At 44.6% G+C, this 57671-nt stretch carries 50 protein-coding genes (1 of these 50 running past the window's edge); 18 read left to right on the plus strand and 32 right to left on the minus strand.

Features of this window, described 5'->3' with window-relative positions; translation table 11 throughout:
* Positions 1-391 precede the first annotated feature (391 nt).
* The 5 genes from leuA (at position 392) to OH460_RS10220 (ending at position 6217) form a co-directional block, all read left to right on the plus strand.
* Positions 392-1939, plus strand: coding sequence for a 2-isopropylmalate synthase (leuA, locus tag OH460_RS10200; protein ID WP_008219998.1), 1548 nt, complete (start codon positions 392-394; stop codon positions 1937-1939).
* Positions 1940-2034: 95 nt separating this feature from the next.
* On the plus strand, positions 2035-3126 hold the full coding sequence (gene leuB / locus OH460_RS10205; protein ID WP_269996982.1) for a 3-isopropylmalate dehydrogenase: 1092 nt from the start codon (positions 2035-2037) through the stop codon (positions 3124-3126).
* 111 nt (positions 3127-3237) lie between these two features.
* Positions 3238-4650 (plus strand): 3-isopropylmalate dehydratase large subunit, encoded by a 1413-nt coding sequence (gene leuC / locus OH460_RS10210; RefSeq protein ID WP_269996983.1) that lies wholly within the window; start codon positions 3238-3240, stop codon positions 4648-4650.
* 14 nt (positions 4651-4664) lie between these two features.
* A complete protein-coding gene (gene leuD / locus OH460_RS10215; RefSeq protein ID WP_102424499.1) occupies positions 4665-5267 on the plus strand; it encodes a 3-isopropylmalate dehydratase small subunit in 603 nt (200 codons plus the stop codon).
* 167 nt (positions 5268-5434) lie between these two features.
* Positions 5435-6217, plus strand: coding sequence for a DUF547 domain-containing protein (locus OH460_RS10220; protein WP_269996984.1), 783 nt, complete (start codon positions 5435-5437; stop codon positions 6215-6217).
* Between the two features lie 92 nt (positions 6218-6309).
* Here the strand turns inward: OH460_RS10220 and OH460_RS10225 are convergent, their stop codons facing one another.
* Together OH460_RS10225 and djlA are read right to left on the minus strand one after the other, a co-directional pair.
* Positions 6310-6855, minus strand: a complete 546-nt coding sequence (locus tag OH460_RS10225; RefSeq protein ID WP_269996985.1) for a DUF924 family protein — start codon at positions 6853-6855, stop codon at positions 6310-6312.
* Positions 6856-6916: 61 nt separating this feature from the next.
* On the minus strand, positions 6917-7771 hold the full coding sequence (gene djlA, locus OH460_RS10230; RefSeq protein ID WP_239962283.1) for a co-chaperone DjlA: 855 nt from the start codon (positions 7769-7771) through the stop codon (positions 6917-6919).
* Positions 7772-7920: 149 nt separating this feature from the next.
* Between djlA and lptD the strand changes: the two genes are divergently transcribed.
* From lptD to OH460_RS10260, 6 genes are all read left to right on the plus strand, one after another.
* The gene (gene lptD / locus OH460_RS10235) at positions 7921-10299 is read left to right on the plus strand and encodes an LPS assembly protein LptD (RefSeq protein WP_269996986.1); all 2379 of its coding nucleotides are present in this window, start codon (positions 7921-7923) and stop codon (positions 10297-10299) included.
* A 43-nt stretch (positions 10300-10342) separates the two neighbouring features.
* Positions 10343-11638, plus strand: a complete 1296-nt coding sequence (gene surA, locus OH460_RS10240; RefSeq protein ID WP_269996987.1) for a peptidylprolyl isomerase SurA — start codon at positions 10343-10345, stop codon at positions 11636-11638.
* On the plus strand, positions 11628-12617 hold the full coding sequence (pdxA, locus tag OH460_RS10245; RefSeq protein WP_269996988.1) for a 4-hydroxythreonine-4-phosphate dehydrogenase PdxA: 990 nt from the start codon (positions 11628-11630) through the stop codon (positions 12615-12617). The genes surA and pdxA overlap by 11 nt, the downstream gene beginning before the upstream one ends.
* Entirely contained in the window at positions 12614-13429 is an 816-nt protein-coding gene (gene rsmA, locus OH460_RS10250; protein ID WP_061033536.1) for a 16S rRNA (adenine(1518)-N(6)/adenine(1519)-N(6))-dimethyltransferase RsmA, read from the plus strand. The genes pdxA and rsmA overlap by 4 nt, the downstream gene beginning before the upstream one ends.
* 89 nt (positions 13430-13518) lie before the next feature.
* Positions 13519-13899 carry a Co2+/Mg2+ efflux protein ApaG gene (apaG, locus tag OH460_RS10255; protein ID WP_004740817.1) on the plus strand — a complete coding sequence of 127 codons (381 nt, stop codon included), beginning with the start codon at positions 13519-13521 and terminating at the stop codon, positions 13897-13899.
* 27 nt (positions 13900-13926) lie between these two features.
* Positions 13927-14730 (plus strand): symmetrical bis(5'-nucleosyl)-tetraphosphatase, encoded by an 804-nt coding sequence (locus OH460_RS10260; protein WP_269996989.1) that lies wholly within the window; start codon positions 13927-13929, stop codon positions 14728-14730.
* A gap of 121 nt (positions 14731-14851) precedes the next feature.
* On the opposite strand, the gene folA is transcribed toward OH460_RS10260, so the two are convergent.
* The 6 genes from folA to rplU form a co-directional block, all read right to left on the minus strand.
* Positions 14852-15331, minus strand: a complete 480-nt coding sequence (folA, locus tag OH460_RS10265; RefSeq protein WP_269996990.1) for a type 3 dihydrofolate reductase — start codon at positions 15329-15331, stop codon at positions 14852-14854.
* Between the two features lie 37 nt (positions 15332-15368).
* Positions 15369-15842, minus strand: coding sequence for a threonine/serine exporter family protein (locus OH460_RS10270; protein WP_269996991.1), 474 nt, complete (start codon positions 15840-15842; stop codon positions 15369-15371).
* Entirely contained in the window at positions 15842-16609 is a 768-nt protein-coding gene (locus tag OH460_RS10275; RefSeq protein WP_008220033.1) for a threonine/serine exporter family protein, read from the minus strand. Before OH460_RS10275 ends, OH460_RS10270 begins: the two co-directional genes overlap by 1 nt.
* Before the next feature lie 123 nt (positions 16610-16732).
* Complete coding sequence (cgtA, locus tag OH460_RS10280) at positions 16733-17905, minus strand: Obg family GTPase CgtA (protein WP_269996992.1); 1173 nt, start codon at positions 17903-17905, stop codon at positions 16733-16735.
* 265 nt (positions 17906-18170) lie between these two features.
* Complete coding sequence (rpmA, locus tag OH460_RS10285) at positions 18171-18428, minus strand: 50S ribosomal protein L27 (RefSeq protein WP_004735905.1); 258 nt, start codon at positions 18426-18428, stop codon at positions 18171-18173.
* A 19-nt stretch (positions 18429-18447) separates the two neighbouring features.
* Positions 18448-18759: a 50S ribosomal protein L21 gene (gene rplU, locus OH460_RS10290; protein WP_269996993.1), complete on the minus strand. Its 312-nt coding sequence runs from the start codon at positions 18757-18759 to the stop codon at positions 18448-18450.
* A 267-nt stretch (positions 18760-19026) separates the two neighbouring features.
* Between rplU and ispB the strand changes: the two genes are divergently transcribed.
* Entirely contained in the window at positions 19027-19998 is a 972-nt protein-coding gene (gene ispB / locus OH460_RS10295; RefSeq protein WP_017061376.1) for an octaprenyl diphosphate synthase, read from the plus strand.
* A 92-nt stretch (positions 19999-20090) separates the two neighbouring features.
* Here ispB and OH460_RS10300 read toward each other — a convergent pair whose 3' ends face one another.
* Together OH460_RS10300 and mdh are read right to left on the minus strand one after the other, a co-directional pair.
* Positions 20091-20282 (minus strand): hypothetical protein, encoded by a 192-nt coding sequence (locus OH460_RS10300; RefSeq protein ID WP_017061375.1) that lies wholly within the window; start codon positions 20280-20282, stop codon positions 20091-20093.
* A gap of 124 nt (positions 20283-20406) precedes the next feature.
* Positions 20407-21342, minus strand: coding sequence for a malate dehydrogenase (mdh, locus tag OH460_RS10305; RefSeq protein ID WP_004740826.1), 936 nt, complete (start codon positions 21340-21342; stop codon positions 20407-20409).
* 332 nt (positions 21343-21674) lie between these two features.
* On the opposite strand from mdh, the gene argR reads away from it, so the two are divergent.
* The 4 genes from argR to OH460_RS10325 all read left to right on the plus strand — a co-directional run bounded on the left by argR (position 21675) and on the right by OH460_RS10325 (position 26833).
* Complete coding sequence (argR, locus tag OH460_RS10310; protein ID WP_004740827.1) at positions 21675-22145, plus strand: transcriptional regulator ArgR; 471 nt, start codon at positions 21675-21677, stop codon at positions 22143-22145.
* Positions 22146-22488: 343 nt separating this feature from the next.
* On the plus strand, positions 22489-23457 hold the full coding sequence (locus OH460_RS10315) for a TAXI family TRAP transporter solute-binding subunit (protein WP_008220541.1): 969 nt from the start codon (positions 22489-22491) through the stop codon (positions 23455-23457).
* 254 nt (positions 23458-23711) lie between these two features.
* Positions 23712-26291 carry a TRAP transporter permease gene (locus OH460_RS10320; protein ID WP_269996994.1) on the plus strand — a complete coding sequence of 860 codons (2580 nt, stop codon included), beginning with the start codon at positions 23712-23714 and terminating at the stop codon, positions 26289-26291.
* A gap of 104 nt (positions 26292-26395) precedes the next feature.
* On the plus strand, positions 26396-26833 hold the full coding sequence (locus OH460_RS10325) for a universal stress protein (RefSeq protein ID WP_004740830.1): 438 nt from the start codon (positions 26396-26398) through the stop codon (positions 26831-26833).
* Positions 26834-26916: 83 nt separating this feature from the next.
* On the opposite strand, the gene OH460_RS10330 is transcribed toward OH460_RS10325, so the two are convergent.
* Positions 26917-27879 carry a D-2-hydroxyacid dehydrogenase gene (locus OH460_RS10330; RefSeq protein ID WP_269996995.1) on the minus strand — a complete coding sequence of 321 codons (963 nt, stop codon included), beginning with the start codon at positions 27877-27879 and terminating at the stop codon, positions 26917-26919.
* A 36-nt stretch (positions 27880-27915) separates the two neighbouring features.
* Positions 27916-28650: a pseudouridine synthase gene (locus OH460_RS10335; protein WP_269996996.1), complete on the minus strand. Its 735-nt coding sequence runs from the start codon at positions 28648-28650 to the stop codon at positions 27916-27918.
* Between the two features lie 158 nt (positions 28651-28808).
* Here OH460_RS10335 and OH460_RS10340 point away from each other — a divergent pair, with 158 nt between their 5' ends.
* A complete protein-coding gene (locus tag OH460_RS10340; protein WP_269996997.1) occupies positions 28809-30080 on the plus strand; it encodes an NRAMP family divalent metal transporter in 1272 nt (423 codons plus the stop codon).
* 88 nt (positions 30081-30168) lie between these two features.
* On the opposite strand, the gene rapA is transcribed toward OH460_RS10340, so the two are convergent.
* Positions 30169-33078, minus strand: a complete 2910-nt coding sequence (rapA, locus tag OH460_RS10345; RefSeq protein ID WP_269996998.1) for an RNA polymerase-associated protein RapA — start codon at positions 33076-33078, stop codon at positions 30169-30171.
* Positions 33079-33542: 464 nt separating this feature from the next.
* Here rapA and OH460_RS10350 point away from each other — a divergent pair, with 464 nt between their 5' ends.
* Entirely contained in the window at positions 33543-34922 is a 1380-nt protein-coding gene (locus OH460_RS10350) for a PhoH family protein (protein WP_269996999.1), read from the plus strand.
* Positions 34923-35023: 101 nt separating this feature from the next.
* Here the strand turns inward: OH460_RS10350 and tldD are convergent, their stop codons facing one another.
* The 19 genes from tldD to OH460_RS10445 form a co-directional block, all read right to left on the minus strand.
* Positions 35024-36469, minus strand: coding sequence for a metalloprotease TldD (gene tldD / locus OH460_RS10355; protein WP_017630734.1), 1446 nt, complete (start codon positions 36467-36469; stop codon positions 35024-35026).
* 19 nt (positions 36470-36488) lie between these two features.
* On the minus strand, positions 36489-37301 hold the full coding sequence (locus tag OH460_RS10360; protein WP_019826945.1) for a carbon-nitrogen hydrolase family protein: 813 nt from the start codon (positions 37299-37301) through the stop codon (positions 36489-36491).
* Between the two features lie 65 nt (positions 37302-37366).
* On the minus strand, positions 37367-41239 hold the full coding sequence (locus OH460_RS10365; RefSeq protein WP_269997000.1) for a YhdP family protein: 3873 nt from the start codon (positions 41237-41239) through the stop codon (positions 37367-37369).
* Between the two features lie 10 nt (positions 41240-41249).
* Positions 41250-42719 (minus strand): ribonuclease G, encoded by a 1470-nt coding sequence (rng, locus tag OH460_RS10370; protein WP_004740839.1) that lies wholly within the window; start codon positions 42717-42719, stop codon positions 41250-41252.
* 20 nt (positions 42720-42739) lie between these two features.
* Entirely contained in the window at positions 42740-43384 is a 645-nt protein-coding gene (locus OH460_RS10375; RefSeq protein ID WP_269997001.1) for a Maf family protein, read from the minus strand.
* A 7-nt stretch (positions 43385-43391) separates the two neighbouring features.
* Positions 43392-43880 carry a rod shape-determining protein MreD gene (gene mreD, locus OH460_RS10380; RefSeq protein ID WP_019826951.1) on the minus strand — a complete coding sequence of 163 codons (489 nt, stop codon included), beginning with the start codon at positions 43878-43880 and terminating at the stop codon, positions 43392-43394.
* The gene (mreC, locus tag OH460_RS10385) at positions 43870-44757 is read right to left on the minus strand and encodes a rod shape-determining protein MreC (protein ID WP_008220573.1); all 888 of its coding nucleotides are present in this window, start codon (positions 44755-44757) and stop codon (positions 43870-43872) included. Before mreC ends, mreD begins: the two co-directional genes overlap by 11 nt.
* A gap of 94 nt (positions 44758-44851) precedes the next feature.
* Positions 44852-45895, minus strand: coding sequence for a rod shape-determining protein (locus OH460_RS10390; protein WP_004740843.1), 1044 nt, complete (start codon positions 45893-45895; stop codon positions 44852-44854).
* Positions 45896-46045: 150 nt separating this feature from the next.
* Positions 46046-50413, minus strand: a complete 4368-nt coding sequence (locus OH460_RS10395; protein WP_269997002.1) for a DUF6701 domain-containing protein — start codon at positions 50411-50413, stop codon at positions 46046-46048.
* On the minus strand, positions 50410-50868 hold the full coding sequence (locus OH460_RS10400) for an MSHA biogenesis protein MshP (protein WP_269997003.1): 459 nt from the start codon (positions 50866-50868) through the stop codon (positions 50410-50412). Before OH460_RS10400 ends, OH460_RS10395 begins: the two co-directional genes overlap by 4 nt.
* The gene (locus OH460_RS10405) at positions 50858-51580 is read right to left on the minus strand and encodes a PilW family protein (protein WP_019826957.1); all 723 of its coding nucleotides are present in this window, start codon (positions 51578-51580) and stop codon (positions 50858-50860) included. The genes OH460_RS10400 and OH460_RS10405 overlap by 11 nt, the downstream gene beginning before the upstream one ends.
* Entirely contained in the window at positions 51580-51942 is a 363-nt protein-coding gene (locus tag OH460_RS10410; protein WP_019826959.1) for a type IV pilus modification PilV family protein, read from the minus strand. The genes OH460_RS10405 and OH460_RS10410 overlap by 1 nt, the downstream gene beginning before the upstream one ends.
* On the minus strand, positions 51939-52436 hold the full coding sequence (locus tag OH460_RS10415) for a type II secretion system protein (protein ID WP_019826961.1): 498 nt from the start codon (positions 52434-52436) through the stop codon (positions 51939-51941). Before OH460_RS10415 ends, OH460_RS10410 begins: the two co-directional genes overlap by 4 nt.
* Before the next feature lie 122 nt (positions 52437-52558).
* Positions 52559-53050 (minus strand): type II secretion system protein, encoded by a 492-nt coding sequence (locus OH460_RS10420; protein ID WP_269997004.1) that lies wholly within the window; start codon positions 53048-53050, stop codon positions 52559-52561.
* Between the two features lie 35 nt (positions 53051-53085).
* Entirely contained in the window at positions 53086-53661 is a 576-nt protein-coding gene (locus OH460_RS10425) for a prepilin-type N-terminal cleavage/methylation domain-containing protein (RefSeq protein ID WP_269997005.1), read from the minus strand.
* A 79-nt stretch (positions 53662-53740) separates the two neighbouring features.
* On the minus strand, positions 53741-54196 hold the full coding sequence (locus OH460_RS10430) for an MSHA biogenesis protein MshF (RefSeq protein WP_269997006.1): 456 nt from the start codon (positions 54194-54196) through the stop codon (positions 53741-53743).
* Between the two features lie 3 nt (positions 54197-54199).
* Positions 54200-55423 carry a type II secretion system F family protein gene (locus OH460_RS10435; RefSeq protein ID WP_269997007.1) on the minus strand — a complete coding sequence of 408 codons (1224 nt, stop codon included), beginning with the start codon at positions 55421-55423 and terminating at the stop codon, positions 54200-54202.
* 12 nt (positions 55424-55435) lie between these two features.
* The gene (locus OH460_RS10440) at positions 55436-57160 is read right to left on the minus strand and encodes a GspE/PulE family protein (RefSeq protein WP_105059038.1); all 1725 of its coding nucleotides are present in this window, start codon (positions 57158-57160) and stop codon (positions 55436-55438) included.
* A protein-coding gene (locus tag OH460_RS10445; RefSeq protein ID WP_269997008.1) for a tetratricopeptide repeat protein crosses the window boundary here: on the minus strand, positions 57150-57671 show its final stretch. Its footprint extends 627 nt past the window's final position; the window shows 522 of its 1149 coding nt (coding positions 628-1149); its start codon lies off the right edge, out of view; its stop codon occupies positions 57150-57152. Before OH460_RS10445 ends, OH460_RS10440 begins: the two co-directional genes overlap by 11 nt.

Below are 57671 nucleotides of genomic sequence, written 5' to 3' on the forward strand. Positions count from 1 at the left end.
TAAGCCAAACGATAAACTAACCGCCCAACCAGAAAACCCCAAGCAGATGATAAAACCAATAAACACAAATCTAACAGCACAAACCAAACCAAAACGCCGCTAATGTATGCTGATATTGGATTTTCTTGTTTGACGCTCAGAATAAATTACGGTACATATGGTGTTAACAGTTTATTTACGGATATTTGTGTAATGATTTTTTCTTCTTCTCGACTGCTGAAACTTCTCCTTATCGTGAACCAATCGCGCGGGTAAGTTGTGGGTCAAGAACTACACAAATATTAAAACCCGCGCTGAGCGGGTTTTTTTGTAACTGGCACTTTTAAAAGAACATCATTCTCAATAATAATTTGGATAGCAATCGATACAATATCGATATAAGGAAGCACCCATGAACGATCAAGTGATAATTTTTGATACGACTTTACGTGACGGCGAGCAGGCTCTAGCTGCAAGCCTGACAGTAAAAGAGAAGTTACAAATTGCTTATGCACTTGAAAGACTGGGTGTGGACGTAATCGAAGCTGGCTTCCCAGTGTCATCACCAGGTGATTTTGAGTCAGTACAAACTATCGCAAAGAACATTAAAGATAGCCGTATCTGTGCGCTTTCTCGTGCGGTAGCGAAAGATATCGATGCAGCAGCAGAAGCGTTAAAAGTGGCAGAGCAGTTCCGTATTCACACCTTTATTTCTACATCGACGGTTCACGTTCAAGATAAGTTGCGTCGCAGCTACGATGACGTGGTAGAGATGGCAGTCAAGGCCGTTAAACACGCACGTAACTACACAGACGATGTTGAATTTTCTTGTGAAGACGCAGGGCGTACACCTATCGATAATCTATGCCGTATGGTTGAAGCTGCCATCAACGCGGGTGCAAAAACCATCAACATTCCAGACACAGTGGGCTACACAGTGCCTAACGAGTTTGGCGGTATTATCAAAACGCTATTTGACCGCGTACCCAACATCGACCAAGCAATCATCTCAGTTCACTGTCACGATGACTTAGGCATGTCGGTTGCTAACTCAATCGCAGCGGTACAAGCGGGTGCTCGCCAAGTAGAAGGTACCATTAACGGCATTGGTGAACGCGCGGGTAACTGTTCTTTAGAAGAGATCGCAATGATCATCAAGACTCGTCAAGAGTTATTAGGTGTTCATACCGGCCTAGATCACCAAGAGATCCACCGCACCAGTAAATTGGTGAGCCAACTTTGCCACATGCCGATTCAAGACAACAAAGCGATCGTTGGTGCTAACGCATTCAGCCACTCTTCAGGTATCCACCAAGATGGCATGCTAAAGAACAAAAACACTTACGAGATCATGACTCCTGAGTCTATTGGCTTGAAAAACAAGGCGTTGAACCTAACCAGCCGTAGTGGTCGTGCTGCTGTTAAGAGCCATATGGACGCAATGGGTTACAAAGACAACGAGTACAGCCTAGATTCATTGTACGAAGACTTCTTGAAGCTTGCTGACCGTAAAGGCCAAGTCTTCGATTACGACTTAGAAGCATTAATGCACTTCGCGAATCTACGTGACGAAGATGACTTCTACAAACTTAACTACCTAAGCGTACAATCTGGTAGTGTAATGTCTACAACCAGCATCAAGCTGCAATGTGGTGATGAAGAGAAGTGCGAAGCCGCTGTCGGTAACGGTCCTGTTGATGCGCTATACCAGTGTATCTACCGCTTAACTGGCTACGAAATCGTACTAGATAAGTTCGACCTAACCGCGAAAGGTGAAGGTGAAGATGGTTTAGGCCAAGCTGACATCATTGCTAACTATAAAGGTCGTAAGTACCACGGCACAGGCGTTTCAACAGATATCGTTGAAGCTTCTGGTCAGGCGCTATTGCACGTTATCAACAGCATTCAACGTGCAGACACGATTGCTGAAATGAAGCAGCAAAAAATCGCGACAGTTTAAATACCCAATAACAGAGCCCTAGAGCCGATGTTATTGGCTTTAGGGACAAAATTTAAAACGAGCTCATGCTCAGTAACAAGAATTAAAGGATTAACATGACTGATAAATCATACAAAATTGCCGTACTACCTGGTGATGGCATTGGCCCAGAAGTAATGCAGCAAGCACATAAGGTGCTAGACGCGATCGAAAAGAAGCATGCGATTAGCTTTTCTCGCGAAGAGTATGATGTTGGTGGTATTGCAATTGATAACCACGGTTGCCCACTACCAGAGTCTACAGTGAAAGGTTGTGAAGAGTCTGACGCTGTACTTTTCGGCTCAGTTGGCGGTCCTAAGTGGGAACACCTTCCACCAAATGACCAACCTGAGCGTGGTGCCCTACTTCCTCTCCGTAAACACTTCCAACTGTTCTGTAACCTACGTCCTGCACAAATCCATAAAGGTCTAGAGTCTTTCTCGCCTTTGCGTGCTGACATCTCAGGTAACGGCTTCGACATCGTTGTAGTTCGTGAACTAACTGGCGGCATCTACTTCGGCCAACCTAAAGGTCGTGAAGGCGAAGGCGCAACGGAAAAAGCTTTTGATACCGAGGTTTACCACCGTTACGAAATCGAACGTATTGCCAAGATTGCGTTTGAATCTGCACGTCTACGTAACAAAAACGTTTACTCAATCGACAAAGCGAACGTTCTGCAGAGCTCTATCTTATGGCGTGAAGTGGTTGAAGAAATCGCAAAAGATTACCCAGATGTCACGCTAAACCACATGTACATCGACAACGCGACCATGCAGCTAATCAAAGACCCATCTCAGTTTGACGTAATGCTATGTTCAAACATCTTTGGTGACATCATCTCTGATGAGTGTGCAATGATCACAGGCTCTATGGGTATGCTTCCTTCTGCAAGCTTGAACGAAAGCAACTTCGGCCTATACGAACCAGCGGGCGGCAGTGCACCAGATATCGCAGGTAAGAATATCGCAAACCCAGTTGCACAAATTCTTTCTGCAGCACTAATGCTTCGTTACAGCCTAGGCGAAGAAGCGGCAGCACAAGACATTGAAACAGCGGTATCTAAAGCGCTTTCAGCAGGCGAGCTAACAGCAGACCTAGCAGGCGATAAACAAGCACTAAGCACCTCTGAAATGGGACACAAGATTGCAGAGTACATCTTAGCTTCATAAGCATAACGCTCTAAAGCAAGTACATAAGAATAATATCCAGCCAAGTCATCCAAAGTGCGTGACTTGGCTAGAAACAAACACTGGGACTGATGCTCCCAAGGAAGAAAAGCTATGTCGACAAACCAGCAAGCCAAAACCTTATACGAAAAAGTTTACGACGCGCACGTTGCAGTAGCAGCGGAAGGCGAAAACCCGATTCTTTATATCGACCGTCACCTAGTCCACGAAGTAACGTCACCTCAAGCCTTTGATGGCCTGCGTGAAAAAGGCCGTAAAGTACGCCAAGTCGGCAAAACTTTCGCGACCATGGATCACAACGTATCAACCCAAACCAAAGACATTAACGCTTCTGGCGAGATGGCTCGTATCCAAATGGAAACGCTATCGAAAAACTGTGAAGAGTTTGGTGTAACGCTTTACGACCTAAACCATAAATACCAAGGTATTGTGCACGTCATGGGTCCTGAGCTAGGTATTACCCTACCGGGTATGACTATCGTTTGTGGTGACTCGCACACTGCAACACACGGTGCATTTGGTTCATTAGCATTCGGTATCGGTACTTCAGAAGTTGAGCACGTTCTAGCAACTCAAACGCTAAAACAAGCTCGCGCTAAAACCATGAAGATCGAAGTAAAAGGCAAGGTTGCTCCAGGCATCACTGCCAAAGATATCGTGCTAGCGATCATTGGTAAAACAACAGCGGCAGGCGGTACTGGCTACGTGGTTGAATTCTGTGGTGAGGCGATTACTGACCTTACGATGGAAGGTCGTATGACAGTATGTAACATGGCTATCGAGTTGGGTGCTAAAGCAGGACTAATTGCACCGGATGAAACCACCTACGAATACATCAAGGGTCGCAAGTTCTCTCCAGAAGGTGAAGAGTTTGACGCAGCCGTTGAATACTGGAACACACTAAAAACCGATGCTGACGCAGAGTTTGATGCTGTCGTAACTCTAGAAGCGGCAGACATCAAGCCGCAAGTCACTTGGGGTACTAACCCTGGTCAGGTAATTTCTGTTGATGCGCCTATCCCAGCACCAGAAAGCTTCGCAGACCCTGTTGAAAAAGCATCAGCTGAAAAAGCATTGGCATACATGGGCCTAGAAGCGGGTAAATCTCTATCAGATTACAACGTAGATAAAGTGTTTGTTGGCTCTTGTACTAACTCTCGCATCGAAGACATGCGTGCTGCAGCAGCGGTAGCGAAAGGTCGCCAAGTGGCTGAACATGTACAAGCGCTGATCGTTCCGGGCTCTGAGCAAGTAAAAGCGCAAGCTGAAGCGGAAGGTTTGGATGTTATCTTCAAAGAAGCAGGTTTTGAGTGGCGCCTACCAGGTTGTTCTATGTGTCTTGCAATGAACAACGACCGCCTTGGTCCACAAGAGCGCTGCGCGTCTACATCAAACCGTAACTTTGAAGGTCGCCAAGGCCGTGATGGTCGTACGCACCTAGTTAGCCCTGCAATGGCAGCCGCAGCCGCTATCGCAGGTCACTTCGTCGATATTCGTAAACTTTAATTAGAGGATTTAACATGTCAGGTTTTCAACAACACACCGGATTAGTCGTTCCTCTAGATACGGCCAACATCGATACTGATGCGATCATTCCAAAGCAGTTCCTACAGAAAGTGAACCGCATTGGTTTTGGTAAGCACTTATTCCATGACTGGCGCTTCCTAGACGATGCTGGCGAACAGCCAAACCCAGAATTCGTGATGAATGCTCCGCGTTACCAAGGCGCTTCAATCCTGCTTGCTCGTGAAAACTTTGGTTGTGGTTCATCTCGTGAACACGCACCTTGGGCACTTGCTGATTACGGCATCCAAGTGATGATTGCGCCAAGCTTTGCAGACATCTTCTACGGTAACTCAATCAACAACCAAATGGTTCCTGTTCGATTGACTGAGCAAGAAGTGGATGAGATTTTCCAATTCGTAGAAGCGAACGAAGGCGCAGAGGTTACCGTTGATCTAGAAGCAATGAAAGTGAGCGCAAATGGCAAACAATACTCGTTTGAAATTGATGAGTTCCGTCGTCACTGCCTACTGAACGGTTTAGACAACATCGGTCTAACGCTGCAACACGCTGATAAGATTTCAGAGTTTGAAGCTAAGATTCCTAGCTTCCTAAAATAATGAGACGTTTCTAAATAAATCCAAAGGTTGGCCAAGTGCCAACCTTTTTTATTTGGTTCAGCTTTAGTCTAAAGTGTCTACAAACTCTGATCTGTTATTTAACTAAAGAGCCATGAAAGAAAATCGTAAAGCATAAGGTCTTAGTAGTCAGCTATCAGGAGAATGCCATGAAACAACTACTCGTTATTATCAGCCTACTTTTTTCAACCTTAGCTTGGTCGGCACCTAAGTCTGAACTGTGGCCGTACTGGAATCAAAGTAATGAGGCCAACTCAGAACAAGTTTCTCATCAAAGCTGGCAGCAATTCCTCGATAGCTACTTGGTTAAACAAGGGCAAAATACGTTAGTTCGTTATCAAGCAGTGACCGCTACAGATAAGTCAAAGCTGAAACAATACATCAAGCAGTTAGAGCAGATGAACCCACTCGAGTACCCAAAAGCAGAGCAGTACGCTTACTGGGTCAATCTATACAATGCCGTGACTGTTGAATTAATTCTCGATGCCTACCCAGTAAAATCTATCACTAAACTCGGCGGTCTGTTTAGCTTTGGGCCATGGGGAGATGATGTCGTATCAGTAAATGGTAAATCACTGACACTCAACGACATTGAGCACCGCATCCTAAGACCAATATGGCGAGATCCACGCACACACTACGCCGTAAACTGTGCCAGCCTAGGGTGTCCAAACCTCCAGCCTCAAGCCTTTACTTCTGACAACACAGAAACTCTACTGGAACAAGCAGCCTCTGAGTTTGTGAATAGTGACAAAGGTGTGGTGGTTAAAGGCAATAAGCTCCAGCTATCATCGATTTATGAGTGGTTCACAGTGGACTTTGGTAACCAACAGCAGCTGATTCAACACTTAGATCAATATCGAGCTGAGCCTGTAAAGAATACCGACAAAATCAGCTATGAGTACGATTGGTCACTCAACCAAGCAAAATAGCTTGCTGCCAGTCGCTCACGACTAAAACAAAAAAGAGGCTAGTGGTATATTAACCACTAGCCTCTTTTCATCTATTTCACTGTGTTCTAGAGCTAAAAACTTGAACCAGGCTGCTGCAAGAATTCAACTTCTTCTGGTGTTGATGCTCTTCCTAACACTTCATTACGGTGCGGGTAGCGACCAAAACGCTCGATGATAACCTTGTGCTTAAACTCAAAATCCAAATTATGTTCTAATCCCGTTTGAGAAAACAACTCGACCGCCTGTTCGTGAATTAATAGAGATTCACTGTGCATATAAGGCATGTAAAGAAAGCTTTTCTGCTGCTGGTCAAGTTGATGGTCAAAACCACCCGCTACCGCTTCCTGTGCCAATGCTAACGCCATAGGGTCAGCTGAAAATGCAGCAGGGCTATTTCTGCCGATGTTTCTTGAAAACTGGTCCAATACAATAATCTCAGCTAAGCGCCCTTGTGCAATTTGTCGCCATTCAAACAGCTCCCCCTGAGTTGCAGCTTGGTGTAAATCCGAGAATCGCTCTTTAATCAAAGCATCAATGTGTTCACCACCAGTAAACCAATCCTTTGGTGTTAGCTCATCAAACCAAAAGCCCAGAACATCTTGATAACTGATAGTCATATTTATTCCTTTAAATAAAAAAGCCGAGTAACGTCTTACCATTACTCGGCCTTATGTTCGATTACTTAAACCCTTTGACCTTCTTAATTAGGTCGTAAGCATTTTGAATTTCTTGCGATTTCTCTTTTGCAACGTTCATCATTTCTGGCGGGAGACCTTTCGCCATCAGTTTATCTGGGTGGTGCTCATTCATCAGCTTACGGTAGGCCTTTTTCACTTCCTTGCCATCCGCACTTTCACTTACACCTAGCACCTTAAATGCATCGCCAAGTTGGTTTTGTTGTGATGCTTGTTGCCAACCAGACGACTGCCCTTGGTGATGACCGCCGCCGAAGCTTCCGCCCTGCTGTTGGAAGCGAAATGCCGCCTCTTGCATCTGTAAACGGCGCTCAAGTTGCTCGGCAGAAAAGCCAAGACCTTGAGCAATCTTATGAAGAACCTGACGCTCACTTGGATGCAGGCTTCCATCAGCGAATGCTGCTGATACTTGAAGCTCCAAGAAGAACTGAAGAAGGTCAAAACGTCCACCCGATGAGATTTTGACTCGTTCAAGGACATCATTTAACGGGAAGTCACTCTCTTTTCCTTCGCGGAATGCATCTTGCGCCGCTCTGCGCTGTTCACCATGAAGATTCATACGCTCCATCATAGTGGAAGCCAGTTGAATCTCTTCGCGAGTTACTTGGCCTTTCGCTTTAGCAACATGCCCCATAACCGCAAATGCAGATTTGAAAAACTCGTTTTGTCTTTCAGCTTGGTTTGGACCACGCCCAAAACCAGAGGTGTTGAACCCAGATTGGTTCAATCGGCGAGCTTTATCGAATTGGTGTCCTAAAAATAGACCAAAAACTAAACCAAGTGGCCCTCCAAATAGAAAGCCAAAGAAAGCGCCCAAAATTTTGCCAAATATTTGCATTATGTGTTCTCTATCTATGAATTTTATCTGAGTAATGCTGTCTGATGATGCTGAATGCTAATATTTCCTTTATCATAAGGAAAATGCTTTATTAATTGGATTGATACTAGATCAACCCTTCATCTAGTGACACAGGATAGTTCAACTTCATGCAATCTTTTTCCCGCACCTTGTTAGCCGCGTCTATAAGTACGGCGTTATACGTGTCGACAACTCAAGCTGAAACAATAACCGATAGTAGTGTGCAGGAAATGCCCTCTATAGATCAATGCTTGATCGAGCCCGCTGCAGAAAACGAGACTCAACTACCCGCTCATGTTGAGTCAGATCGCTTAGAGGCTATCAATGGTGACAAGGCAATATATTCAGGTGATGTCAGAGTTACGCAAGGAAACAAAACAATCCTTGCTGATAACGTAACTCTGCATCAGCAAGAAAACATCGTTGTAGCTGAAGGCAACGTAAACTTTAGTGATGGTCAAATTAAATCAATATCAGACAGAGCAACTAATAATCTGACGACTGATGAAATGACGCTAGAAAACACCGACTACGAATTTCTATGTGAACCAGGCCGTGGCGATGCAGTTTATATCGCAAAAACAGGTAAAGCGGTTTATGAGATCGAAGATGGTTCGATCACCTCTTGTCCTATTGGGGACAATGCGTGGCGTCTGAGAGCATCAAGCATTAGTGTCGATCAAGACGAAGAGCAGGCTACTTTTTATAACCCACGTTTTGAAATTCAAAGTGTTCCCGTCTTCTACTTGCCTTACTTGACCGTACCAGTTGGTGACACTCGTAAGACAGGTTTCCTATACCCAACCGTATCTTACGGTTCAAGCGACGGGTTTGAAGCCGAGATCCCTGTGTATTGGAACTTGGCACCAAACTATGACTTGGAAACGACGTTCAAGTACATGCAAGAGCGAGGCACTCAGTTAGACAATAAATTCAGGTACTTAAGTGAATTTGGCTCCGGTAATATTAAATCAGAATACTTACCCGACGATGCAAAAAATCCAGAGAAAGGGGCTCGCTGGGGAGCCCAACTAGAACACTCAGGTATCTTCCAAGAGTCTTGGTTGTTTGAAGTGGACTACTCAAAAGTAAGTGATGTAGATTACTTCAGAGATATCAATGGCTCTAGTATAGGTAACAGGGAAGACGGGCAGTTATTGCAAGAGGGGCAAGCGACCTATCGCTCACAAAATTGGGATGCTTCTATACTCGTCCGAGATTTCCAAGTTCTGACAAACTCAACAAACAACCTACCTTACAGGTTAATGCCACAACTTGAATACAACTACTATGCTCCAGAGATCATGGAGTATTTAGATTTTGACCTCATTAGTCATGTGTCATTGTTCGATACAGATGCATCGGGCAAACCATCCGCTACACGACTACATGTTGAGCCTGGCATTACGATTCCTGTAGGAAATACTTGGGGAACTTGGACTACAGAAGCTCGACTGCTTGGTACGTACTATCAGCAGGATCTTGATGGTGTTGATACAAGTAATGAATATATTAATAACAACCCAGATAATAAGAACCCATATTACGGGCTTGAAGATAGCGTGTCTCGTGTCATACCTGAATTTAGAAGCCATGCTGGAATTGTTCTTGAGCGAGGTACCACTGTTGTTGGTAACTACACTCAAACCTTAGAACCACAGGTGCAGTATCTTTATGTTCCAGAGAAAGATCAAAGTAATATTGGCTTGTACGACACGACGCTACTACAAACCGACTACTACGGTCTATTTAGAAGCCGAAAATACAGCGGTGTAGATCAAATAGCTGCAGCAAACCAAGTCAGCTATGGCGCATCATCTCGTTTCTTTGATGACGAATATAAAGAAAGGTTAAATATATCCTTTGGTCAAATATTTTATTTTGATAAAGATACAAAGCAAACCCTGAGTAGTGAAGGGGCTAATGAGAAAACCAATTATTCTTCCTGGGCTATTGAAATGGACTTCAACTATGATGATTTCCTTTTCTATCATGGTGGCGTGCAATACGATATCGACTCTTCTGCAATGCAATTAGCGAACAGTACACTTGAGTACCGATTTGCAGAAGGTTATATACAAACAAACTATCGTTATGTAACCGAAGAATACATAAATGAAACTGTAGATTTTGACGTATCGTCCATCACAAGAGATGGTATCTCACAAGCTGGTTTGCTAGGTGCATATAAGATATCCGCAAAATGGAGCGCGAGTGCACAGTATTTTTATGATTTAACGACTCAAGAAAACTTAGAATGGCTAGCCCGTTTAAACTACAGATCAGATTGTTGGTATATTGGTTTTACCTACAGTAACCAACTTCAAGAATGGACAGAAAGAGATATCAACAATCCTTCAGCACAACCGATTTATGAAAACAACTTCAGTGTGAACTTCGGTATTATTGGCTTTGGTACCAATATCGGCTCTGATTCTGGCGCAGTTGGGGATAGCAGTTCCGATAACTCTTTGAGCTACGGTCGCCCATTCTTCTTAAATAACTAATTTTCTTTATTGATAACACATCAGTAAATTTAAAGGATTACACATGACATTGTGGAAACGCACATTAATCGCTATCGCAGCAGCTTGCACTGTATCAACAAGCTTTGCTGCACCAGTTGAACTCGATAGCGTAAGAGTGATCGTCAACGAGGGCGTGATCTTGCAGAGCGACATCGATACATCGATGAAAACGCTACGAGCAAATGCGAAGAAAAGCGGTCAGACATTACCCTCTCAAGACGTGCTTGATGAGCAAGTACTTGAAAAGTTAATTATCGATACCATCCAGACTCAAGAAGCAGAACGTATCGGTGTTCGTATTGATGATGCTCGACTTGATCAAGCGATTGAGGGCATCGCCAAAGACAACAACCAAACCGTAGAGCAACTCACCGCATCGGTTGCAGAAGAAGGCCTAAGCTACAACGCGTTTCGCGAGCAGGTAAGAAAAGAGATCGCGGCAAGTGAAGCTCGTAATGCTCTTGTTCGTCGCCGTATCAACATTCTTCCAGCAGAAGTAGACAACCTAGCAGATATCCTTGCTCAAGAGACGAATGCGACAGTTCAATACAAGATTGGGCACATTCAGCTTCGTTTCAACGATGACCAAACCAAAGAAGAGCTAGAAGCTCAAGCCAAAGAACTTGTTGAAGAACTTAACTCTGGTAAAGACTTCAGCACTATGGCTTATACTTACTCTAAAGGCCCTAAAGCCCTACAAGGTGGTGATTGGGGTTGGATGCGTAAAGAAGAGATGCCAACCATCTTTGCAGACCAAATCAAAATGCAAAATAAAGGCAGCATCATTGGTCCTTTCCGCAGCGGCGTCGGCTTCCACATTCTAAAAATTGAAGATGTGAAAGGCTTAGAGACTGTAGCAGTTACCGAAGTGAATGCTCGTCATATCCTGATAAAACCAACTGTAATCCTAAGCGATGATGGTGCTAAAGAGCAGCTTGAAGAGATCACTCGTCGTGTAAATGCAGGTGAAGCAAGCTTCGGTGACATGGCTCAGCAATACAGCCAAGACCCGGGCTCAGCCGTTCAGGACGGTGAGTTAGGCTACCAAACACCGGATTTGTACGTACCTGAATTCAAACACCAAGTAGAAACACTGCCGGAAGGTAAAGTTAGTGCGCCATTTAAAACCGTTCATGGCTGGCACATTGTCGAAGTACTGGACCGCCGTGAAGTCGACCGTACTGATTCAGCTTTGAAAAACAAAGCTTACCAAATTTTATTTAACCGTAAGTTCAACGAAGAAGCTGGGGCTTGGCTGCAAGAAGTACGAGCAAGTGCCTTTGTGGAAATGGTTGAGGACGACCAAGATGACAACTAAACGTATTGTCATTACCGCGGGTGAACCAGCAGGGATAGGACCAGACTTAACTCTAGCGCTATCTCAAGAAAGCTGGCCTCATCAACTTGTGGTTTGTGCAGATAAAAACCTACTCGCGGAACGTGCTGAACTGCTGGGTATTGAAGTAGAACTGTTAGATTACGACGCTGCTGCACCTAAGCAGCCGCAACGCTCTGGCACATTGGTTGTGAAACACATCCCACTTGCTGAAAGCGCGGTTGCAGGTCAACTTAACGAAGCCAATGGTCATTACGTATTAAATACTTTAGAAACCTCAGCAATTGGCTGTATGAATGATGAATTTGATGCTATTGTCACCGGCCCCGTTCACAAGGGTGTAATTAACCGAGCTGGCGTTGCTTTTAGCGGCCATACCGAGTTCTTTGCAGAGAAGTCCAACACGCCACTTGTGGTGATGATGTTGGCAACAGAAGGGCTGCGTGTTGCATTAGTAACAACACATATCCCACTAGCTAATGTATCTCAAGCAGTGACTGCAGACAGATTAGAGCAAATCATTGCGATTCTGAATAAAGATTTGGTCGAAAAGTTTGCGATTGAGAGACCAACTATCTACGTATGTGGTTTGAATCCACATGCCGGTGAAGATGGTTGTTTAGGACGTGAAGAAATTGAAACCATCACCCCTACGCTAGAAAAAATTCGTCAAAAAGATGGGATTAATTTGGTTGGCCCATTGCCAGCAGACACCATCTTTAATGAAAAATATTTGCAAGATGCAGATGCTGTTTTAGGTATGTATCACGACCAAGTACTCCCGGTATTGAAATACAAAGGGTTTGGTCGCTCAGTGAACATCACGCTTGGCTTACCGTTTATTCGCACATCAGTCGACCACGGTACCGCCTTAGACTTGGCCGGGAAAGGCCAAGCCGATACAGGGAGCTTTAGAACAGCGCTCACGCACGCCATTGAATTAGTAGAGAAAAAGCAATGAGAAATGATGTCCACTTAGGACACAAAGCGCGTAAACGTTTTGGTCAAAACTTCCTTAACGATCCATACATTATTGATGGCATCGTATCGAGCATTAACCCACTACCAGGTCAAAACCTAGTAGAGATCGGCCCTGGCCTTGGCGCAATTACTGAGCCGGTAGGTAAGCTTGTCGATAAATTTACTGTTATCGAATTGGATAGAGACCTTGCAGAACGTCTTCGTAACCACCCGGACCTAGCTGATAAGCTGACGATCCACGAAGGTGATGCGATGAAGTTCGACTTCGAGCAACTTGTTAAACCAAACAATAAGCTTCGTATCTTTGGTAACTTGCCATACAACATCTCGACACCGCTGATGTTCCACCTTTTTGAATTCCATAAAGACATCCAAGACATGCACTTTATGCTACAAAAAGAAGTAGTGAACCGCTTAGCTGCAGGCCCTGGTAGCAAAGCATACGGTCGTCTGACGGTAATGGCTCAATACTACTGTAAAGTCACACCTGTACTGGAAGTACCACCAACGGCTTTCGTTCCGCCACCGAAGGTAGATTCTGCAGTTGTGCGTCTTCAGCCATATGAAGTGCTGCCTTACCCGGCTAAAGACCTAAAATGGCTAGATCGTGTATGTCGTGAAGGCTTTAACCAACGTCGTAAAACCGTTCGTAACTGCTACAAGAGTTTGATTGATAAGGACGTACTAGAAGAGCTTGGCATCAACCCAAGCATGCGCCCTGAGAACCTAACACTCGAACAGTTTGTCGATATGGCGAACTGGTTGCACGACAGCCACAACGCTGACAAATAAAATAAAAAAGGCTCCTACACTTCGGTTAGGAGCCTTTTTTATGTAATACTTTAATTACATTAAGTATATCAACAACAAAAGGTGCGAATATGGATATATCTACGCCTTGTATCAAATGCCAGGTTCACTCTAAGTACATAGAAGAGCAGTCTGAACCTACGAAGAATCGTTACGTCTTCGCCTACATCATTACTATCAAAAACCTAAGTAAAAGCACGGTTCAACTAATGTCACGTCGTTGGTTAATTACCGACTCTAACGGCAAGCAACTGACGATTGAAGGCGATGGCGTGGTTGGTCAGCAACCGATTATCGAGTCCAATGACGAATACACTTACACCAGTGGTACTGTTATCGAAACACCCGTGGGTGTCATGCAAGGTCACTATGTCATGACCGATCATAAGGGCATCGATTTTATTGCCGAAGTCGACCCATTCAGACTCGCCATTCCTAATATTCTTAACTAACTACCTTTGCAGCTACAGGAAAATACTGTGTCGAATTATATTGTCGGAGACATCCAAGGATGCTTCGACGAACTTCAGTTATTGCTCGAAACCATCAACTTTAATCAACAACACGATACCTTGTGGGTCGCTGGTGACTTAGTTGCCCGAGGCCCTAAATCTCTAGAAACACTGCGTTTTATTCGCAGTTTAGGCGATTCCGCAAAGGTGGTATTGGGCAATCACGACCTACACCTGCTTGCGGTATCTCTAGGGTTATTTCCAGCAAAGCCTAAAGATAAGACGCAAGCTATCCTAGATGCTGAAGATCGTGAGTCTCTACTCGAATGGTTGAGGCAGCAACCGTTAATTCAAGAGCATCCTGAATTCATAATGTCTCACGCAGGTATTTCGCCACAATGGAACCTTGAACGAGCTCGCATAGAGAATCAAGAAATCGTCACGCTATTACGATCGGAAAAGTGGCAGTGGCTCATCGAGAATATGTATAGTAATACACCCGATCTATGGGACGTTAATTTGCAAGATATTGAACGTTACCGTTATGCGATCAACAGCCTTACCCGAATGCGTTTCTGCTTTACCAATGCTCGGCTCGACATGGCATGCAAACTACCACCAAGTGAAATTACTAATGAACCATTAGTGCCATGGTTTGACCTACCACAGCGCATCAAATTAGATAAAACGGTTGTTTTTGGCCACTGGGCTGCACTTGAAGGCTATCAAGGTAAAGATGTAATAGGACTAGACACGGGATGTGTTTGGGGAGGAGAGCTGACTGTACTTCGCTGGGAAGATAAACAGTTTTTTACGCAAAAAGCGTTATAAAAAAGAGATACGAGATACGAGATACGAGATACGAGATACGAGATACGAGATACGAGAAGCTTGCGCTACCTTGGTACAGTAACGCAAGCGTTTTTCTGAGACTAGCTATTGATAACCACGGTTAACGTTCAAGGATCACAAACTCCATATTGTGTTTGTTTTTCTCATCCGCTTGATACGTATCGCTAAAGCTCTGCTTCCAACCTTCTCCCCAATTAGGGAATTGAGTATCACCATCAACATCAAAATCGATATAAGTCAGGTACAGCTTATCTGCTTTAGGTAGGCAGCTTTCATAGATTGAGCCACCACCGATGATCATCACCTCTTCAACATCGCTGACTAGATCCAGAGCTTTTTCAATCGAAGTTACCGTGGTCACTCCTTCAATTTCCAAGTTCGCATCACGGCTGATCACAATGTTTAATCGACCAGGTAAAGGACGTCCAATCGAATCATAGGTTTTACGGCCCATGACTACAGGTTTACCCATCGTTGAGCGCTTGAACCATGCGAAGTCCGCAGGTAAATGCCAAGGCATCTGATTATCTTTACCTATTACACGGTTATTGGCCATTGCTGCAATCATACTGATGATCATAAATCGAAAGTCCTGTCCTTAACTGAAAGAATTGATGCTAGACGATAGGTCTGCGTCGGTAGAATAACAGCCCTGGTACAGCTAAGCCAACCGCTAGCCCTGCGATAATGAACATCGATTTCAAAAAATTCTCCATCAACATCGCTAACAGTTCGGGACTATACCCAGCCCTATTAATCTCAACCATGGCAATCATTGCTTTAAAGGCAAAGACGCCCGGAACCATAGGAATCAACGCCGCAACTGTAAATACCTTAGGGTGCGCCAACAGTTTATGCGACCAATGCACACCAATCATGCCAACCACAGTCGCAGCAAAGAAGGTTGCCCATTCAATTGGAATCCCAAAGTGCATCATCAAATAACGGCTACCGTGACCGATAGAGCCGCCAAGTGCACAATAAATCAAAGCGCGTTGCGGAACGTTAAACACCAATGCGAATCCGACAGCCGGAATCGCTGCGAAAAACATATCGTTGAGTAAGCCTAAAAACAGTTCGAAGGTACTCATTAGCTCGCCCATCCCCAAACACCAGATAAACTCATTGCAGCAACAATGCCTAAGCTAGTCGCCAAAGTAAGCAAGCTTGCCATGGTAAAGCGAGCCAACCCCATATTGATGTGCCCTTTGAGCATGTCTGCAACGGAATTAATCAGTGGGAAACCCGGTACGAGCATCAATACTGATGAAGCCATTACGATGGTTGGTTGGCCACCAATATTATAGAGAACAGCTTGAGCAGAGATAGTCGTGGTGACAAAAGCTGTGATTGCAAAGTTTAACAGTGGGTTAAAATGGCGATGACCAATTTCCTGCCTGACGATCATGCCACAAGCAGACGCAATAAAGGTCATCATGAAAACCTGCCAATCTCCGCCCGCAAGACGACTAAAAGAAGCGCAAGATAGGCCAATCATTACGACCACTAACCAGCGGTTGTAGCGCTCAGGGCTGATATTTTGGATCTTTTTATATGCCAGTCCATAATCGAGGATCCCTTTCTCCATCATGATACACACGCGTTGAATGTCGGTGATCACCTGCATGTTGATACCACGATCTGCACAACTTCGAGTGGTCGTAATACAGTGATCATTCATTACTGTGGTCACAACAAGCGCATTGGCAGACAGGGCAACCTCGACCTCATCGACTCCACAAGCAATACCGATACGACGCATAATGTCGCCAACTAAAGTGCTTTCCGCGCCGTGCGCTAATAACATTTGCCCTGACTGAGCAACGAGCCTTGAGATCGCTCTTTGTTTTGATGCCATGATTTCCTTCCCATTGGCGTTAATACGTAAGAGGTAAATTTTGCCTTAACAATAAAACTCTGTTCATGATTTAGATACAAAAAAACCGCAATATTAATTGCGGTTTTTATCTAATTGGCTCAATTAGTCACGAACGTAGATAACATGACCGTCATCTTCTTCGTCATCCCAATCATCCCAGTCGTCATCATCTTCGGTAACGACATTTTTGCCGCTCATCGCATCTTTATGGTAGTCATCCCACATAAAGTCGACTTTTTCTTCTTCTGCAACTTCTTCTACTTCACGTGGTAGGTTCTCCATGAACTCACCAAGCTTGAAGCAAAGATCTTTAGTGCCCACCTTGTTCACTGCAGAGATCTTGAAGTACTCGTCTTCCCAGCCTAAAGCATCGATGATTTCTTGAATCTTTTCGTCAGCTTCTTCTTCCGGCATTAGGTCAACTTTATTGAACACCAACCAACGAGGTTTTTGTGCTACTTTTTCACTGTACTGCTCAAGCTCATCAATGATCGTTAGTGCATTCTGAATAGGATCAGAGCCGTCGATCGGCATGATATCGATCATGTGTAGAAGCACACGACAACGCTCAAGGTGTTTCAAGAAGCGAATGCCAAGACCAGCACCGTCAGCTGCGCCTTCGATCAGGCCCGGGATATCGGCAACAACAAAGCTCTTCTCAGGAACCACACTCACAACACCCAAGCTTGGGATCAAGGTTGTGAACGGGTAATCAGCTACTTTTGGCTTCGCAGCAGAAACAGAGCGGATAAAGGTCGACTTACCCGCATTTGGTAGGCCAAGCATACCAACGTCAGCTAATAGAAGAAGTTCTAAACGCAGTTCACGAACTTCACCTTTAGTACCCATTGTCTTTTGACGAGGAGCGCGGTTAACAGACGATTTGAAACGCGTGTTACCAAGACCGTGCCAGCCGCCTTTACCAACCATCACCTTCTTGCCATGCTCAGCAACTTCGGCAACGATTTCATTAGTATGGATATCAACAGCGCGAGTACCTACAGGCACTTTCAACGTGATGTCTTTACCACGTTTACCAGTACAGTTACCGCCGCGACCGTTCTCACCACGCTCTGCGTTGTAAAAGCGTTGGAAACGGTAATCGATCAATGTGTTTAGGTTTTCATCGGCTTGGATGTAAACATCACCGCCATCACCGCCATCACCACCGTCAGGGCCACCTTTAGCGACGAATTTCTCGCGCCAAAAGCTTACTGTACCATTACCGCCATCACCGGCTTCTATTTTTACTACCGCTTCATCAACGAATTTCATTTTTTAACTCCGCACTTACGTTGCGTTACCACTCATCAAGGAGTGATATAAATTCTAGCAGATCCGAGTTTAGATCGATCACCTAAGATCTAGGCCGACCTGCAACCAAGGAACAAATAAGGAGAGGTTCTTTGCTTGAAACTTGTTAAAGCTTAAACAAGAGCGTCTACTTTTTTATTCTCGTTATAAATAAAAAACCCTGCCGAATCGGCAGGGCTTTTGAATTCAGCTTGAAAGCTATAATAAAATCTAATTAAAGATTAAATTACTCAGCTTCGATGCTTACGAACTTACGGTTTTTAGGACCTTTAACAGCAAATTTCACTTTACCTTCAGTAAGAGCGAAAAGAGTGTGGTCTTTACCGATGCCAACGTTTGTGCCAGCGTGGAACTTAGTACCACGTTGACGTACGATGATGTTACCTGCAAGAACAGATTCGCCACCGAAACGCTTAACACCAAGACGTTTGCTTTCTGAATCGCGGCCGTTATTAGTAGAACCGCCAGCTTTTTTATGTGCCATTGTTAAACTCTCCTAATACTTAAGCGTTAATGCCAGTGATTTTCACTTCTGTGAACCACTGACGGTGACCAGCTTGCTTACGAGAGTGCTTACGACGACGGAACTTAACGATTTTTACTTTATCGCCACGACCGTGTTGTACTACTTCCGCAGTAACCTTACCACCTTCAACAAGAGGTGCACCAACAGCGATTTCTCCGCCATTAGCAACAAGAAGAACTTTATCAAATTCTACAGTTGCACCAGTTTCAACGTCTAATTTCTCTAAACGAAGTGTTTGACCTTCGCTTACTCGGTGTTGTTTGCCACCAGATTGGAAAACAGCGTACATATTTTACTCCGCTTTTTCCGCACAGCCTATGGTTGTTATTTGTACAACTCGGGTGTGCGCTAAACTAATCAATAGGGCGCAGATTCTACGGGAATCATGGCGCTATGACAAGCCATATTTTTAAAAAATTGGCGAAAACCTGTTCGCCAAAGAAAAGTGCGGCAATCATGCCCTTAAGTGATGTATTAATCAACGTTTTTTAGTGTATTATTCAACAATTAATACAACGTATAAACCTTACAGGGTCTAACTTCAGCCGGATGAACAATGGATTTTAAAGCTATCCAAACGCTTACTGCCAATGATATGGCAAAAGTGAATGAAACAATTCAAGCCCAACTTAATTCTGACGTAAGTTTAATCAACCAGCTTGGTTTTTATATCGTTAGCGGCGGCGGCAAACGCCTGCGCCCTTTGCTTGCTCTTTTATCTGCTCGTGCTCTTGGTTACCAAGGCGAAGCACATATTACCTCTGCAGCCTTTATTGAGTTTATTCATACCGCGACTCTGCTTCATGACGATGTTGTCGACGAATCAGACATGAGACGTGGTAAGGCAACCGCCAACGCAGCCTTTGGTAATGCTGCCAGTGTTTTGGTGGGTGACTTTATTTACACGCGCTCATTCCAAATGATGACGACGCTAGGATCTTTAAAGATCCTCGAGTTAATGAGTGAAGCGGTAAACGTGATTGCCGAGGGTGAAGTTCAGCAATTAATGAACTGCAACAACCCTGACACCACTGAAGAAAGCTACATGCAAGTTATCTATTCTAAGACAGCTCGCCTGTTTGAAGCTGCGACTCAAATTGGCGCGATCCTGACGGAATCATCACCAGAGATCGAAACGGCAATGCAAAACTATGGTAAATACCTAGGTACTGCATTCCAGCTGATTGATGATGTGATGGATTACACCGCAGATGGTAAAGAGATGGGTAAGAACGTTGGTGATGACCTAGCAGAAGGTAAACCAACCTTGCCTCTTCTGTATGCAATGCACAATGGCTCTCCTGAGCAAGCAAGCATGATTCGTGAAGCGATTGAAAAAGCCAACGGAATGGAACGCCTCGACGACATTATGGCTGTGATGAAAGAGACAGGCTCTTTAGAGTACACAACAAATAAAGCCTACGAAGAGGCCGATAAAGCCATCGCTGAGCTTTCTGTACTTCCTGACTCTGAATATAAACAAGCGCTAACCACTCTCGCACACTTAGCTGTTAAACGCAGCAAGTAAGCAGGTTAATAGACAAGTTTCTATATAAATAACAAAAAAGAGCCTCTGGGCTCTTTTTTAGTTTTGAACAAATATTTGTAAAGGAACCAAGTTCAATATCGACTAGCTTCCAATGATAGTGGCAGTTGAGCTTCAATTTCTTCAAGCTCTTCCATTGGCACTGCATATTGCTCATGCCCATTGTAAGTCTCTACTAAGGCATACTGCTCTTGCTCATCAATTACCAATACTTTTCCTAAGTGCCCCAAATATTCGACATTCATACCTTTCTGAACAGTAGCCATAACATTTCCCTTCAACTTAGTGTTAAAAGCGAATACGAGTAGCTTGAACTCTAGGATCAAAAAAGCCGATCATAATGACCGGCTCTTATTAATTAGCTTTAGGCTGAATTAAATAGCGTCTCGCTTACTTAGCGAATTCAACACCAATCTCGATATCGCCATTTAGCGTTTCAAGCATGCTGTCTAAAGCATTACGTTCGAAATCGCTCAATTCACCGTAGCTAAGGATAGCTTCTGCGCCCTCTTTACCTAGCTTAACTGGTTGAGCAAAGAATGGTGCGTGCTCGCCTTCACCTTCAACGTATGCACACTCGATGACGTTCTCTTCACCTTGTAGAGCTTTCACTAGAGCAAGACCGAAACGACAAGCTGCTTGGCCCATAGATAGTGTTGCACTACCGCCGCCCGCTTTAGCTTCTACAACTTCAGTACCTGCATTTTGGATACGAGTCGTTAATGCTGCGATTTCTTCGTCAGTGAACTCTACGCCTTCAACTTGAGAAAGAAGAGGAAGAATAGTCACACCAGAGTGACCACCGATAACAGGAACGCGAATGTCGCCTGGATCTTTGTCTTTTAGCTCAGCAACAAAAGTTTCAGAACGAATTACATCCAGAGTAGTAACACCGAATAGACGACGCTTGTCGTATACGCCCGCTTTCTTAAGAACTTCAGCAGCGATTGGCACAGTCGTGTTTACAGGGTTAGTAATGATACCAACACAAGCTTTTGGACATACAACCGCAATCTTCTCTGCAAGAGACTTAACAATGCCAGCGTTCACATTGAAAAGATCCGCACGATCCATACCAGGCTTACGAGCAACGCCCGCAGAGATAAGTACAACATCCGCACCTTCTAGTGCAGGTGTTGGATCTTCACCCGCGTAACCTTTGATCGAAACAGGTGTTGGGATATGGCTAAGATCAGCAGCAACACCCGGAGTTACCGGTGCGATGTCGTAAAGTGCAAGATCTGAACCAGCAGGTAGGCGATTCTTAAGTAGTAGGGCTAGGGCTTGACCGATGCCACCAGCGGCACCAATAACAGCTACTTTCATTGTTATTCTCCTTGAGAGCTTTCTCTTATAAATTCTTGGTAGGGTAATTCTTGAGCTAAATTAAAGTTAAAAAACTATATTAATCACAAAGTGATTACAATCAATTAACGCCAGCTTTGCGACTTCGCGCAAGTCAGTAAAACCGTGCTACACAGCAAGTTCGCATTATGGCGATAATCGACTGAAATAACAAAATAAGTCGTCGCAAATAACACATTATTCTATTAAATATTTACAGTGATATGACTAACAAATTACCGGGTTGTTTTGGCTAAAATTGAATATGTATGCGAGAATATGCAAACATCTTTGTTAATGAATAAGAATGACATATGCGCAATACAGAAAAACAAGACAACTTGGTTCGTGCTTTTAAAGCGCTGCTAAAAGAAGAACGTTTTGGTTCACAAGGCGAAATTGTTGATGCCCTTAAGCATGAAGGCTTTGAAAGCATCAACCAGTCTAAAGTCTCGCGTATGTTAACCAAGTTTGGCGCGGTTCGAACTCGTAACGCTAAAATGGAGATGGTTTACTGTCTTCCTGCTGAGCTGGGTGTTCCTACAGTTTCAAGTTCTTTGAGAGAACTTGTCTTAGATATTGACCACAACAATGCATTAGTTGTGATACACACAGGCCCTGGCGCTGCTCAACTGATTGCTCGCTTGCTAGACTCACTAGGTAAGTCAGAAGGCATACTGGGCGTAGTCGCAGGTGATGACACTATCTTTATCACCCCAACCCTTTCCGTTACGACTAAACAGCTATTTGACTCAGTCTGTGAACTGTTTGAATACGCTGGATAATTGCTCATAGTTTCATAATTATCAGCCATATAAATGGATCGCGAACATCTATTGACTTCGTGATCCAAATCACATCCTAGAATATCTCCCCTCCTCTCTACCCAGCAACACTAAACCGTTGATTTTAAAAAAGTCAGTAGCAAATTAAACACAAGATCTAGGCATCATTTGTTAGATTTTTTAGCTATATCTTTTAACATTCGAGTAATTTTCTGCCAATTTTTGATATTATTCAGACACTTTTTCATCACATGGATTGAAAAAGGTGCCGTTTCCAAATAGGAAACTCCAGAAACAACTACACTTGTTTCTGGGTTAATAATGAATAAAGGAAGGGAAATTCATGGCATTTACCAAACTTATCAAAGTTGGTGCTATTGCAGCTGCTGTAATGGGCGCTGGCGCTGTTAACGCTCAAGAGTTCATCACAATTGGTACTGGTTCAGTAACAGGTGTTTACTACCCAACTGGTGGTGCGATTTGTAAGCTAGTGAACAAGGGCCGCAAAGACCACAACATTCGTTGTTCTGTAGAGTCTACTGGTGGTTCAATCTACAACGTTAACACCATCCGTGCTGGTGAACTAGATTTCGGTGTTGTTCAGTCTGACTGGCAGTACCATGGCTACAACGGTACAAGTAAGTTCAAAGATCAGGGCGAGTACAAAAAACTACGCGCTATGTTCTCTCTACACACAGAACCGTTCAACATCATCGCTCGTACCGATGCTGGTATTAACAATGTTGCAGACCTAGCTGGTAAGCGTGTAAACATTGGTAACCCGGGCTCTGGTGACCGTGCAACTATGGGTGTTGTAATGGACGCGATGGGTTGGACTAACGACAGCTTCAAGCTTGCTTCTGAACTTAAAGGTTCTGAGCGTTCACAAGCGCTTTGTGACAACAAGATTGATGCATTCATCTACATGGTTGGTCACCCGAACGGATCAATCAAAGAAGCAACAACATCTTGTGACGCAAAACTGGTTTCAGCAACAGGTCCACAGATCGACAAGATCGTAGCTGAAAACCCATACTACGCATACAGCACAGTTCCTGCAGGTATGTATCGTGGTACAGACGCTGACGTAAACAGCTTCGGTGTTGCAGCAACTATGGTAACCACTTCAGACGTTTCTGATGAAGTTGCATACAACGTTGCTAAGGCAGTATTTGAAAACTTTGACACTTTCAAACGCCTACACCCAGCATTTGCTAACCTGAAAAAAGAAGACATGGTTAAAGCGGGTATCTCTATCCCTCTTCACCCAGGTGCAGAAAAATACTACAAAGAAGTGGGCCTTCTAAAGTAATTCTACTTTAAGCCTACTACACCAATAAGGAGGCTGGTCCTCCTTATTGGCTTTTCACGTTTTATAAAAATAACTTAAGTGAAAAGAGCAAACCTTTAAGTTTCTCCAATTTGGCGAACTTACCTTCGTATCAAGCCTAAGACAAAGACGAACAAAAAACGCATTTCCCTATCCATTCACTACACTAGATAGGAAAGAAATAACGTCTCGTTGTTCGTAAGAAAGGCAGACCATCAATAATAAGGATAAAGTACATGACGCAGACAACATCACCGTCTCCAGATGTGCAAGAAATGGTGGCACAATCAGACACTGGTGCGCGTAGCCCTCGCGGTATCCAAGGCCGTATTTTATGGTTTGTGCCTCTATGTTGGTCACTGTTCCAACTTTGGTATGCATCTCCGCTGCCGTTCATTTTTAACTTCGGAATTTTAAACGATACTGAAGCTCGAGCAATTCACCTTACCTTTGCTATTTTCCTAGCATTTACCGCTTATCCAGCTATGAAGAACTCGCCGCGGGACCATATCCCGGCAGTCGACTGGGTATTAGCGCTTGTTGGTAGTTTTTCAGCTTCTTATATTTACATTTTCTACACCGAACTTGCTGGCCGTTCTGGTGCTCCAACAACATTCGATATTGTTGCAGCCGTCTTCGGTATGATTCTACTGCTTGAGGCAACACGACGCGCTTTAGGTCCACCTCTTATGGTTGTGGCAGCAGTATTCCTACTTTACACCTTTGGTGGACCACACATGCCAGACGTTATCGCCCACAAAGGTGCTAGCCTGAACAAGGCAATGTCTCACTTGTGGCTAACAACAGAAGGTGTGTTCGGTGTTGCACTGGGCGTTTCAACGTCATTCGTATTCTTGTTTGTACTGTTTGGTGCAATGCTTGAACGTGCGGGCGCAGGTGCTTACTTCATCAAGGTCGCATTCTCATTGCTTGGTCACATGAAAGGCGGCCCTGCAAAAGCAGCCGTTGTGGCTTCTGGCTTATCTGGCCTGGTTTCTGGCTCTTCGATTGCTAACGTAGTAACCACTGGTACCTTCACCATTCCACTGATGAAGCGTGTTGGTTTCCCTGGTACAAAAGCAGGCGCGGTAGAAGTTGCGGCTTCAACCAATGGTCAGCTTACACCGCCTATCATGGGTGCTGCCGCATTCCTGATGGTGGAATATGTGGGTATTTCGTATGTAGAAGTAATCAAAGCAGCCCTATTGCCAGCTCTGATCTCTTACGTCGCTTTGATTTACATTGTTCACCTAGAAGCATGCAAAGCAGGCATGACTGGCCTACCTCGTCGTCACACACCAACTATTGTACAAAGCCTACTCTCTTTCACTGGGACCATTTTAGGTCTATGTGTTATCAGTGCCGCGGTTTACTACGGTGTCGGTTGGACGAAAGATGTATTTGGCGAAGCAGCAACACCAATAGTTACTGTGGCGCTATTAATCGCTTATGTTGCTCTGGTTCGCGTATCAGCAAAATACGCAGCTGAAGGCGGCATGGAGATCGATGCGGATCTAAAGGAAGTTCCAGATCCAGGTCCAACGATTAAATCAGGTTTACACTTCCTACTGCCTATCGTAGTGCTAGTTTGGTGTCTGACGGTTGAACGTTTCTCACCTGGTTTATCTGCCTTCTGGGCAACAGTGTTCATGATCTTCATCTTGATCACCCAGCGTCCTTTGATGACTCTGATGAACAAATCAGACGATCTTGCAGAGCAAACCAAAGCTGGTTTCATTGACCTAGCAGAGAGCTTGGTTTCAGGCGCGCGTAACATGATCGGTATCGGTGTGGCGACAGCGGCTGCTGGTACTGTTGTAGGTGTGGTGACGCTAACGGGTATCGGTCTTGTAATGACTGACTTTGTTGAGTTTATCTCAGGCGGTAGCATCATCCTTATGCTGCTATTTACTGCGGTAATCAGCTTGATCCTAGGTATGGGCTTACCAACTACAGCAAACTACATCGTTGTATCAACGCTGATGGCTCCGGTAATCGTGACTCTGGGCGCTGCGCACGGTTTGATCATTCCACTGATTGCGGTGCACTTATTCGTGTTCTACTTCGGTATTCTTGCGGATGATACGCCTCCGGTAGGTCTTGCGGCCTTTGCTGCAGCGGCAATTGCGAAATCAGATCCGATTCGTACTGGTATCCAAGGCTTCACCTACGATATCCGTACCGCAATTCTACCTTTCATGTTCATCTTCAACACCCAACTCCTGCTAATGGGCATTGATTCTTGGTGGCACTTAGCACTGACTATCTTCTCATCTGTGACTGCGGTACTTATCTTCGCAGCCGCAACACAAGGTTGGTGGTTCACTAAGAACAAGTGGTGGGAAACGGTGCTGCTTATTGCATTAACCTTCACTTTCTTCCGCCCTGGCTTCTGGTGGGACATGATTTACCCAGAGAAAGTTCTTTCGCCTGGAGTTGAGATTGCTCAAATCACAGAAAACCTAGATGTGGGACAATCACTTGAACTTAGAGTGGGTGGCGAAAACTTAGAAGGTGACTATTCTGAAAAGACAGTTCGCCTGCCGTTTGAAGATTCTGCGACCTCAAGTGAAGATCGTATTGCCTCTATGGGTCTAATGCTGACTGAATCAGAAGGCAAGATGATTGTTGATATGGTTGAGTTCGGTAGCCCAGCAGAAGCGGCTGGTATTGATTTCGATTGGGAAATCAAATCCGTTATCCAAGATGCAGATCGACCAATGAAAGAGTGGGTATTCTTACCAGCTCTTATCATTTTGATTGGTTTAGCGATGAATCAAAGAAGACGTGCTCGTAAGGATGAGATTAGCGCGTAATGGATAAGGCTGAGTAGTGCTTAGCGCTATTTGGCTTTATTACATGGAAAGGATAATTACAGTGCTAAGTGAAAGCTTAGCGCTGATTAAAAAGAGACGAATACATGTATAAACAAATCCTTGTTCCTGTTGATCTTAATGACAAAGGCTTTTCTGATAAGGCAGTCGAACTGGCGGTATGGCACGCAAAACACAGCAATGCTGAAATCCACATTCTGAACGTACTACCGGGCATTCACATGTCGATGGTGGCGTCTTACTTCCCGAAAGATGCAGCGAACCAAATGAAGCTGGATGTTAAAAATCAGCTGAAAGAGTTCGCCGACAAACACATCGACGATGAAGTGGTTTACAAAGTTCATGTTGCTGAGGGTAAAACCTACGCGACGATTCTTGATTACGCAGAAAAGCTTGGCGCCGACCTTATCGTGATGCCTAGCCATAAGCGTTCAAAAATCGACAAAGTGGTACTTGGCTCGGTTGCAAGCAAAGTAGTACAGAACTCACCAATCAATGTATTGGTGGTTAAACCGCAAGGTTAAGTCATTTAATCGACACACCATCTAAAAAGGTTGGCCTACAGGCCAACCTTTTTTGTTTTAATTCATGCTACATAGCTTTAGAGTCAATTCACTATGTTTTGCGGACGACCCGCAATAAAGCCATCAATATTATCCATTAAGATATCAGACAGTTTTTGAATCGAGCTGTCGCTGCCCCACGCCACATGTGGTGTCAGTAGTAAGTTAGGTAAGTGACTGTTAGCCAACAGCGGATTCGAGTTATCTGCTGGCTCTTGTGTAAACACATCCATACCTGCGCCTGCAATCTCATGTTTTTTCAAAGCCTCAACTAGGGCTTGTTCATCTACTAGACCTCCGCGCCCGGCATTAATTAATACCGCGCTCGATTTCATCATAGTCAGCTCTCGCTCTGAAATCAGATTTTGGGTCGCATCAGTCAATGGGCAATGTAGACTGATCACATCCGCTTGCTTCAATACCGTATCAAAAGGCAGATACCCTTCTCGACAAGACTCTGCTCCTTTTCGCTCGGCAAACATCACCTTCATACCAATCGCTTTGGCTAACATTGCGGTGGCTTGACCTAAGCTGCCACTGCCCATTAAACCCAATGTACTGCCAGCCACATCTTGAATCGGATGAGTAAAGAAGCAGAACTGCTTGTCCTTTTGCCACTCACCCGCCTCAATGTCTTTGTGATAACCAACAAGGTTTCGTTTAAGAGCGAATAGCATTGCGATGACATGCTCAGGAACCGATTGAGTCGCGTAGCCTTGTACGTTTGCCACTGCAATGTTTTTAGATTTGCAGTATTCCACATCGACATTGTTGACTCCGGTCGCCGAAACCGCGATCAACTTGAGTTTTTTAGTACCAGCTAGGTTCGACTCATTGAGCACCACCTTGTTAGTGATCACCACATCAGCTTCTTCAACTCGCTCAGACACTTGCTCAGGAGTGGTGAAGTCATACTCCACCCATTCATGCTCAAAGCTCAGAGGCTTTAAATGAATTTGAGGCGGGATGGTTGCTCTGTCGAGAAACACGACTTTCAACGTTGGCATTCTTCTTCCTTAGTTAAACCTATGAATCCATCCATTCTAAGCTTTTAGCTTACTGTAGTCTGGAAGCTCAGGCGCAATTTCAAAGTGCCGTTCGATTTGGGGAAATGCTTGAGGATAAAAGTCACAGGGAACAAAGGCTTTGAACAACTGATTATTCGCTGGATGATAAAAGCTCAACTCACACGCATGCAAAGCCAACCTATCACTGTATTCAAACGCTTCTGGTATCGCGTAAAACTCGTCGCCCACAATTGGATTACCTATTTCCATACAATGCACTCGCAACTGGTGGGATCGTCCTGTGATAGGCAGTAGCTTCAATAAGGTCGTTTGAGCCTCTTCTTGTTCCACCACATAACGTGTCTGTGAAGGTTTGCCATCATCCAAACACACTTTCTGCCGAGGGCGGTTCAGCCAATCACAGATGAGTGGCAGATCGATCAATCCTGCTTTTTGTTCAACCGCTCCCCATACGCGTGCGTAATACAGTTTGTGTGTCAGGCGATATTGGAACTGCTTCTTCAAGTGACGTTCTGCCTGCTTGTGCTTAGCCAGCAACATCAAGCCTGAGGTCGACATATCCAAACGGTGCACCACTTGAATATCAGCAAACTCCTCCACCAAGCGACTCCACATGCTGTCGTAATGCTCTGGCAATCTGCCTGGTACTGAAAGTAGGTCCGCAGGCTTATTCACCACCAGAATGTCGTCATCTTGATAAACAATATCAATCCAAGGTTCGCGTGGTGGTGTGTACTGTTCTAGCGCCATTGAAGCCTCTTATTTACTAGTGAACAAGTAATTCACAGTTAATTCGTTTATTAATAAATACAATTTTTGATGTTTTCGTACATAAAAGTTGACGCATTTACAAAACATGGTATTGATAGGGTAACGGAAAATAACAAGCCAACATCAAAGGAACAATGATGGACAGTACGGTTAAAACAACCACAACAAAAACCTCAGCTCCCCTATCCAGTTTAATTAAATCTCTTGGCCCGGGTATTATGATGGCTGCAGCGGCAGTCGGCGGTTCACACTTAGTTGCCTCAACCAAAGCCGGAGCCATCTATGGTTGGCAGCTCGCTGCATTGATCATCTTAGTAAACCTATTCAAGTACCCATTCTTTCGTGCCGGCATCCAATACACGCTTGGTACAGGACAAAGCTTGGTTGAGGGTTACTCAAACCTAGGCCGCCCTTACCTAGTGATCTTTTCGATACTAAGCGCTATTTCAGCCGTCGTAAACACAGCCGCACTACTGCTGTTTAGTGCGAGTTTGCTTAGCTACTTCATTCCTTTTGAGCTAGCAACCAGCACGCTTTGTATGATCGTACTCGCGACCTGCTTAATCATCTTATTTGCAGGACACTATCGTGCTCTGGACACTCTTTCCAAAGCGATCATGGCGATCCTTACGATTACCACTCTAGCCGCTGTCGCCATTGCTATCGGTTCACCTGTCGAACCGGATGCTGCTTTTGTTCCTCCATCACCTTGGTCATTAGCAGCTATTGGCTTTATCGTGGTGACCATGGGTTGGATGCCGGCGCCTATCGAGATTTCAAGCATCACCTCTATGTGGCTAAAAAGCCAAAAAGAGAAACAAGAAGTCACTGCTCAATCTGCCTTATTCGATTTCAACGTCGGCTACATTGGTACGGCACTGCTTGCTTTAGTATTTGTCGCTTTAGGCGCGCTGGTACTTCACGGTTCAGGCGTGGAACTGTCTCGCTCTGGTGTAGGCTTTACTCACCAGTTAGTTGGTATTTACGCATCGACGATTGGCGAATGGTCACGACCACTCATCGCCATTATCGCTTTCTTCTGTATCTTTGGTAGCACGATTACGGTTATCGACGGCTACTCTCGTGTACTCGCGGAATCACAACGTCTGATATTCAACAAAGAGTCGAGCCCGCGCATGCTACAAGGCTGGATTATCATTGTCTCTATCGCCGCACTCGCGATTGTGATGTTCTTTAGCGCTGCGTTAATGCCAATGCTGGATTTCGCAATGGTACTTGCTTTCGCAACGACGCCATTCTTCGCTCTGCTTAACTTCATCTTGGTGAACAAAGCTAAGCTTCCAGAAGCGCTAGCCATTGGCAGCAAACTAAAATGGCTGTCTGTCGCTGGCCTAGTTTACTTATTCGGTTTCTTAGCCGTATTTGTTTGGTGGAAATGGTTAATGTAACCCTCCAATCACCACCATCTACAAACTCGAGATAAAAATAAGGCCTTCATGATGAAGGCCTTATTTATTGTTCACTGACTAGCTAATATTAATTGTGAGAAACCACAATCAGGCGCAGCGAATCTAGTTGAACCTGAGCTTTGCTGATGTAGCCTGTCAGTTCGTTAATTTGAGCTTCGATAACTTCTAACTCTTCATCTCGAATGTTTGGGTTCACCGCTTTCAGTGCTTGTAGGCGCTCTAGTTCACCGTTGAGGTTTGTCTGCATATCTCTCTGCGCTTGCTGACGCACTTCTTCAACTTTAGGAAGAACTTGTGCCTCACCCGCTTCGATTAGCTTGTGAATTTCGCCTTGTACCGAGTTAACTAGCTTACTTGCTAGGTGACGGTTCACCGGGCTTAACTGACGGTTAAAGCTATCAAACTCAACCTGAGCAGATAGGTCGTTACCACGGCCATCCATCATCAAACGAATCGGAGTCTTAGGTAGGAACTGGCTGATACCACTGCGCTTTGGAGCTTGTGCATCCACTAGGTAAACCAATTCAAGCAGGATAGTGCCAACTGGTAGCGCTTTGTTCTTAAGTAGTGATACCGCAGAAGTACCCACCCCTTCGCTAAGTAGTAGATCAATACCACCCTGAATCATTGGGTGTTCCCAGCTAATGAAGTTCATGTCTTCACGCGAAAGCGCGGTATCACGGTCAAACGTGATAGTTGCACCTTCATAAGGTAAGCCAGGGTAGCTTGGTACCATCATGTGCTCAGATGGTGTTACTACTAACGCATTTTCACCTTTGTCGTCTTGGTTCAAGCCAATGGTGTCGAACAGGCTGAGAGCGAAAGTCACTAGGTTAGTATCGCCATCGGTTGATGCAATCTTCTCTGCGATCTCGTGCGCTTTGTCGCCGCCGTTTGAGTGCATCTCTAGTAGGCGATCGCGACCTTTTTCTAGATCCGCTTTTAGACTTTGGTTTAACTTTGCTGACTCTTCGATTACTTCATCAAGCTGTTCTGTGTTACCAGAAGCTAGCATCTCGATCAGCACATCTGAATACTTGTCATACACTGTGCGACCTGTCGGACAAGTTTCCGCAAATGCATTCAGACCTTCGTCAAACCAACGCGTTAGGATCGCTTGTGATGTGCCTTTCAAGTAAGGAACATGAATATCGATATCACGCTGTTGACCAATACGATCCAAACGACCAATACGTTGCTCAAGCAAGTCTGGGTTGAACGGAAGATCAAACATCACTAACTGGTTAGCGAACTGGAAGTTACGGCCTTCAGAGCCGATTTCACTACAGATAAGAACCTGAGCACCGCCCTCTTCTTGAGCAAAATAAGCCGCTGCTTTATCACGCTCTAGAATCGACATGCCTTCGTGGAATACGGTTGCACGTACACCTTCACGCTCACGTAGTGCTTGCTCTAATTGAAGAGCAGTACTTGCACGTGATGCGATCACTAAGATTTTTTCGCTTCGCTTGTCTTGGATCTTTTCAATCAACCAGTTAACACGCGAATCAAACTGCCACCAACTTGAGTCTTCACCTTCAAACTCTTGGAAGATCTCTTCTGGATAAAGCATCTTCATCGCACGAGCTTCTGGTGCCATCTTGCCACCGATCATGCCTGATACACGCATCGACGTGGTGTACTGCGTTGGAATGTCCATCGGCAGTAGGTTTACGTTACGCTTAGGGAAGCCTTTGATAGCGGCACGTGTGTTTCTAAATAAAACACGGCCAGTACCATGACGGTCCATAAGGTTATCAATTAATTCTTGGCGAGCTAACGCTTGCTCTTCTTCGCTGCTATCACCTTCGATAACGCGGAATAGATGCTCTACATCTTGCTCAGAAAGCAACTCGGTAATCTGATTCTTCGCGCTGTCTTCAAGTTTCACGCCAGAGAATAATGCTGTTACTGCATCAGCAACCGGTGCGTATTGATCTTCTTCCTCAACGAAAGCTTCGTAATCGTAGAAGCGATCAGGATCCAATAAACGCAGACGTGCAAAGTGACTCTCACGGCCCAGTTGCTCTGGAGTCGCAGTCAGCAAAAGCACGCCAGGAGTATTTTCTGCCAAGCCTTCTACCACTTGGTATTCACGGCTTGGTTTATCCTGGCTCCACTCAAGGTGATGCGCTTCATCGACAACCAATAGATCCCACTCACCTTCAAGTGCTTGCTCATAGCGCTTGCGGCTCTTGCGTAAGAAATCTAACGAACACAGAACATATTGTTGGGTATCAAATGGGTTATCTGATTCTGCAAAGGCTTCAATACAACGCTCTTCATCAAAGATAGAAAAGTGCAGATTGAAACGACGCATCATCTCAACTAACCATTGGTGTTGTAGAGTTTCAGGAACCACAATCAGGATACGTTCAGCGCGGCCAGACAACACTTGTTGGTGGATGATCATACCCGCTTCGATGGTTTTACCTAGGCCAACTTCATCAGCGAGTAAAACACGTGGCGCATGACGGCGACCCACTTCATGAGCGATGTATAACTGGTGAGGAATTAGGCCAGCACGCATACCACACAAACCACGCATTGGGCTCTTGTGTTGTTGATATTGGTTACTTAGCGCGCGGTAACGCAGCACAAAGTTATCCATACGATCGATTTGACCTGCGTACAGTTTGTCTTGTGGCTTGTTAAATCGGATCTGATTGCTTAAGAAGATTTCACGCAGAGCCACTTCTGATTCTTGGGTATCTTCGCGTGTACCTAGATAGGTTAGTAGCCCTTTATCTTCGATAACTTCTTCAACAGATAGAGACCAGCCTTCTTGGCATTCGATGACATCGCCTACATTAAACGTTACTCGGGTTACGGGAGCATCCGTACGTGCATACACACGGTTTTCTTCTGATGCTGCAAACATTAGTGTCACAGTGCGAGCATCCATTGCTACAACGGTACCTAAACCTAAATCGCTCTCCGTATCGCTTATCCAGCGTTGCCCCAAAGCAAATGTCATGAATCGACTACCTCAATCTTATAGTTGGAATTTGGTCTTTTTAGCTGATATTTCAAACAAGAACATTCCTGCTCTTGAACTAAAAATATAGCCAAAACTGCCTAGTTTGCAGCCACTTTTTAAGTGCGCTCTAGATAATAAATATCTCGAGAAAATGGTGCAGAAAAAGGTCGCTAATCTTACTCGATGCTGTGATTTAGGTCACGTCTAAAGGAGATGATTTCATGCTTTTTTTCTGTTTTCGCCAATGCAATCAAACTGTCAAAAAGTCATGGCTAATCTATTGGTAGCAGATTGCTGCTGTTAATGGATGCGCCATATTCACTCATCACAATATGACGATATTCCTCTCGATGAAGTTTAGGTGAGTAGTTGACTATCACCAGAATGAGATACTAATCTTTAAGTGAGCTTTATCTACGTTCAATGAATGCAAGGCAAGCCGTACGCGGCAAGGAGATGCTATGGGCGAGACCAACCGGAAGCTATTTGTTTTAGACACCAATATCCTACTTCACGAACCCTTCGCTATATTTTCTTTCCAAGAGCACGATGTCGTTATCCCCATGACAGTGCTAGAAGAACTAGACAGAATCAAAGACAGTAAGAGAGACGTTGCCCGAGATGCGAGAATTGCGATACGAACTCTCGAAGATCTGTTCAGGGAAGCTACACCAGACCAAATATCGGAAGGTATCCCTTTCACCAAAGACATTAAAGCCTCAGGCAGTATTTCAATACTCGCCGATTACGAACTTCAAGAAAGCATCAAAGCCTTTGCTGATGACAAGGCCGGCGATAACCGAATCCTCAACGCTGTACTCTACCTTCAAAACAAACGCGCGCCACGCGAAGTGGTTCTCATCACCAAAGACATCAACATGCGCTTACGTGCAAAAGGCGCGGGCGTACGTTTCGTTGAAGATTATCAAACTGACCAACTGATTGATGACATTCAATACCTAACCAAAGGCTTCCAACAACTCGAAGGCGCATTTTGGGATGGTATCGACAACGTCGAAAGCAAAAACCTTGGCGGAAAAACGTTACACACGTTAGCAAGAGAGCCTTTCGAGCCGACCTTCCTCAACCAATATGTGATTGATGAAGATAGCGACTTTGCAGCTAGAGTTGAAGAGATTGATACCGAAACCATCACACTCAGGGACTTAAGCCGTGAACGCTTAATGAACCGCAGAGCCTGGGATATCACACCCAAGAATATTTATCAGGGAATGGCGATTGATGCGCTACTCGACCCAGATATTGACCTGGTGATCCTAACTGGTGCTGCAGGTAGTGGTAAAACGCTGCTCGCCATGGCTGCTGCACTTGAGCAAACCATAGAGCGTAAACAGTTCGATAAGATCATCGTAACCCGAAACACGCCCGACATTGGTGAGTCGATTGGTTTCCTTCCTGGTACCGAAGAAGAGAAGATGCTGCCTTGGTTGGCTGCTGTGACCGATACACTGGAAGCGCTGCACAAAAACGACCACTGTACCGAAGGGTCAATGAAATACATCTGTGACAAAGCCAATATCCAGTTCAAGTCGATCAACTTTATGCGTGGCCGTTCCATCCAAAATGCGTTTGTGCTTCTCGATGAGTGTCAGAACCTCACTGCATCGCAAATCAAAACCATCATCACCCGCTGTGGTGAAGGGACCAAGATTGTCTGCTCAGGGAACTTAGCGCAAATCGACTCTTCTTACCTAACTCCAGTGACTTCAGGTTTAACCTACATGGTTGAGCGTTTTAAAAACTTCGAAGGTAGTGCCAATATCCACCTCAATGGCGTGGTACGTAGCCGACTGGCAGAGTTTGCCGAAGAGAACATGTAATCGCTTTCTACTACTAACCCTTCCTCAAAGACAAAAAGCGCCTCACAATGGAGGCGCTTTTCACTTTAACTTTGCAGTCATTTTGCTGAGACTAGACTGATTTACTCAGTACCACCAACGGTTAGAGAGTCTAGTTTCAATGTTGGTTGACCAACACCCACTGGCACGCTTTGACCAGCCTTACCACAAACACCAACACCACGGTCGATACTTAGATCGTTACCCACCATAGACACCTGCTGCATCGCTTCGATACCAGAGCCGATCAGTGTTGCGCCCTTCACTGGATGAGTGATTTTACCGTTTTCAATCATGTATGCTTCAGAAGCTGAGAACACAAACTTACCAGACGTAATATCTACCTGACCGCCACCGAAGTTTGGTGCGTAGATACCTTTATCGACTGTCGCAATAATCTCTTCTGGTGTGTGCTCACCCGGTAGCATATAGGTATTCGTCATACGCGGCATTGGAAGATGCGCATAAGACTCACGACGACCGTTACCAGTTGGTGCCACACCCATTAGACGAGCATTCAGCTTGTCTTGCATGTAACCTTTCAAGATGCCGTTTTCGATTAGGGTATTGTACTGACCGTTAACACCTTCATCATCCACGTTCAGTGAACCACGAAGATCAGTCAATGTACCGTCATCGACAATCGTACATAAGCTTGAAGTAACTTGTTCGCCAACTTTACCAGAGAATACTGAAGACTCTTTACGGTTGAAGTCGCCCTCTAAACCGTGACCTACGGCTTCGTGCAGCAGAACGCCCGGCCAACCAGAACCGAGAACGACAGGCATTGCCCCAGCAGGCGCAGCAACTGCTTCAAGGTTAACAAGCGCTTGGCGAATCGCTTCATCAGCAAACTGATAAGCTACTTGAGTGCCTTTATCATCGCTTAGGAAGAAGTCGTAACCAAAACGGCCACCACCACCAGCACTACCACGCTCACGGCGATCGCCTTTCTGAGCAAGAACACTAATAGATAAACGAACCAGCGGGCGAATATCGCCAGCGTACGTACCATCCGTCGCGGCAACCAGCATCTGCTCATGCACACCGCTTAGGCTTACCGATACTTCCGTCACCATTGGCTCTTTAGTACGAATGTAAGCGTCCAATGACTTAAGAAGTTCTGTTTTTTGCTGCTTTTCCCAGCTTGCTAACGGGTTGACTGCATCATAATACGTTTGGTTAGAGTTGCGCTTGAAGGCTTGTACCTTGCCGTTTTGACCTTGCTTCGCAATACCACGAGCTGCAATTGCGCTCTGCTTAAGACCATCCAGTTGGATTTGGTCAGAGTAAGCAAAACCGGTCTTTTCACCAGATACTGCACGAACGCCCACACCGCAATCGATATTGAAAGAGCCGTCTTTAATAATGCTGTCTTCTAGCACTAAAGATTCGTGCCAGCTTGACTGAAAGTAGATATCAGCATAATCAATTTGGCGGGTAGCAATGCTCGCCAATGTATCTGCGATATTTTGCTCCGTAAGCCCTGTCGGGTTCAGTAGCGCTTCTTCAATTTGATTAATGCTCATAGATGGCTCTTGTTTGTAATTAAAATTGATTGGTAAATCGAGTGTGTTGTGTGATGGGCATATTTTGCCTAATGGATTCACAACTGGATGTGTCTATCTCGACCACCATACTTTTAGGGTCTTGGTCTAACTGTGCGACCACTCTCCCCCAGGGATCAACCACCATAGAGTGTCCCCATGTTTCTCTTTGGCAAGGGTGCTTACCACCTTGCCCTACCGCAACAATCCACGACTGTGTTTCGATTGCCCGGCATCTTAACAGTGCTTCCCAGTGCGCCTGACCGGTTACCGCAGTAAACGCAGCTGGTACCACGATGATCTGCGCGCCTTGCTGGCGTAACTCTGAATACAAGTGAGGAAAGCGCACATCATAGCAAATACTTAACCCTAAGTGACCAAAAGGCGTTTCCGTTGTCACAACTCGGTCACCCGGTGTGAAAATATCGGACTCTCGATAGCACTTGTGGGCATCGGCGACATCCACATCGAACATATGTAGCTTGTCATAGTGAGCCACTAAGCTGCCAAAGTCATCAATCACCAGAGTCGTTGTGGTGACACCCTTCGCTGTACTTATCGGCATACTGCCCACAATGATCCAAATGCGATGAAGCCTAGCTAACTCAGCCAGTTTTTTCTGTAATGGACCACCATTCAATGGCTCGGCATACTGGTGATAATCCGCTTTGCTACCGAATACCAATGCATTCTCTGGGCAAACGACCCATTTAGCCCCTAACGCCTTACACTTGGCTACCTCTTTGGCGAGATAATCAAGGTTACTGTCAGGGTCAGGGCCCGAAGTCATTTGAATCAAACCAACACAATCCATGTGTACTGCTTCTCCATTCATTATGATTCAGAAATCACTATTTATCTGTATATTAGGGCTTACTTTTACTCAGCCAACTTTCTTAGATTTTCTGGAAGTTGGAACTCACCAGAGCTACGAGAAAGCTCACTTACCGTTGGTGAATCCAGAGGGCCTTTCACCGAGTAATTAACCTGAGTAAAGACCTCAACAACCGGTGAAATCACCGTGGTTACCGCCAATACATACAACGCAGTTTGAGGCGTTACCGCAAACGCTGTTAGCACTGGAATACCCGATGTGATATCTGGCGTAAAGTTTACTTCTGCATCTACCTGACGAGTATTTAGGTTAGCGATGCCTTTTATCTTCATCTCACCCGCTACGGCATCCATGTTCAGATCGTTGGTCAGGAAGATACCATTTTGCATCTTGCCCGTGCCTGTAATGCTGTTAAATGCCATGCCTTTATCAAACACATCAGAGAAATCGAGCTGCATCTTACGAATGATCGAATCTAAACTGAACAAACCAAGCAAGCGAGCTGCCCCGCTCACATCTGAGATAATACCTTTACCGAACTTGGTTTTTACGTCGCCATCTAAAGTATCCATCTTGATACCCCAAGGTGAACCGTCCCAGTCAAGTTGAGCTTCTAGCTCAAACGGTGCTTTTTGAATCCCCGAGGTGATACCAAAGCGCTCCATCAACTCACTGTTGTTTTCACCTTCAACGTCAACTTTCAGCGATGAATGACTCCGGTCACCATTCAATTCCCACCAGCCACTAACATCCGCTTTGTTGCCGCCGCTGCGTACCTGAATTTTCTTCCACGCAATGCGATTGTCTTCTCTAGCCAGTTCAACATCTACCTTGCCAACCTTATAGCCTTGTAGCCAGAAGTCGTTCAGGGTTAACTTGAGATTCGGCATCACATCATGGATCTTTCTATCCAACTCAGAGATCAACGGTGCTTCTTGCTCTTTGCGTTGCAGCAATGGTTCCTGGTTTGATTTGTCGCTCCATTCAGGAACAAACAGATGCAAGCGATCCAACGACACGGTTAAATCATAAGGAGGCAGATAATTAATATCCCCTTCTAGCTCTTGGCTCGATACTTCCATTTGCCAAGCTTGTTTATTCTTGCGCGCACTAAAATCCACATCATTCCAAGCAATACCACCAAGAACCAGCTCTTTACTTTCAAAAGTCACACGACTTGGCGCTGGAATCGTTGGTGTGTTCATTTGGCTTAGAACAGCTGTTGATGGCTGTACCGGCTCCATGATCACCGAAAGCCAATCATCAGCATTAAACTTATCCGTGCGAATCAACGCATGGTGACCAACTACCGGGCTAATCTTATAGCCACCTCGACCTAATACTAGGTTGGTCGCGGTTAACTCAGGCACATCACCCGTGATATCAATTTCAGCTTGGTACTTGGTATTCGGCAACTGCAAACGCGCAGTAATCGCTTCTTGGTTACCCGATGCTTGTAGCCTTGCTGAACCACTCTCTAATGACTTTTTCGCCAATGGGTATGGGTAATCGCTCGCGAGATATTTTAGGTCAGACTGTAAATCTAATTGGTAAGTAAAACCGATATCATTGAGTTGAATATCAATCTGACTTTGCCATTGTGCATGACCAGATAGACGACTCAACCATTGCTCACCAATGTAAGGCTCTAAAGGCTTCACATCCCAATCGCCCAGAACATCGATATCAACTGCATAGCCAGGACCATCATTCTGTCCTTTGAAATCAATAGAGATGCCTTGTTTAAGCAAGTCTGCCGCTAAACCATTCGCTGTCACAACATCATTATCAAACTCGATACGACCCGTGGTGTTTTCTAACACCATTGGTGGCGCTTCAATTTCAACATGGTTGCCGCTTAGGTCAGCGTAACCCCACGCTCTGGCTTCTTTATCAGAGTCGAATGGGATATTAAGCTGGAATTCGGAAGAGACATCACCGCTCACTTGCAGTGCAGTTAACGCAGCACCCACCGAGTCAACCAGTGGCGAAGCCGTCATGTAATCGCGTACCGCATTACCTGACGCGGTGGCTTTTGCTTCTATCTCGATATGACCGCCTTCACCCAAATAAGGAATACGACCAGTGATTCGATCGGCAGTCACATCCATTAATTGTGCAGAGCGAGAATCGAGATGCATCGCATCATTCTCAAACAATAGGTCCAGTTGCAGGTCTGTAATCAACGGCCACGCGGTATCGAAACTAAACTTGGCATCTTCTAATCCAACCCAGATTTGGAAAATACCATCGTGATTCGCGTATGGGTATTGAGCCAATTCACCATGCCACAACAGTTTTACAGTATCTGCCTTACCCGCTTGAATCGCAGTAGATAGGTAATCAGTCAGGTCTTGCCCAAGCGCTAAGGTCGGTAGGTAACGCCATGTTTCGCCAACGTTGTAAGCGTCTGCTTCACCGTAAAATGATAAGTAAGGGCTCGCATCTTTAGGGAAATCTAATCGAAACGCACCTAACACTTGTAAATCTGGCGTGGCTGCCGTGACTTTATCTGACCAAAGCTTCCAGCCGCTCTCATCTTGCTGCCATACAATATCAACCTGACCTTGCTTGATGTTTAAAGGCGCTTGGAAAACATCGCCATACGGGAATACATCGTCAATAACATGTAGGCTGGCTTTTGCTTCGGTCATAGAGCCGAACATGCTACCAGAAACTTGGCTAAAGCCCGGCACTAAATCCCATTGCTCAATCGCAAGATCAGAAAAACTGGCGGAGTAACGTAGGCTCTCGATACCAGATTCCATAGATAGACGAATATCAGAGACCGTACCACCCGGAGACAACACATTTATCATCTTGGTTGACTCTTCTGAGTCTGGCAGCAGCTTGATAAGCGGCGTGATAGTCGAGATATCGAGCTCAGACACATTTAGCTGCCAAGGGCCTTGTTGCCACTTAAATGCCACATCTAGCTCGGGCCACGGCGTATCATCGGTTCTCAAGTTAAGTGAGTGACCATTTACTTGCCAGCCATCATCGATTGGAGACAACTTAAACACGCCTGATTCAAGCATCAAGTCATGCTTGCCATCTTCGTTCCAGGTCAATTCTGAAGGCAGCACTTCAACGTAGGCACTTACTGGCTTGCTATTACGTAGCGTGAGCCAGCTATTTAGGCTCACGGTCCCCGTTTCAATGCCAGACTCTGCCTGCATGTAACGGGTCAACCAAGGTTTAATTGAGATGTTATCTGCGCTGACATAAAACTCACCAGTCACATCAGTGAGTGAGCCACCATCAATAAAGTTAGCGCTTACTGACAAAGAGTTGAGGTTGGCGTCTTTGATACTCACCACCCCTTCTGCGAGGTGGTGTTTGCCAGAGTTTTGCCATTTTAAAGTTTCGATATCAAGCTGACGCTCTTCATCAGAGACAGCACGATACAAAATGGTGGAATCTTTCGCGGTGACATCGACCAAGGTTTTCAACAGCAGGTTATCGAGCTCCTGCATCACACGCTTAGAAGACTCGGAATCTTTGGGTTTGTCAGTCTCGTTTTGCCCAGCAAACAGGTCAATAGAGCGGATATCAAGATACATCTGATTCATGACCAAATCCGCCACAACCGGACGCATCTGAACGAGCGATTGAATCAAGTCAAACTCGACTTCAACACGCTCTACAGAGAAGGCCACGTCTTCTGCATTAGGAAGGCTAGCTTTAACACCTTGCAGTGCTATGGAAGGGTGAGTGTTACGCCAAAAACCACCCACGTCTTGAATCGAAAACTCAAAACCGGAATGTTGATTTACCCAAAGCTCAATTTCAGATTGATACTTGTTTAAATTGGGTAAGGCTACACGCAGTGTAGTAACAGCAATGGCTAGCGTTACTAAGAGAGTAACCACTAACCATAAGCATGCACGTAGAATCAGAGTAACGCTTGAGCTCACAAAATTTCCATTACATCATAACAACATCAAACTGCTCTTGTATGTACAGAGGCTCAGCCTGGATTTTAACTTGTTTACCAATAAACACTTCAAGCTCGGCAAGCGCATGAGACTCATCGCCCTCTAACGCTTCAGCAACCGCAGCTGCAGCATAAACCACAAACTTATCAGCGTCGTAGGCTCGGTTGACACGAGTGATTTCTCGAAGTATTTCATAACAAACGGTTTCAACTGTCTTCACGCTGCCACGACCTTCACAAGCAGGACAACTCGAACACAAAATATGCTCAATACTTTCACGAGTACGCTTACGCGTCATCTCTACTAAACCAAGCTGTGTGAAGCCATTAATATTGGTCTTTACACGATCTTTGTCTAGCGCACTTTCTAGGGAAGTTAGTACTCGCTTACGGTGGTCTTCCGACAGCATATCGATAAAGTCGATAATGATGATGCCGCCTAAGTTACGTAAACGTAGCTGACGAGCAATCGCTTGTGTCGCCTCTACATTGGTATTGAAAATCGTCTCTTCTAAATTGCGACGACCGACAAAGGCACCGGTGTTGATATCAACCGTGGTCATGGCTTCCGTTTGGTCGATAATCAGATAGCCACCAGACTTGAGCTCAACTTTACGATCCAGAGAGCGCTGAATTTCGTTCTCAGTATCGTACATATCAAAGATAGGCTTATCACCTTCATACAGCTCAAGCTTATCAGTCAGCTCTGGCACATATTCAGAAGTAAACTCTTTAAGGTTTTCATATTCAAGGCGGGAATCGACCTGAATCTTGCTCAATTCCGTTCCTACGAAATCACGTAAGATACGCTGACTTAAACACAACTCACCGTACAAACGAGTGCGCGCTTTATGCTTGCCACGGCGTTCCAATACTTTGAGCCATAGACGCTTCAAGAATGCCGCGTCTTGTGCAAGTTCGTTTGAATCAGCGCCTTCTGCAGCAGTACGGATAATAAAGCCACCATGCTCATCACAGTAATGAGAGACGACCTTCTTAAGACGATTACGCTCGGATTCGCTATCGATACGTTGAGAAACACCAACGTGACTCGCCCCAGGCATAAACACGAGGTAACGAGATGGCAGAGTGATATCAGTGGTTAGGCGAGCACCCTTGGTACCAAGCGGATCTTTAACGACTTGAACCACAATGTCTTGTCCTTGACGAACAAGCTCTGAAATATCGCGAACCTGAAATTGCTTCTTTTCATTTTCAGCGACACATTCAGTGTGTGGAACAATATCAGAGGCGTGTAGAAAAGCTGCTTTCTCAAGACCGATATCCACAAATGCAGCCTGCATTCCCGGAAGAACACGACTAACGCGACCTTTATAGATATTTCCTACGATTCCGCGTCGAGCGTCTCGTTCGATATGGATCTCTTGAAGAGTTCCCCCTTCAATCATGGCCACGCGAGTTTCACTCGGGGTCACGTTCAGCAACAATTCAGCACTCATGGTGCACCTCAGATTAGTAATTATAAGAATTCTTGCAGTAGCTGGTCCGTTTCAAATAAAGGTAAGCCGACAACGGCGTAATAACTACCTTCGATTCGGGTGACAAAGCGCCCACCCAAACCTTGGATCCCATAGCTACCGGCTTTATCGCATGGCTCCCCTGTTTGCCAGTATTGTTCTATTTCTTTTTCACTGAGGGGTTTAAACCATACGTCGGTAATAACGATTTCTGTTTTTTGTTTTTCTTGTGAAACCACTGACACAGCCGTCATCACTTGGTGACGTCCATTCGCTAACTGAAGCAGCATACGCTTAGAGTCAGAAAAATCCGCGGGTTTCTCGAGCACTTGCCCTTGGCTTACCACTACAGTGTCAGAGCCAAGAACCACTATTTCAGAATCAAGAGAAATAGCATCAGAACTAACAACTACAGTATCAGAACCAGAAGCTACATGCTGCTTTTCAGAAGGATTCGTTGTTAATAAAGACAGCGCAGCTAGAGCTTTATCTAAAGATAGTCGCTTAACGTACTCTTCGGCGGTTTCTTGAGTGTGTTTACACTCTTCAACATCGGTGACTAAGACAGAAAACTCATAGCCGAGTTGAGATAATAATTCTTTGCGGCGCGGCGAACCGGATGCCAAAACTAAATGTTTCTTTTGCATTGTCATGTTACCTCACATGCCAATGGCGACGCACACGTCTCATTAACAAGAACATCCAAGGCCAAAGTATACAGTTTATCAATGCACTCCATAACGATAATGGATTGAAAACGACATCTTGGATCAAATATTCACCGAAGAATATCAGCACCTCAAACAATACCGTTAACGCCGCAATGATCATGGCTTGTTGCCACAGCGCCATATTACGAATTACGAGGAAGTTTAACGCAACGATGTACATCACGATTGCCATCATCATGCCTCGAATTCCTAATGTCGAACCAATCAAAAGGTCCCACAATAGGCCAAGAATCAAAGCGCTGCCCACGTTAACACGGTGCGGCAAAGCCAGAACCCAGTAACAAGTAACCAGCAGTAACCAAGACGGTCTGAACAAGTCTAAACTGCCTGGCCATGGAATGGTTTGCAGAATAAGCGCGATCAATAATGAACAGCCAATTACTATCTTGCTTCTTAAAACGCTATTGGCCATTTTCATCCTCTAACATTGCTTGCTCTATGTTGGATTGATCGGTTTGTTTCTGTTTGTTTTCGTCAGGCCACACAAGCAGCAGATATCTAAGCTTATCAAACTCAACCACAGGTTCCGCTTTGATTACCGCAAACTCACGTTTCGGATCGTAATCAACCTTAGAGACATAAGCGACTGGGTAACCTTCTGGATAAACACCACCAAGCCCTGACGTTACCAAGAGATCTTCTTCCTGAATATCAGTACTGGTTGGAATGTGCTCTAGCTGGATTTCATCAATCATGCCATTTCCAGAAGCAATCACACGGATATCGTTACGGATAACCTGGACGGGAATCGCATTGTTTGCATCCGTCAGTAGCAAGACTCGACTATTGTGAGCCGCAACAAAGGTCACTTGACCAACAATACCTTTCTCGTTAATCACCGGCTGACCTTCATACACCCCATCAATCTGACCTTTATCGATCACGACTTGATGACGGTATGGAGAGGTATCAACGGCCATAACTTCAGTAACGACTTTCTTTTCATCACGGATAAACGGAGAGCCTAATAGCTTACGAAGGCGCTTATTTTCTTCTTGATATTGCTCAAGCAAAATAAGCTCGCTCTTCAGTCGCAAGACTTCTCGTTTCATATTATGGTTTGATTCGATCAGTCCTTTACGAGTGCTAAAACGGTCGTATACACCGTCGAACATAGTGCGAGGCAAGTTGGCTGCATATTGAATTGGGGCAACCATGCTGTTCAATAGATAGCGGACATTTGAGAAAGCATCTAAACGACTATCAGCCAGCATAAGGCTGGCTGATAAAATTACAGCAAAAAACAGGCGCAATTGTAGAGAGGGACCTCTACCAAAAATTGGCTTCATTCTATATTTGATCCTAGAGCTACATTTGATCCTATAGACAAGGTCCTAGGCTCTTTACATAAAACTAGATAATAAAAGAGCCTAACACTAGATATTATTCTTCGCTGAACAGATCGCCGCCGTGCATGTCGATCATCTCTAGGGCTTTACCGCCACCTAGAGCAACACACGTTAGTGGCTCTTCTGCAACAACAACAGGGATACCTGTCTCTTCAGTTAGCAGACGATCAAGGTCTTTAAGCAGTGCACCACCACCTGTTAGTACCATACCGTTTTCTGAGATATCAGAAGCAAGCTCTGGTGGGCACTGTTCAAGTGCAACCATTACTGCCGATACGATGCCAGATAGAGGTTCTTGAAGTGCTTCAAGGATCTCATTTGAATTTAGGCTAAAGCTACGAGGTACACCTTCAGCAAGGTTACGACCACGTACTTCGATCTCTTCTACTTCATCGCCAGGGTAAGCTGAACCGATTTCGTGTTTGATCTTCTCTGCCGTCGCTTCACCGATCAAGCTGCCGTAGTTACGACGAACGTAGTTGATGATCGCTTCATCAAAACGGTCACCACCGATACGAACAGAAGATGAGTAAACCACACCGTTTAGAGAGATAACCGCAACTTCAGTAGTACCACCACCGATATCAACAACCATTGAACCCGTTGGTTCTGATACGCGTAGACCAGCACCGATCGCTGCAGCCATTGGCTCATCGATTAGATAAACTTCACGAGCACCAGCACCTAGCGCAGATTCACGAATAGCACGACGCTCAACTTGCGTTGAACCACAAGGTACACAAACCAAAACGCGAGGGCTTGGTTTAAGCACACTGTTGTCATGCACTTGTTTAATGAAGTGCTGAAGCATTTTTTCCGTTACGTAGAAATCAGCAATTACGCCATCTTTCATTGGACGGATCGCTGAAATGTTACCAGGCGTACGACCAAGCATTTGCTTAGCAGCGTGGCCAACAGCAGCGACACTTTTTGCAGAACCCACACGATCTTGGCGAATAGCTACAACTGAAGGCTCATCAAGAACAATGCCTTGGCCTTTTACATATATAAGGGTATTGGCAGTACCTAAGTCAATCGATAGGTCGTTTGAAAACATGCCACGAAGTTTTTTAAACATATTCTTCGCTCATCCTGCAAGAATTAGAAGACAAAAATTGCACTAAATGTACCAATGCCTTGCTGTCACGGCAAGGCATTGAAGTATAAACATGGACTGAAATCCGCAATTTCTTACAGATTCCTAACTTAACCATCAAAAATTATATTATTACTGACCTGTTAAGCCGCTTTCACCTCGGTAAATAACGCGATCGTTACCACGGTAGATGCCAAATGTGACGACGGTGGAGGGATCTTCATCGCCTAGTTGGCGCCAATTGTATTGCAACCAAGGTTGATCTTCGTAATCTGTCGAACATGATATGTCATTTTCGCCCGTCTTCTTGCTTGGTTTCGAATCACCCATTCTTAACCATAGACGGACTTGCTCACGCGGCGTATCTGTACCTGCAGGCGTATTTTGATTCGCGGTGACCTCTTCCTCACCATCATCTACGCTGCCACTGCCGTTAAGCGAAGCTAACGTGGTTATCGCCCCGTCACTGTGCCAAATCACTTGTTTACAAGCTTTTGAACCATCAAAAGTACTGCGATTATCATCTTCATTAACAACAAATTCACTGCCATCCCAGAACTCAGCTCGCAATGGAATAGTTAGAACAGTATCAGAATTACCACCAATATCATCCAGTGCCATTCGGCCATATCGGGCAGGGGGTTGAATCAGAAACTCTACAGAGTCTGTCAAAGTATCTGAATCAGTAAATGACACTGGGTCAGCACCGTCTACCGTTAAACCGAAATGGGTAACTGTAGAATTAGCATCCGATGTATTAAAAGGATTATCCTTGCGGCTAACACTATCAGAATCCGTAACTCGCTCAAGAACAGCGGCACTATCGTTCAACAACCAGTGCTTGCGATCAGTAGACCAAGACCCAGCATCAGTATCTAGTAAGAACCGATTATCGACGGCTGTGTCATCTAGAACACCAAATTTCGCCTGTAAGTCTGAATGGAAGAAACGATAATTATTGAGCGCGTTACCAACACTGCTTTCACCAGATGCCATTGGGTACACTTGATGAACAGTTGAGTCGTAAGGTTGACTCAAATAAGCAATGTCGTTTTGATTCGCGACATTCCATTCAGGGTTCTCTTGCAGGAAATATTTCGGATAAAAGCGGCCAATTGATTTACTTCCAGAGAAGCCACCGAGAATCTTGCCATAAAAGCTATTCGAGTCTTCGGTCACTTTAAAATTAAAACTACCCGCTTCTGAGTATTTTAGATTTTTAAATTTATAGCCGTTATCAGCAAGTACTATATCTGAGCTAGATTGAGTCAGCTGACTAGTCGGCTCTAAGCTACCTAACACTGCATCGCTATCATTAGGTGTATCTAATGTATGAGTTGCACCTACTGCACCTGCAGAAAGCAAATAGTTTTGTGTTACCAAGCTATTAGTACATTGCTGACTTGCATCATTCGTGAACCGAATAGGTTTAGCATACACGTCAAACTCTTCCCCTGCAGCAGCAAACGCACTCCCACTACTACTGTTTCCATCAGAATTGTTGTTCGTGCAGATTGCAAATTTCCAAGGTCGGACATAGACATCAACGACACCTTCTAATGCATCCCAACTTTCACCGTCATTATCTTCACAATCATATCCTGTAGGGCATTCAAAAGTAGGATCGGAAAGTTTGAAGCTAACCTTACCAGCTTCGCTGTAAATAACTGAACCAGTAGTTTGAGCTGTACTGTCAAATTCAAAGATTACCGAGGTATCACTCCAGTCGCTCTTACTTTTTACCAATAAGTTTCCATCAACTGCTCCTTGAGCAGAGGTAGGGTTCACCAACGAAAAGTCCGATACACCAAGGTTTTTATCACCTTGATAACCTGAAACCAATGTTGCTTCATCGCCTTTGCAAGCTAATACTTTCAAATCAAATGTCGCAGCCTGATCGGCTACCGCATATACATCACTCGCTTCAAATTTATAGAGTGATACTAGAAAATCACCAGAGTCATTTTGGCTTGAGTCAGAAGCTAATTCAGCCTCAATTTTATAAGTCCCAATTGAGCCAGCATCCAAACCGAGCGTTAATATTCCCGATGAATTTGTTGAATAAGAATTACCACCGTTATGGCGCCCGTCAATAACACTATCAACGGTTATACCTGCAGGTATCGTAATATAAACTTCAACTGGCTCCGTAGCTGGACTCCCTTGAGAGTCAGTTATAGTGACTGTCACTTGTGGAATTTCACACAATAAAGAGAAGTCTTTATTTGGGCTTAAATCCAATTGATAACTCGCAGGGGGGCTGTAACAACTATTCTGTCCTAAGATCACAGTATTGGCATCATGTATGGTTAAGCTATTGGTTATAACTGAACCTCCGATCGTTCCACCATTATTAAACTGGATCGAATCAAATAAAATATGCGCATTAACTATTGCCCCAGATGCGATGTTGAATGTGGCATCAGCCTCCGGGCCATAGAAAATCAAATCATCACTAACGTGATCATTGTTCACGTCTGCCGGGCTATTAAAGATTAATGAATCTTTTATTAATATCGCCGACTTAGAGCTCACCTTAATCGTATTATTCGTACTATTAAACTTTAGTGTCTTGAAATAATGATAGGTATTTGCTCCAACCGCCAAAGTAACATTTGAACTATTAGATGTGAGATTACCGATATACACTTTTTTGTTCGCTGGAAATCTGTATTCAACTGGATAATCAGAGCCACCATATCCTAAGGTTAGTGAGTTAAGATCCACATTTATATTGATCACACCATCGCCTTGCCCTGCTGGGTGACATGTATCCCCAACCAAAGCAGCCTCACAACTTCCGGACTGATCAATTTCATCAGGTCTTGAGTTGTTGAACACTACATCACCACTTAACTCTGGAAAGTTAATTGGGGGGAGTTTACTTGCGTCAACCTTTTCACCACCGGTAACACAATTACCAGTCTGACACGTGTACTGGTAATTGGAATAATCAGTTAAACGGTCAAACCCCATCCTGATATCTTGGCAATTACTTTCGCTTGGAGAGCAAGATTCACCACTCCATCCGCCGATGAAATACTTTAAAGGCTCACCATTAGGAAAGTTGGGGGCATTATTGAATGTTACTTGAGAATTATTCTTCCAAGAACTCGCTGGAGCAGGGAATATCTCACAAATATCAATTGAAATATCGTCAATTTCAAAAGCAAAGTAACCAACCTCTTCAGGTATATGTGTGCGGTCTCTAAAGTCCTCATCAACAACAAAGCTAACTTGATTCGTGTTAATGTTACATCGACGTAACCAACCTCCGTGTCCACCAGCCCTCTCTTGTTTATTAGCTATGATCCCGTCAATATTAGTGAGAGAGGTTGTGGCATATTTATCTTCACAGCCATCTAACATTGGATCATTTCCATTTTGACTAGGTGTATCATACCCTCTTGCAAACTGAACCTTATACCCATCAACCTCAAGGTTAGAGTTAGTCGGCAATGTCGCTAAAAAGGCTATTTTTTCATCTTCATAGTCGAGATTACTGTTGTGAGAGGCACTCAGCTCTAAAAATAGATCAACATAAGATCGCTCATTAGTTCTTTTTACCTTGCCAGATGTCATCCATTTAGGACTGTTGTTCCGAGTTTGGATCTGATGTAACACGACTGGGTTTGAAGAAAATGTACTTCCACCAAAATCACTGTAGAGAACTCTATCATTATCGTTTGAACCAAACTTTGCACTTGCTTCATCTGTCTCTATGTAACCCGCAATTACTTGATGTCCATTAAAATCAGCAATACCGGGTTCAATGGCAAGATAGCTTACCTCTGTCATTGGTTGGCTGTTTAAATCAGGTCCCCAACCGTTTTTAGGCGCTTTTACCTGCTCGATAGTGGCTTCCGTTTTCGTAACATTAGTCACAACTAACGTTGCTGGAGCATCTAAGTCAGGATTATTAGAAGTAATAGTAGGCATGACGAACACAAGTGGTGTATTCGTAAAGGGTTTATTTAGAGGTATCTTACATTCTGAGCCTGCACATTGCGCGACTCCAAACTGGTACTGCGCTTGCGATACATAACTTGGCGGTGGTTGAGTTATATCATCATCGCACTGAATCTCACTAGCTCCATCTCCCGATACAGCAATCGCAGCAGAAAGCCCTGAAAGATCAGCAAATTGAGGGAGCCCAACTTGTCGCCAAGAACTTCCTTCCCATAAATTATAAGTTAACCAACCAGATTTATTCGAACTACTTTCATATTCAAGCCAAACTTCATAAAACTCACCGTTATTAGTTTCATTGTCATCAATTACTGGACCTTGAACATTGACATCATTACTCCAAATTGGCGTAGGGCTGCCGCCATTTCTTTTCGTCGCGTAGATAGTATCTCCCCCCGATGCAGGGGATAATTTAAACCATACGGAAAAATCATCTCCAGCATGAAGTGAGCTGCATTGTGACGATGAAAAATCAGCAAAAGAAGGAAAAGAAATAAATAGCAGTATCAATATTATACTAAAATGCTTCATTCAGCCTCCTTCACCCAAAGTTCTTGATTACGTTGCACTTGGCTCACACCAGAGCCACAAATAACCGAAGACTCCAAAATATAGAAAGTAAAGCCATCAAGCTCTCCCCGATTGGAACACTGTATTCGTTCAAGAGAACAATTAACTGGAGCTGTGTTAACCATAGAGCTTGCTACCGCAAAGGTCCCACCTCCAGGCTGCAGGTCATTACTGCTACAAACACTAGCAACTGCAGAGGAAGCCGCAGGGTCAGGATCTGGGTAGAACTGAGTCATCACATACTCATTAACAGAATGGCTTAGCAGCCAAGCTTGCGTGCCAAGTACAACTCGAGTGTTTGAATCATTGTCAGACCAACTCGTTCGACTCAAACTTGTCGCTAAGAAACCAAGCACCACGATAACAAAGATGACCATGATTAGCGCGCTACCTTTCTGGAGTGATTTACGGAACATTGATCACCTGTATATCTTGCTCAAATACTGTGGATTCATTATTTTCTGAAAACTCAAGGGTCAATTCAACGATACCATTGCTCTGAACATTCGCGGGTTGATAACTCAGAGTGCTATTCTCACTCATAACTCGATCGCTTATTGTGACACCATTACGAGTTAATAAATTACCGCTCGCAAGGCAATATTCCACAAGGTTATTTGAGTCAAAAATGTAATGCCTTTTTCCTACAGATTCACTGACAAGAGTGTTAGCTCCATTTGGAATAGAAAAGTATGCAGCGGACGCACTTGGAGGAACTACACTATCGAGGGGGTATATATTATTTAGGTTGCCGATATCAGTATGTGGTCGAGTCGGGTTTATAACCAATGACATGGATTGCAATGAGCTGCTTGTCGCACCAGAATCACTCACTAGAAAATTAATATCCGCACCGGAGATCACGTAGAAGCCCGAGTCAACAATAGGATAAAATGAGACACATCCGCTACTAACAGAAGCTGGAAACAGGTTAGGTACAGCATGCCTTACTTCACGAGACAGTTTTTCTAATACAAACCTAGCTTCCGTTTGTAGTCGAAAGCGTTCTACAGAGCCAAAATAGCCTCTCATACCAAGTTCAGTAAAATTCGCAACACCAAGCAAGACGATACTTGAGATAACAATAGCTAAAATCATCTCTATGAGCGTAAACCCTTTCCCTTTCATTAATACTCCCCTTTATAAGCGACTAAAGTGATAGGAGGATTATTGCTTGCGGTAATTGTGAGCGTAAACTTCTGCATCGAAGCTGTTGGTGTATCGTTGGTAACAACTAAATCCACATCAAAATTAGCATAAGTGTTGCCGAGTTCAATTGGAGTGCCAGAGCTCACCGAACCGTAATCTCGAGATAAAAGATCGGTCATAATACTTTGACCTAATGCCGAAGCTCGGTTGGAATAATTTACTTGTCCTGAAAGTGCGGATTGTGGTGCAAGAAAAGTAGAAAATGCGAGCATAGCAAAACCAAGTAATACAATAACAATGATCGACTCGATTAGCGTAAAGCCACTATTTTCGTACTTCATGGGCATACCTGATTACTCGGATAAACAAAACCTTGAGAGTTAATACAAACCCAGACTCTGTCTGAACTATTTTTTGATGAGATGGTAATTTGAACACCAGCTGAAGCAGCACTCTCAGGGTTACCCAACAAGTTGAATTCTATTGGGGAAGAGGTCGTAGAGAGAGGTTGAGATGAAAACGTGTAATCATCACTGGAAATAACATCACTTCTGGTTTCAGCTAGATTGTCACAGGCCGATTGAGAGCCAAGGCAACCATTTACTGCCACCAAACGTAAGCTGTCAGCCCCAGACACAGACATATCCATATTCGATTGCATTCTATTGAGCTGAACCTGTCGTACAACAGAAGAAACCTGCTCTTGCAGAGCATATAATTCATAAATTTGGCGACCACCAAATCGGCTGATAGCTGTCACAGAGATAATCGCAAGTAAAAGAATCACCACAATTAATTCTACTAGAGTGAAACCTTTATTTGGCTTTGTATTCATATAAGCCTTAATTGGTTAATTTGACTATCTAGATTATAAATTACTATATGGAAGGATAAAGTAGCAGTTTAAACATATTAAATACAAAAAAAGACCAGCCGAAGCTGGTCTAGAACAAAAATCTAGTTACCACCACAGCCATCAGCTGCAGAACCTAAATTTACAGTAGTAGTTGCAGCACTTGCCGCTGTTGTACCAGTAGCTTGCGTATAAGTAACGATACATGCCGCTGCGTTAGCATTCGCACCTGCAAATGAGTATGTAATACTGGTATTTGCAACACTAGCAGTTACAGCCCAATCTGTAGACAAGCCAACAACTGCTGCACCAATACCATTAGCATCCGCTGTTGGGTAACCAAAAGAAGTTGTAATGCCTTCTACTTCTGGGGCTGGGTTTACTGTGTACTCTTGAGACTCAACGCCCTCTACAGCGGCTTTGCCATAAACAATACCAGCAGCACTATCAATTGCACCTTTTAGACCTTGAAGTGAAGACTCACGAGCATCATCTTGCAGGTTTAGGAAACGTGGTGCCGCAGTTACAGCAAGAATACCAAGAATAACAATTACAACCACTAGTTCGATTAGGGTGAAACCGCCTTGTCTTTTCATAGTTAAGCTCTCTCTATGTTTAATTTTACGCAGACTTACTGCAAAGTTACGGTCACACGACCAGTTTTAATTTCGTAAACAAATTCATGCTCGGTACTACCTTCTAATTGAACGTAAGTACAGGTTGCATCACCAGAATTTGCTTGCGCTGAATACTTGTAGTTTGAGTCGTTCGCTACATCTGAAATAGGGCCCACTTTCGGTGGGTTTTGCAGCAAGTTTTCCATCAACTCAGAACATGTTTGGTCTGAAATATCTTGCGGCGCTGTGCCAGAGTTGTTGTTCAAAGTCCATGGATAACCATCTCGAAAGTCAGTATCTTCGTTGTTACTGTTCTTTGATCTTGTTAACCAAAAATCAACACCATCATAATTTACAGTATTGTATGTTTCAACACCTATCTTCTCTGACGGCCTTGCTTCCGCTTCCCATTGTGCTCTTGCTGACAGAACTGCCGTTGCAAAGCCACCAGCGACACCTTCAATGCTTGATTTCTTGGCTTCATCCGTCACGTCGAGAAAACGAGGTAACGCAGCGACCGCCAATAAACCAACGACTACGATCACTATCACTAATTCGACAAGGGAGAAACCCTTTTGATTCTTAAGCATTTTCTACCTACTCATCTAATTATTAACGCGCATTATACATTCGCGCTCGTATAAAACCATACTAAAACTGTCAATATTTTCACAAAGCCAAAATATTGGCTTTCACGCTAAACCTTTCGCTCTTGAGTAATATATCTATCTGATATTTATCACCATAATGATAACTGCAATGAAACTGTTTGTTATCACTTTGGTCTTCAACTCTTGGGGAGTTGAGCCCTAGAATGCTCTTCGGTGGATACAATTCATCCAACCAATAATTACAGTCTACCTCCGAGCCTTGAATGGGCATTACCCACCCAGTTCTGCTGTAGCTTTTGGGGTATTCAGAGTTGCTTTTTTGTTCTGCACCTTTAAGCAAATATCGCTGCTTGAACAGGTTTGCTTGTTCAAGGATACGCTTACTTGCCACGATTAATGCCGTATTGGTCGCATCCTCTTCTACTGACTCCCATGCAGAAAGTAGCCCTATAGTTAGAAAAAGAATAACCACAGTCCAAATCACAAAACGTGAGCGTTGTAGGTTATTTAGCATTCCTTAACCTTTGATTGCATCCAGCATTCCCCACATAGGTAAGAAAATACCGAGAGCAAGAATCAACACCATGCCTGCTACTATGGTCAACAAGATCGGTTCTATTCTTGCGGTCAAGGTTTTAAGATCATAATCGACTTCTCGATCATAATAGTCAGCCACTTCGAGCAGTAGCTCATCGATACGACCCGTCTCTTCACCTACCGAGATCATTTGTATCACCAGCGGTGTGAAAATTTCGCTGTTAATCGCTGTCGATGAAACCGTACTACCTGCTTCGATAGCCGACTTCATGGCTTGTACCCGTAGCTCTAAAAAGCGGTTATCCAGGGCTTCAGCCGATAGCGCTAAAGATTGATTTAGCGGCACACCCGCTTTCAGCATCAAAGCAAAGGTACGCGAAAAACGTGACAGTAATGCTCGGTTCACGACCCCACCGATGACAGGTATTTTTAAGCGAATCCTGTCCCACTTCTCTAGACCTTTGTCCGTCTTAACCCAGGCTTTAAAAGCAAAGATAAGACCAAAGATCACGCCGAGCATGATTCCCCAGTAATTCACAAAGAACTCAGACATACCGATTAAGATACGGGTCGGCAGTGGCAAATCGACACCAAACCGAGCGAACATGCTGGAGAACTGTGGAATAACCTTGATGTTAAGTATGAACATCGCGATCAAAATAAAGCTGATCACGAAGGTTGGATAGCGCATCGCGGTCTTGATTCGCTTTCGAGTCTCGACTTCTTGTTCGTAGTAACCCGCTAATTGCAACAAAGCCTGATCAAGACGACCTGTATTTTCACCAACACCGATCATAGAAACAAACAGTGGGCTAAATACTTTAGGGTGCATATGCATCGATGCCGCCAGTCCACGACCATTGGTTAACTCTGCGACCACCTCTTCAAGAGCAGCCTTCAACTGCTTATTTTCGCAGTTTTGGGTCAGGCCTTTCATCGACCTTAATAGCGGAACCCCCGCTTTAGTTAAGCTGTATAACTGGCGGCAGAACAACACCAGGACTTCAAGTGGCACACTCGGTGAGAATAGAGCAGAGACGTCCATATCTAATACGGAACCACCACTTTTCCCGAGCTTAATCGAGGTTGGGATAATACCCTTACTCATCAAGCTTTCAGCGGCAAGATCTTCGTTATTCGCGTCTAATAGGCCACTGACTTGGCTGCCATCAGAGCTGCGACCTACATAACGATACGTTGGCATATCACTCTACCCCTACAGATAAATTGGGTCAGTTGAGCCTGATGCGTCACCTTCGCCGAGGTTCATTATCTCGTCGAGGCTCACTACGCCCTGCAAAGCCAACTCCATCGCAGAGGCTAATAGTGGTTTGTAGTTTTCAGACTGTCTTGCGGTTTGAGCAAAACCCACAGCATCGTTAGCTCTTAAAGCATCCATCATATTGTGCTCAAGCTCCAACATCTCAAATACACCGATACGCCCGCGATACCCGGTTAAGTTACAGTTCTGACAACCTCGCCCTTTCATGAAAGGAACATCGACCTGGTTAGGGAAACGAACGCTCAGCCACTGTTTGCGCGCCTCGTCCAGTTCGTCATCAACTTTACAGTCGGTACAAACTTTACGAACCAATCGCTGCGCCACTACCGCACGAACTGCACTAGCTACCAAATAACCTGGTGCGCCCATATCCATCATACGCAGTGCACTGTCTACCGCATCGTTGGTGTGAAGCGTACTCAACACTAAGTGACCGGTAAGAGCTGCTCTCAAACCAATCTCAACCGTTTCATGGTCACGCATCTCACCAATAAGAATGATATCGGGATCCTGACGTAAGAAGGTCCTTAAGATAGTAGAGAAGTCGAGATTGATTTTAGGGTTAACCTGAACTTGGTTGATTCTAGGCAGGCGGTATTCCACCGGGTCTTCCGCTGTAATAATTTTTTTGCCTGGCTCATTCAGTTCACTTAGCGCGCCATAAAGGGTGGTTGTTTTACCCGAGCCCGTAGGACCAGTGACTAGAATCATTCCGTGAGGGCGACGCAACTGTTTACGAAGACGAACCAGCAAATCACTCGGGATGCCCGACGCTTCCAGTTTTCGTAAGCCGGCAGATTGGTTAAGCAGACGCATAACCACAGATTCACCGTGCTGCACTGGCATCGTCGACATACGAATATCGACAGATTGGCCTTTCGCTCGAATATTGAAGCGACCATCTTGAGGAAGACGCTTCTCTGAGATATCAAGGTTTGCCATCAGTTTTAAGCGTAATACCAACGCAGACGCGATATTCACTTCGTTAAGGAGAGTTTCATGTAAAACGCCATCGATACGTTGACGAAGACGTAGCACATTAGAATCAGGTTCAATATGGATATCGGAAGCACCCACTTGAATCGCATCTTCAAACAGCGAGTTGATCAGTTTAACCACTGTCACTTCATCGCTGTCTTCTTCAGCGATATCAAAATCAAAGGCTTCATTAACTTGGTGCTCTGCATGAAGCTGCTCAGCGAATGAGGCGATCTCTTTGGTTCTACGGTAGTAGCGATCAAACCCATCGACTAGTTGTCTTTCTGGTGCAACAACAAATTCGAGTGCGTAATCGCCCAATTGACCAAGTAGTGATTCCTGAGCAAACAGATCCGCAGGATCGCTCATCGCCACACGCAGCGTGTCACCTTGACGACCAATAACCAATGCACGAAGACGGCGGGCATGCACTTCAGGTAAAAGCTGAACCGCTTCAACATCAACGTTCGCTCGACTGAGATCGATCAGAGGAATAGCAAGCTGTTGTGATAAAAAGCTCAGCATTTGCTGCTCAGACAAGAAGCCAAGTTCGATCAAAGCATCACCAAGCTTACGACCGGTACTCTTTTGAGAGGCAAGCGCTTGCTCAACTTGAGCCTCAGTGATGATGCCTTCTTCAACAAGCAAATCACCAAGCCTTTTTCTTAATCTAATTTGCATTGCTGCTCTCCTCTAAAGCACTGATTATTTTCAATCGGTCACGCACAAAGCTTTGTGATTGAGATGAGATCCCGACTCGAGTTAACGCACCTTGGTATGATTGTTTTGCTGCAGCGAAATCTAACTGTCGCTCTTGCTGTATCGCTAGACCTAACCACCAGCGAGCGTTCTCAGAATCGACCTCGACCAGCTTTTGGTAACTCTCCAGTGCAATCTCTTCTTGCTGTGACTTTTGGCTCAGCGCAGCACGCATTGCTAGATATTCTTGAGTTGGATGCGGAGGCATATGTACCAGAGGGCTTAACGCTGCCTCTGCTTGGTCCGCTTTCACCAACAGTTTTGATAAGCCCAAACGTAACTTTTCACTATTGATGTTGAGCTTAATGCCCGACTGAAAAAGCTCGTAAGCTTTACGAGTGTCACCTTTGCCGAAATAGAGAATAGCGAGCTTTTGACGAACATCCTCATTCCTTGGCGTATAACGAAGCGCTTCGTTGTACCCCTTCAATGC

Origin of the sequence: Vibrio sp. Makdt, assembly GCF_027587015.1 — a bacterium.
Lineage (GTDB): Bacteria > Pseudomonadota > Gammaproteobacteria > Enterobacterales > Vibrionaceae > Vibrio > Vibrio chagasii_B.

Excerpts from the sequence above, each read along its gene's own strand:
- OH460_RS10405 (WP_019826957.1), bottom strand. The coding sequence starts at position 51,580 with ATGAAAGGGAAAGGGTTTACGCTCATAGAGATGATTTTAGCTATTGTT.
- mdh (WP_004740826.1), bottom strand. The coding sequence starts at position 21,342 with ATGAAAGTAGCTGTTATTGGTGCCGCTGGTGGCATCGGTCAAGCCCTA.
- OH460_RS10390 (WP_004740843.1), bottom strand. The coding sequence starts at position 45,895 with ATGTTTAAAAAACTTCGTGGCATGTTTTCAAACGACCTATCGATTGAC.
- lptD (WP_269996986.1), top strand. The coding sequence starts at position 7,921 with ATGCAATCTTTTTCCCGCACCTTGTTAGCCGCGTCTATAAGTACGGCG.
- surA (WP_269996987.1), top strand. The coding sequence starts at position 10,343 with ATGACATTGTGGAAACGCACATTAATCGCTATCGCAGCAGCTTGCACT.
- OH460_RS10330 (WP_269996995.1), bottom strand. The coding sequence starts at position 27,879 with ATGCCAACGTTGAAAGTCGTGTTTCTCGACAGAGCAACCATCCCGCCT.
- OH460_RS10415 (WP_019826961.1), bottom strand. The coding sequence starts at position 52,436 with ATGAATACAAAGCCAAATAAAGGTTTCACTCTAGTAGAATTAATTGTG.
- OH460_RS10395 (WP_269997002.1), bottom strand. The coding sequence starts at position 50,413 with ATGAAGCATTTTAGTATAATATTGATACTGCTATTTATTTCTTTTCCT.
- OH460_RS10340 (WP_269996997.1), top strand. The coding sequence starts at position 28,809 with ATGGACAGTACGGTTAAAACAACCACAACAAAAACCTCAGCTCCCCTA.
- argR (WP_004740827.1), top strand. The coding sequence starts at position 21,675 with ATGCGCAATACAGAAAAACAAGACAACTTGGTTCGTGCTTTTAAAGCG.
- rng (WP_004740839.1), bottom strand. The coding sequence starts at position 42,719 with ATGAGTGCTGAATTGTTGCTGAACGTGACCCCGAGTGAAACTCGCGTG.
- mreD (WP_019826951.1), bottom strand. The coding sequence starts at position 43,880 with ATGGCCAATAGCGTTTTAAGAAGCAAGATAGTAATTGGCTGTTCATTA.
- OH460_RS10400 (WP_269997003.1), bottom strand. The coding sequence starts at position 50,868 with ATGTTCCGTAAATCACTCCAGAAAGGTAGCGCGCTAATCATGGTCATC.
- ispB (WP_017061376.1), top strand. The coding sequence starts at position 19,027 with ATGGATTTTAAAGCTATCCAAACGCTTACTGCCAATGATATGGCAAAA.
- OH460_RS10425 (WP_269997005.1), bottom strand. The coding sequence starts at position 53,661 with ATGCTTAAGAATCAAAAGGGTTTCTCCCTTGTCGAATTAGTGATAGTG.
- OH460_RS10360 (WP_019826945.1), bottom strand. The coding sequence starts at position 37,301 with ATGGATTGTGTTGGTTTGATTCAAATGACTTCGGGCCCTGACCCTGAC.
- OH460_RS10435 (WP_269997007.1), bottom strand. The coding sequence starts at position 55,423 with ATGCCAACGTATCGTTATGTAGGTCGCAGCTCTGATGGCAGCCAAGTC.
- rsmA (WP_061033536.1), top strand. The coding sequence starts at position 12,614 with ATGAGAAATGATGTCCACTTAGGACACAAAGCGCGTAAACGTTTTGGT.
- OH460_RS10375 (WP_269997001.1), bottom strand. The coding sequence starts at position 43,384 with ATGCAAAAGAAACATTTAGTTTTGGCATCCGGTTCGCCGCGCCGCAAA.
- leuD (WP_102424499.1), top strand. The coding sequence starts at position 4,665 with ATGTCAGGTTTTCAACAACACACCGGATTAGTCGTTCCTCTAGATACG.
- OH460_RS10325 (WP_004740830.1), top strand. The coding sequence starts at position 26,396 with ATGTATAAACAAATCCTTGTTCCTGTTGATCTTAATGACAAAGGCTTT.
- djlA (WP_239962283.1), bottom strand. The coding sequence starts at position 7,771 with ATGCAAATATTTGGCAAAATTTTGGGCGCTTTCTTTGGCTTTCTATTT.
- OH460_RS10315 (WP_008220541.1), top strand. The coding sequence starts at position 22,489 with ATGGCATTTACCAAACTTATCAAAGTTGGTGCTATTGCAGCTGCTGTA.
- OH460_RS10410 (WP_019826959.1), bottom strand. The coding sequence starts at position 51,942 with ATGAAGTACGAAAATAGTGGCTTTACGCTAATCGAGTCGATCATTGTT.
- rpmA (WP_004735905.1), bottom strand. The coding sequence starts at position 18,428 with ATGGCACATAAAAAAGCTGGCGGTTCTACTAATAACGGCCGCGATTCA.
- leuB (WP_269996982.1), top strand. The coding sequence starts at position 2,035 with ATGACTGATAAATCATACAAAATTGCCGTACTACCTGGTGATGGCATT.
- OH460_RS10275 (WP_008220033.1), bottom strand. The coding sequence starts at position 16,609 with ATGGCATCAAAACAAAGAGCGATCTCAAGGCTCGTTGCTCAGTCAGGG.
- leuC (WP_269996983.1), top strand. The coding sequence starts at position 3,238 with ATGTCGACAAACCAGCAAGCCAAAACCTTATACGAAAAAGTTTACGAC.
- OH460_RS10335 (WP_269996996.1), bottom strand. The coding sequence starts at position 28,650 with ATGGCGCTAGAACAGTACACACCACCACGCGAACCTTGGATTGATATT.
- OH460_RS10430 (WP_269997006.1), bottom strand. The coding sequence starts at position 54,196 with ATGCTAAATAACCTACAACGCTCACGTTTTGTGATTTGGACTGTGGTT.
- OH460_RS10225 (WP_269996985.1), bottom strand. The coding sequence starts at position 6,855 with ATGACTATCAGTTATCAAGATGTTCTGGGCTTTTGGTTTGATGAGCTA.
- leuA (WP_008219998.1), top strand. The coding sequence starts at position 392 with ATGAACGATCAAGTGATAATTTTTGATACGACTTTACGTGACGGCGAG.
- apaG (WP_004740817.1), top strand. The coding sequence starts at position 13,519 with ATGGATATATCTACGCCTTGTATCAAATGCCAGGTTCACTCTAAGTAC.
- OH460_RS10220 (WP_269996984.1), top strand. The coding sequence starts at position 5,435 with ATGAAACAACTACTCGTTATTATCAGCCTACTTTTTTCAACCTTAGCT.
- OH460_RS10320 (WP_269996994.1), top strand. The coding sequence starts at position 23,712 with ATGACGCAGACAACATCACCGTCTCCAGATGTGCAAGAAATGGTGGCA.
- OH460_RS10420 (WP_269997004.1), bottom strand. The coding sequence starts at position 53,050 with ATGAAAAGACAAGGCGGTTTCACCCTAATCGAACTAGTGGTTGTAATT.
- rplU (WP_269996993.1), bottom strand. The coding sequence starts at position 18,759 with ATGTACGCTGTTTTCCAATCTGGTGGCAAACAACACCGAGTAAGCGAA.
- mreC (WP_008220573.1), bottom strand. The coding sequence starts at position 44,757 with ATGAAGCCAATTTTTGGTAGAGGTCCCTCTCTACAATTGCGCCTGTTT.
- folA (WP_269996990.1), bottom strand. The coding sequence starts at position 15,331 with ATGATCATCAGTATGATTGCAGCAATGGCCAATAACCGTGTAATAGGT.
- OH460_RS10350 (WP_269996999.1), top strand. The coding sequence starts at position 33,543 with ATGGGCGAGACCAACCGGAAGCTATTTGTTTTAGACACCAATATCCTA.
- rapA (WP_269996998.1), bottom strand. The coding sequence starts at position 33,078 with ATGACATTTGCTTTGGGGCAACGCTGGATAAGCGATACGGAGAGCGAT.
- OH460_RS10440 (WP_105059038.1), bottom strand. The coding sequence starts at position 57,160 with ATGCAAATTAGATTAAGAAAAAGGCTTGGTGATTTGCTTGTTGAAGAA.
- pdxA (WP_269996988.1), top strand. The coding sequence starts at position 11,628 with ATGACAACTAAACGTATTGTCATTACCGCGGGTGAACCAGCAGGGATA.
- tldD (WP_017630734.1), bottom strand. The coding sequence starts at position 36,469 with ATGAGCATTAATCAAATTGAAGAAGCGCTACTGAACCCGACAGGGCTT.
- OH460_RS10270 (WP_269996991.1), bottom strand. The coding sequence starts at position 15,842 with ATGAGTACCTTCGAACTGTTTTTAGGCTTACTCAACGATATGTTTTTC.
- OH460_RS10300 (WP_017061375.1), bottom strand. The coding sequence starts at position 20,282 with ATGGCTACTGTTCAGAAAGGTATGAATGTCGAATATTTGGGGCACTTA.
- cgtA (WP_269996992.1), bottom strand. The coding sequence starts at position 17,905 with ATGAAATTCGTTGATGAAGCGGTAGTAAAAATAGAAGCCGGTGATGGC.